Source organism: Stenotrophomonas sp. SMYL8 (assembly GCF_036320065.1).
Lineage (GTDB): Bacteria > Pseudomonadota > Gammaproteobacteria > Xanthomonadales > Xanthomonadaceae > Stenotrophomonas > Stenotrophomonas maltophilia_A.
The window spans coordinates 1-56,315 of record NZ_JAWIRR010000011.1 but is presented as its reverse complement, the minus strand read 5'-3'; the positions used below and the strand labels follow the sequence as shown (position 1 = coordinate 56,315).

The following is a 56,315-nucleotide window of genomic DNA, read 5'->3' as shown; positions in this document are numbered from 1 at the left end:
CCTGGTGGTCGACGGCATTGTCGGGGCGAAGACCCTGGAGGCAATCAAGGACGCACGCGAACGGCCGTTGCTGAACGACGAGCGGCACCCGCGCAATCCGTTGTTCATCCAGGCCAGCAAGGGTCTGGAACTGCTGCCGGCCGGGACCTTCAAGGACCGCCACACGCTGGAAAGCGCTGCTGCGGCTTTGACCAAGGAGGCGCATGCCGCCGGCCTGCAGCGCATCGACTCGGTGGTGCCCAGCCCGAACGGTGAGCGCCTGTTCGCCGTGCAGGGCACCATCGGCGACCCGGCCGCCAGCCGCGTGGCGGTGGAGACCCGTGCCGCCAGCGAGCAGAGCCTGGCGCTCAGCAGCGGTGCCGTGCAGGGCGCGCCGAACGTGCTGCATCAGCAGCAGGACGCCCAGCAGGAGCAGGCCCGGCAGGCCCAGAAGGCGATGGGCGTCTAAGCCCGCGGCGCCTTGGGAGAGAAGGGAGGGCCACGTCCGCGTGGCCTTTTCCCTTTCTGCCAGCTGAGCGGCCGGGGCCGCTTTCAGCCTTGCTTCATGCCGCCTGCCGCTAGATGAATGCGCAAGCCGCGCGGTGGACCAGGCAATGTTCCGGCAATGTTGGAACGCCAGCGTGGACATCACGGCAGCCGGGGCGCCCCGCGCCCTCCCTGCCCAGCGTGGCATGCACCTCACAGGAGAACGAACATGCTCAGTACTTCCGCACTCAGCTTCCGTGGTCTGGCGATGGCCCTGGCCCTGCTGGCCGGCGTCGCCGTGGTCAGCGATGCCAGCGCGATGTCGAGGAAGGACAAGCGCACCCTGGTCGGCGCCGTCGTCGGTGGCGTGGCCGGCAACCTGCTCTCCAACGGTGATCCTGCTGCCACTGTCGGCGGTGCCGTGGCCGGCGGCGCGATCGGCAACCTGACCACCTCCGACCGCCGCGACCGTCGTTACTACGACAATCGCCGTTACGACAACCGCTACGATCGCCGTTACGACCGTGGCTACTACCGCAGCGGCTACTACGACCGCGGTGACGACCGTCGCTGGCAGCGCGAGCGCTACTACGACAACCGCTACTACCACGACCGCGGCCGCCATCGCGGCTGGTAAGCAGCGCGGCATCCCCCATGCCGATGCACGGACGGGCGGGTCGATGACCCGCCCGTTTGCGTTGGCCGCGTGCATGGCGTTGAATGCGCAGCCTTGGATGTGACTTTCCCCACTGGGGCTGCGGCATGACTTCTTCCTCCCACCGCGTGCAGGGCCTCAACAACGACGAGGTTGCTGCCGACTGGCCACCGATCAGCGCGGCGGACATTGCGTGGCTGCGCCGGCGCTACCCTCAGCTGGACGAGCGCAGCCAGCCCCGCTGGCACAGCCCGCGGCCGCTGTCGGCCGCCGCCATCGTCAACGGCGTGGACGGCGCGGTGTTCATCAAGCGCCACCACCACAGCGTGCGCAGCGCGGCGTGCCTGGAAGAAGAACACCATTTCATCGCCCATCTGGCCGCCGCCGGCGTACCGGTGGTGCAGGTGCTGGCGGCCACCGATGGCCACACCGCGGTCGAACACGGCGAATGGACCTTCGAGCTGCATGCGGTTGGCGTGGGCGACGACCTGTACCGCGACGCGGTGTCGTGGTCGCTGTTGACCGATGTCGCGCAGGCCCGCGAGGCTGGCCGCATGCTGGCCCAGCTGCACCGCGCCGCGGCCAGTTACCACGCGCCACAGCGCAGCACCCATCTGCTGGTCGCGCGCGACGATCTGATCCGCGCCGACGATCCGATCGCGGCCATCAAGGCGGGGCTGCACGAGCGCCCCGGGCTGGCCCGCTATCTCGCGCGCATTCCGTGGGAATCGCAGCTGCAGCGTGATGTGCTGCCGTGGCATGCCGGACTGGCCGAGCGCCTGCGCGACGAGCCACGGCTGTGGGCGCACAACGACTGGCATGTTTCCAACCTGCTGTGGCGCGATGGGCAGATCAGCACCGTGCTGGATTTCGGCCTGGCCTCGCCCACCAGCGCGCTGTTCGACCTCGCCACCGCGATCGAGCGCAACGCGGTGGCGTGGCTGGAACTGGAGCGCGGCATGGAGGCGGTGCGCATCGATATCGCGCTGGCCCTGCTCGACGGCTACCGCGAGGCACAGCCGCTGTCGGCGGCACGCGTACACCTGCTGGCCGACCTGCTGCCGATGGTCCATTTCGACTTCGCACTGTCTGAAGTGGAGTACTTCGAAGGCATCACCGGCTCGACCGCGAACGCGAACGTGGCCTGGCAGCCCTTCATGCTGGGGCACCCGGCGTGGTTCCACAGCGCGCCGGGACAGGCGCTGCTGCAGGCCCTGCACGCGGCAGCCTGAAGGGCACCGGCTCGCAAATCCGTACCATTTGTAGTGAAATGGTCACCTGAAGCGGGGGTGCCTGGATCTGCCAGGCTGAGAGAGTCCCTTGGAACCTGATCCGGTTTGCACCGGCGTAGGGAGCTTTGAGCCGCAGCCACGCCCCCGTCATGGGCCGGTGCACCTGCGCGCCGTCGCTTCGTCTCCCTTGTTGTCCGAAGACGAACCGAATGAACCGCTGCCTGCGCCCCACCCTGCTCTCCCTCGCCCTCTGCGCCGCGCTGCCGCTGCACGCCAGCGAGGCCGAGGCGTCCCCCGATGCGGCTGCCACCGGCGCCGAGCGCTCGCCCACCGAACTGGCAGCAGTGCGCGTGCAGGCCGGCAAGCCCAAGGCCGATACCGCGCGCGTGAACGCCTTCGGTGGTGGTTCCTGGAAGGACACGCCGGCGTCGGTGAACGTGCTTGAGCGCGATTACCTTGATCGCCGCCAGGTGCGTTCGCTGTCCGAACTGGCCAGCAACGATGCCTCGCTGGGCGATGCGTATGCGCCGGTGGGCTACTACCAGAACATCGCCATCCGCGGCTTCGCCCTGGACGCCGCCACCGGCTACCGCTTCAACGGCCTGTCCATCGCCGGCGAACAGCGCCTGGCGTTGGAGAACGTGCAGTCGGTGGAGATCCTCAAGGGTGAAGCCGGCCTGGCCGCAGGCGTGATGGCGCCCGGCGGCATCATCAACTACATCGGCAAGCGCCCGGCCGAAGTGCGCACCGCCACGCTCGGTACCGACTCGGAAGGCTCGCGCTACGTCGCCGTCGATGTCGGCCACTGGATCACGCCGCGCCTCGGCCTGCGCCTGAATGCCGCATGGGATTCCAGCAATTCCTACGTCGAGCACGCCGATGGCCGTCGCAACTTCTACTCGCTGGCCGCCGACTGGCTGATTGGCGAACGCGGCAAGCTGGAAGTGGATGCCAACTACCAGACCAGCTCGCAGCGTTCGGTGTCCGGCTACCAGCTGCTGGGCGCGCGTGAGCTGCCGCACGGCGTGGATCGCGAATTCCTGCTCGGCTACCAGCCCTGGCAGCGCCCGGTGGATATCGCCAGCACCAACATCACCGCGTTGCACACCTACGACTTCAACGATGCCTGGCAGTCGCGCGTCTCGGTCGGCCACAGCCGCTCGGTGATCGATGACAACGTCGCCTTCGCCTACGGCTGCTACTACGCCACGCAGTGTGCCGATGGCAGCGTGCCGGGCAACTACTTCGCGCCCAATGGCGACTACGACGTCTACGACTACCGCAGCCCGGACGACACCCGCCGCAACCAGCAGGCCCGTGCCGAGCTGCGCGGCCGCTTCGAGACCGGCAGCGTCGGCCATGAGTTGACCCTCGGTGCCGACTACTTCCGCCGCACGGTAGACAAGCGCCCGAGCGTCAACGAGTACGTCGGCACCAGCAACATCCACGACGCACAGGTGCCGGTGTTCGCGCCGTCGCCGAAGATGCCAGGGCCGTCCGCACGACGCCTGGACAGCCGCCAGACCGCATTCTTCGCGCTGGACCGGATGAGCTTCGGTGATGACTGGCAGTGGCTGGCCGGCGGCCGCTTCGTGCGCCTGGACGAGCGTGCCTACGACAAGCGTGGTACCCCGCAGCGGCACAGCCGCCTGTCGCGTTTCCTGCCGCAGACCGCCGTGGTGTGGAAGGCCACCGACCAGCTCAACGCCTATGCCAGCTACGTGCGCGGCATCTCGCTGGGCCAGGAAGCGCCGTTCTGGACCAGCAACGCCGACACCTTCCTGCCGTCGGTGCAGTCGCGGCAGCTGGAAGTGGGCGTGAAGTACGTGCCGGTCGAGGCGCTGACGCTGGGCGCAGCCATGTTCCGCATTTCGCAGCCGTACCAGTACGCCAGGCCGGACAACAGCGACGTCGGCTACACCTTCGTCGAGGAAGGCACGCAGACCCACACCGGCCTGGAGCTGACCGCCAACGGGCAGCTGACCGATGCGCTGCAGATCGTGGCCAGCGCCAGCGTGCTGCAGGCGCGCGCGCGCGACACCGGAACGCCGGCCTATGAAGGCCATCAGCTGGTGAACGTGCCGAAGGTGCGCGCCAGCGTGCACGTGGCTTATGCGCTGCCGTTCGTGCAGGGCCTGGATGTGACCGGCGGCTGGCGCTATGCCGGTGCCAACGTGGCCCGCGCCGACGGTGGCGTGCGCGCACCTGACTACTCGGTGTTCGATGCCGGCCTGCGCTTCCAGCATCGCCTGCACGAACGTGCGGTGACCTGGAACCTGTCGGTGGACAACGTGTTCAACCGCTTCTACTGGCGCGATACCGGTAGCAGCGGCGGTGACTACTACCTGTTCCCCGGCGCACCGCGACAGGCCCGCCTGTCGGTGACGTTCGCGCTGTGAGCGGCGTCATGCTCGAGTGGACCGCCGCGCTGTGCAGCATCCTCGGCGTCTGGCTGATGGCCAAGCGCCGGCTGGTGGCGTGGCCGGTCGGCCTGCTGTCGGTGACGCTGTATGGCCTGGTGTTCGCCGAGGCCAAGCTGTACTCGGACACCCTGCTGCAGGTCGCCTTCGGTGGCTTCCTGGTCTACGGCTGGCTCAACTGGCGGCAGCACGCCGCCGACGAGGGCAGCGTCCGCATCGTGCCACTGGCACGCGGCAAGCTGCTGCGCGACCTGGCCATCGGCCTGTGCGGCGGCGTGGCGCTGGGTGCAGCCATGCACACCTTCACCGATGCCGCGCTGCCGTGGCTGGATGCCATGCTGACCGCGCTGAGCCTGGTCGGCCAGTGGTGGCAGGCGCGCCGCCACGTGGCCTGCTGGTGGGTGTGGATCGCGGTGGACGTGGTCTACGTGGGCGCGTACCTGTTCAAGTCGCTGCACGTGACCGCCGCGCTGTACGTGTTCTTCCTCGGCCTGGCCGTGTTCGGGCTGCGCGCATGGAGCGCGGCCGCGCGTGAACCGCAGGTGGCAACGCAGTAGAGCCACGCCATGCGTGGCTTGGGGCTACCGGTAGTCGCCAACCTTGGTTGGCGCACACCTGCCGACCAAGGTCGGCATCTACCCAACATATCCACGCAGGGCCTGAATCTACTGCATCCGCAAGATCAGTAGAGCCACGCCATGCGTGGCTTGGGGCTACCGGTAGTCGCCAACCTTGGTTGGCGCACGCCTGCCGACCAAGGTCGGCATCTACCAGGCCCATCCACGCATGGCGTGGATCTACTGGGTAAGCAGCAGGCCCAGCCGCAGCGGCTGGCGCATGTCGGCCGGTGGCGCGGCCTGCAGGGGTGCACTCTGCAGGGTCGCGCGCAGGTCGGCGTCGATCTGGGCATCACCCAGGCTGTCGAATTCCAGTTTCGAAATGCGGCCATCCGCCGCGATCCATACGCTCACCGGCAGCGGTGTCGGCGCATCCGGATGTGCCTGCAGCCATTCCAGCACGCGCTGCGCCTGCGGATCCTGTTCCTGCTGCAGACGCTGCTGCAGCTGGCCGCCCACGGCGGCGGCATAGGCCATCCAGTGTGCAGGGGCTTCCTGCGCGGACACCCCGGCGCTCCCCAATGCCAGCGCACCGAACAATGCAGCCAGCGGCCGCCACCAGCGGCGTGCGCCGGTTGTGTTCCTTGCCATCGCCATCGCCCGCTCCTGCGCTCTCATCCAACGGCTGATGGTCGGCGCGGTAGATGACAGGCAGATGGCGGTCGGCACTCCCCGGCGCGATCAATCGCCTAGGTCGGCCAGCACCTTGCGCGAGGGCGCGAAGAAGGTCACGCCGGTGGTGGCGGTGGAGAAATCGAGGATACGGTCATGCAGCGGCGCGGGATTGCCGATGAACATGCGCTCGAGCATCTTCTCGATCACCCACAGGCGGCGCGTGTAGCCAATGAAGTAGGTGCCGTACTCGCCACGGCCCGGGTTGGCGAAGGGCATGTTGTCGCGCAGAATCTCGTGCTCGCCGTCGGCGTCTTCGATGGTGCACAGGGTCTTGTGCGATTTCTGTGCATCGGCCGGCGCATCGTCCAGTTCGATGTTGTCGTGCTTGGTGCGGCCGATGATCGCTTCCTGCGCCTCGGTCTTCTGCGCGCGCCAGGCATCGAGGTTGTGCAGGTACTTCTGCACCACCACGTAGCTGCCGCCGGCATGCTCCGGATCTTCATCGCCCACGATGGTGGCTTCCGGCAGCGACAGCCCTTCCGGGTTGGCGGTGCCATCGACGAAGTCGAGCAGGTCGCGGCCGTCGAAATAACGGAAACCGGACACGTCATCGACCGTTTCCACCGCATCGCCGAACGCCATCAGCAGGTTGCGCTCGAATGCCACGATCAGGTCCATGGTGCGCGCACGGATGTGGTACAGCAGGTCACCCGGCGTGGACACCGCGGTGTGGGTCGCGCCCTTGATCTCGCGGAACGGCTTCAGTTCACGCGGCGGCGTGGTGCCCACCAACGGCTGCCACACGCGGTGACCAATGGCCACGTTGCAGGTGAAGGTGCGCTCGATTTCACGGATGGCCGTGTTCTTGATCAGGTCATCGGTGCTGGCCAGCACCTCGCGTGCCTTGGCGATCGACGCCTCGTCATCCTTCACTTTCAGCACCAGGAACGCCGCCGAATGGGTCAGTGGCGCGGTGATCTGCTGCGGCTCGTTGTCGAGCGTGTGGTTGAGGGCGGTGATCGGTGCGGGCTGGGAGTTCACGGCGATTCCTGCTGGCTTGAGGCGGGCGCATCGCGTGTGGCGATGTGCGGGCGATCATAGCGGAACCGCCTGACCGGGGACGGAGCGGTTCTCGTTCCGATGCCGGCGCTGCAGCACTATTCCTGCGTCAGCAGGGCTTGCAGGACCAGCGCCGTGCCATCGAAGCCAAGCGTGCAGCAGTGGTATGGGATGCCGCAGCAGGGCGTCAGTGAGCCCGCATAAAAGTGAAGCCCGGCGCGAGGCCGGGCTTCGGTTGGCGTGTGGGAGAGAGAGAGTCACACGCCAGCACAACACGCACTAACGACAGGCGTTTGTTACCAGGTGAAGCGCGGGCCCACGAACCACTCGCGGTCGCCGGCCTTGGCCAGCTTCACTTCGCCACTCAGGCCCCAGTTCTGGTTGAACTTGGCGGTGGCGCCGACGCGGCCGTAGAACTCGCCGTCCGGGTTGTAGCCGTGCTTCTTGCTGAAATCTTCGTAGCCGGCCATCACGTAGCCTTCCACGTACGGGTTGAACGCGGTGCGCACGCCCACTTCGGTGGAGTAGCCGTTGAAGTCCAGGCCGCGCTTCTCGTCGTACTTCTGGTACGCAACACGGGCCACCAGGTCGGTGTTCGGTGCGATGCCGTAGTTGTAGCCGACACCCAGGCGCCACTGGTCGACGTCATTCTTGAACTTGTCGGTTTCCTGGGCGCTGTAGTCGCCAAAGACGTGGAAGTTCGGGTGCACCGCAACGGAACCCTTCACCTTCCAGCCATCGGCGTCGCCGCCCTTGGCATCGGTGTTCACGTAGCCGCCTTCAACGTAGTTGTACGACAGGCCATCGGTTGCCGATGCAGCGAACGGCAGAGCAGCCAGAAGACCCAGGGCAAGCAGCGAATTCTTGTTCATCGGGACACACCTTTAATTATTTTGGTTTCGTCGACCGCCTCCCGGGAGGGGGAGAGAGAGGAGGCGGTCGACAGGTGTGAATTATCCGTTAGGGGGTCTAATCAACCCTGAATATTGAACTGACTGGTGTATAAATAAGGCTGACGTTCAGGGAACTCCGCATGGCATTGCTGTTAGACGGGCAACCATAGGTTTGCGTTTTGGCTGAACCTATGGTTGCGCAAGGGCTGAGAACCTATGGTTGCAGTGACTTAGGGGCAGAGCTGACGTCCGCGGCTGATTGGCCCTCGCCAACAGCCCAGGAGGCAAGCGCCGCCGTGACATCGGTCCAACCTTGTCGGTCCTTAACAAGTAAGGAGCCCCTTTATGTGCCCTACGAGGGTTCGCGGGGAGTCGGACGAAGCATGCGGTTGGCCTTAGCGACTCAGGACTAGTAGTGGTCGACATCGCTAGAGTCTCGTCCGCTACGGGCCGTACGCTGACGCGCCTCGCTCCTCTTGAAGTTCACGGCTGCTTCATGCCAGAAGCTGACATCGCTAGGCTACCTCCGACGCTTCTCAGAGGCCTTAATATCAAGCCCGCCTTAACGCTGCATGCGGCTAAGACCGGCGGCACTCCATCTACTAAATGGGCCCTGCGTCGGGCCGGCATTGTGGAGCGTTGCCGAAGGGCTATGGAAGGTGCCGGACGACCTGGCCGAGCGTGGCCGCCAGTACGACGCGCAGCGCCTGGGCGGCGTGGCCGTGGAGCTGAAATCGCACTTGCCCATCGAGCGGCAGGCCCGCGTGATCGGGGCCACGTGGCTCGACCAGCAGTTGATCGGCGGCGGCTCGGGCCTGGGCGACCTAGGCTTTGGTGGCGAGGCCAGGCCATGCAACAGCGCGCCGACTTCCTGGCCGAACAGGCGCTGGCCGAGCGGCGCGGGCAGCGCGTGATCCTGGCGCGCAACCTGCTGGGCACGCTGCGCAACCGGGAACTGGCACAGGCCGCGAAGGACATTGCCGCTGAAACCGGCCTGGAGCATCGCCCGGTGGCCGACGGGCAGCGTGTGGCTGGCATCTACCGGCGCAGCGTCATGCTCGCCAGCGGGCGCTACGCGATGCTGGACGACGGCATGGGATTCAGGTTGGTGCCGTGGCGGCCGATGATCGAGCAGCGGCTGGGGCAGCATATCGCCGCCGTGGTGCGCGGTGGCGGCGTATCTTGGGAGCTTGGACGGCAGCGCGGGCCAAGTATTTCTTGAGACCCTTCATCTACTTGTCGAACGGCCGAGCGCCTTCATCAGCCCCGGCTTCTGGCTCGCAAAGGTGCCATAGAAGACCTCATTACCGATGAGCGTGATCGGAGCCACGCGCACGCCGGTTCGTGACTTGGCTTCCGCAGAAATCTTCGGGTCGGTCAGGTCGCGTTCTTCAAACACGATGCTCTGCTGGGACAGCCACTCCTTCAGCACCCGGCAGTCCGGGCAGGCTGGAGTGCTATAGATGATGATGCGCGGGGTGCTGGCTTGGTTCATGGTCGTGCCTTCACTTTCCCCGAGCGGCAAGCCAGCTCTTCATCATGGCGATCTCTCCTTCCTGCGCAGAGATAACCTCCTGAGCCAACTCGCGGACCTCCGGGTCCTTGCCGTACTGCAACGCCACCTTGGCCATGTCGATCGCGCCCTGGTGATGCGGGATCATGCCGCGCATAAAGTCCACATCGGCATCGCCGCTGAAGTCAATCATCATGTCGGCGTGCATGCGGTCATTGCCGGCACGGTAGGCGGTCGTCGAGGCGTCGCCCGAGCTGCCGGTCCCCACCTGTTGGCCGCGTTCTCCAAGCCACTTATTCATCATGGCGATCTCGCCTTCCTGCGCAGAGATAACCTCCTCGGCCAACTTGCGGACCTCCGGGTCCTTGCCGTACTGCAACGCCACCTTGGCCATGTCGATCGCGCCCTGGTGGTGCGGGATCATGCCGCGCATGAAATCGACGTCGGCGTTTCCAGTGAACTGCGCTCCCATCCCCGCGTGCATCTGGTCGTTCACGGCGCGATACGCGGTCGTGGAAGGACTGTCATTGGCCGAGGCGCTGGAGGGCATCGCGTGCCCATGGTGACCTCCGCTCGCATTGGCCTGCATCACTTCACCCGACGGGACCACCTTCTTCTGAACGGCCCTCAGGCCGATGGCGACCACGACGGCGCCCGCAATGAACAACAGGCTGAACTTGTTGACTCTCATGAAAAACTCCTTGAATGAGGTTGATGGAGTCACTGTAGGGCCTCCCATTGTTGGAAGGTCAAGGCCCTCATTTCGCCGTTGATGCCGATGAAAACCCTCGGCGCAAGATCCAGTCCTTCACTTCCGCCGCCTACGACAACGCGCTGTCGAAGCTGCAGCGGTGGAGGCAGGTGATGTAGCGCCTGAGGTGACCGCTAGATGGAACACCTTCCGCATCGGCCCGATCAGCCCGGACCTAGCCGCACCGGCTTTCGCGCGGTCTGCCACAGCAGCGGCACCAAGATCAGCGCCAGGGCCGGGAAGATCATCCAGTTGACCGCCTGCCAGCCCGAGTTGTGCAGGATCGATCCCGCGAGGAACGACACGGCCGCCGTGGCGGCGAAGACGAAGAAATCGTTCATGCCCTGCGCCTTGCTGCGCTCGGCCGGGGTGTGGCAATCGGTGACCATCGCCGTCGCGCCAATGAAGCTGAAGTTCCAGCCGATGCCCAGCAGCGCCAGCGAGCCCCAGAAGTGGGACAGGCCGAGCCCGCCCAGGGCCACCACCCCGGAGGCGGCGAGCAGCACCATGCCCACGGCGGTCACGCGCTCCTTGCCGTAGCGCACCATCAGCCGCCCAGTGAAGAAGCTCGGCCCGAACATCGCCAGCAGGTGCCACTGGATTCCCAGGGCGGCGTTGTCCACCGAATGCCCGTGGTTGACCATCGCCACCGGCGCGGCGGTCATCACGAACGCCATCACCCCATAGGACACCACGCCTGCGGCCACGGCCAGCGCGTAGCGCGGCATCGCCAGGAGCTGCAGCACCGTGCGGCCGCTGTCGGCGGCGGCTTCGGCCGGGGTCTGGCGCGGCGTGCGCAGCATCAGCAAGATCGGCAGGGCGATCAGCGGCAGCAGCGCTTGGCTGAGGAAGCTGCCGACGTAGGGCGTGCCCGCTACCGCGTCGCGCGTGAAGATCACCAACTGCGGCCCGATGATGGCACCCGCGAGAGCCCCCACCATCACCCAGGAAATCGCCTTGGCCTTGAGCGCGTCCTCGGCGGTGTCGGCGGCTGCGAAGCGGTAGCTCTGCACATACGCGCCGTAGAAGCCCGCCAGGAAGGTGCCGGCGCAGAAGATCCAAAACGAGGCCAGCATGATGCCCAGCGCGGCGATCAGGCCCGAGGCCACGCCGAAGCCGACCCCGACCACGTATCCGTTGCGGCGGCCATGGCGCCGCATGATGAACGCCGCAGGCAAGGTGCCGATGGCAAGACCCAGGCCGAACAGGCTCACAGGCAAGGTGATCGAGGCCGAGTCCTTGGCAAGCTGCTGGCCGACCAGCCCGCCCAGCGACATCACGATGGGCGCGCTGGCGCCACCGAGCGCCTGCGCGGCGGTGAGAACGCCGATGTTTCGGCGCGTGATGCTCTGGTCGGTCATGGGCGGTCCTTCTTGTTCGTTTGTCTGGCCGGAATTATTACACGCATGAATATATGTTCAGTTATTAGACCATGATTCGGCCATACGATGCTCATGAACCGCCGCAGCCTGGTCGCTCCTCGCAAATCTCCCGAGCGGCAGAAGGAACAGCCTGCCGTTCCAATGCGAGCAGGTGCTCTTTCACCCGGGTCAGTTGCGCCATGCGTTCCTCGACACAGGCGAGATGGTCCCGGACAGCCTGCGTCAGCAGCTCGGGTTCCGGGGACTCGCGATGCGTCCAGCCCAGCAAGTTGCGCATGTCATCCAGGCCGATGCCCGGCGCGCGGTAGTTGCGAATCAGGTAAAGCCGCTCGACATGGGCCGGGCCATAGCGCCGGTAGTTGTTGCGGGACCGCTCGGGAGCGGGCAGCAGGCCCTCCCGTTCGTAGAACCTGATGTTCTCAGGGGCGTGCCGGTCAAGCGCGCGAGTTCACCAATCCTCATCCAGCTCTCCGCGCGCAGCGATGGGGGACGCCACCGCTGCGCGCCGGCCCTCATCCCGGCGACCGGGCGGGCTGCTGCGCCGTGGCGCCCGATTGCACCGTGTGCTCAGTCCAGCCGCCGCCCAGCGCCTTGTACAGATGGATGAGGTTGTTCAGCCGCGTCAGGCGCGTGCGCACCAGGGTCTGCTGCGTGCCGTAATGCGTGCGCTGCGCGTCGAGTACAGTGAGGTTGTTGTCCACGCCCTCCTGGAAGCGCTGCTCGGCCAGCTCGTAGGCCTTCTGGCTGGCCGCCACCAGGAGCTGCTCCGCGCGGATCTGCTCATCGAGCGTGCGCTTGCCCGCCAGGCCGTCGGCCACCTCGGCGAAGGCCGCCTGGATGGACTTCTCGTAGTTGGCGATCTCGATGCGCTTCTGTACGTGCGCCACGTCCAGGTTGGCGCGCAGCGCGCCGCCGCGGAAGATGGGCAGCGTGATCTGCGGCAGGAAGCTCCAGGCCCGCGAGCCCGAATCGAACAGGCCGTCCAGCGAAGCGCTGGCCGTGCCCGCCGAGCCCGTGAGGCTGATCATCGGGAAGAACGCGGCCCGCGCCGCGCCGATGTTGGCGTTGGCGCCGATCAGCATCTGCTCGGCGGCGCGGATGTCCGGCCGGCGCGCGAGCAGTTCGGACGGCAGGCCGCTCGGCAGGCCGGTCGGCACGATGTCGTCCGGCAGCGCCATGGCCTCGTCAAGCTGCCGGGACAGCTCCGGCGTCAGCGGCTGGCCCAACAGCAGCACCAGCGCGTTGCGGTCCTTGGCCGCCTGCCGCGTGTAGGCGGCATGGTTGGCCTCGGCGGTGCGCAGCGCGATCTCTGCGCGGCGCAGGTCGAGCTGCGTGGAGTTGCCCGCTTCCACCAGTTGGGTGGTCAGCCCGTAGGAGCGCTTCTGCGTGGCGAGGGTGTCGCTCGTCAGGCGCAGCAGTTCCTGGTCGGCACGCAGCGTGAGGTAGGCGCTGGCCACCTCGGACACCAGGCTCATCTGCGTGGCGATGCGGGTCTCGTCGAGGGCCAGGTAGGACGCCAGCGCCCGGTCGCTGAGGCTGCGGACGCGGCCCCACAGGTCCAGTTCCCAGGCGGCCGTCACCCCGGCCACGTCGTAGCGCCGGAGCACGTCGCTTTGCCCCGTGGTGCTGAGGTCGGCCGGTGCGCGCTCTGACGCGCCGCGGGCGGAAACGCCCAGGTTCGGCAGCATCTCGGCACGCTGGATACGGTACAGCGCCTGAGCCGCCTCCACGTTGAGCGCGGCCTTGCGCATGTCGCGGTTGTTCTCCAGTGAAATGCCGATCAACTGCTGCAGCAGCGGGTCGCGGAAGAAGTCCCGCCAGCCGATCTCGGCCGTGATCGCGTCGTCGGGCGTCGCGGCCGCCGGTTCCACATAGGCCGCGCCCGAGGGATAAGCCGTGTCGATCGGCGCTGCGGGCCGGTCATACTTCGGTGCCATGGAGCAGCCAGTCAACGCCGCCGCGAGGGCGAGCGGCGCCAGCGTCCTGGCGGGTCGTGTGAATGCGAAAGATGTTTTCATGTCGTATGTCCTCCTGGCCGTCATGCGTGCTGGTCGGTCATGCCGACACGGGCATGGCGCGCTTCGCGGCGCAGCGCCAGCTTGCGCACCACGACGTAGAACACCGGCGTCAGCACCAGGCCGAATACCGTCACGCCCAGCATGCCGGCGAACACCGCGATGCCCATGGCGTGGCGCATCTCGGCGCCCGCACTGCTGGCCAGCACCAGCGGCACCACGCCAGCGATGAAGGCGAACGACGTCATCAGGATCGGGCGCAGCCGCAAGCGCGCGGCTTCAAGCACGGCTGCCAGCGGATCGGCCCCTTCGCTTTCCTTCGCGCGGGCGAACTCCACGATCAGGATCGCGTTCTTGGCGGCCAGGCCGACCAGCACCACGAAACCGATCTGCGTGAAGATGTTGTTGTCCCCCCCAGAGAGCCAGACGCCGGCGATCGCCGAGAGCAGCGCCATGGGTGCAATCAGCAGCACAGCGAACGGCAGCGACCAACTGTTGTACTGGGCCGCCAGGAACAGGAAGGCGAGCAGCACCGCCAGCGCGAAGATATAGATAGCAGTATTGCCAACTCGCTTTTCCTGGAAAGTCAGGTCCGTCCATTCGTAGGTCATACCGTCCGGCAGCGATTCGCTCACGATCTTCTCAATCGCGGCGGTGGCCTGGCCGGATGAGTAGCCCGGCGCTGGCCCGCCGCTGATGTCGGCCGAGGGGAAGCCGTTGTAATGCATCACCCGGTCGGGGCCGGAACTGCGCTCGATGGTCGCGATCGCGCTCAGCGGGATCATGTCGCCCGCTGCATTGCGCACCTTGAGCATGCCTATGTCCTCAGCCTGCATGCGGAACTGCGCATCGGCTTGGGCCATTACCCGGTAGGTGCGACCGAAGCGGTTGAAGTCGTTGACGTAGAGCGAGCCAAGGTTGACCTGCAGGGTGTCGAACACCTCGGTCAGCGACACGCCCTGCGACTTGGCCTTCACCCGGTCGATGTCCACCTGCAACTGCGGCGCATTGGTCTGGAAGCTGGCGAGCATGTTCGCCAGCTCGGGCGCCTGCATGGCCTTGCCCATGATCTGGCCCTGTGCTTGTGCAAGCGCCTCGGGACCCAGGCCCGCCCGGTCCTCAATCTGCAGCTTAAAGCCGCCCATAGAACCCAGGCCCGGCACCGGCGGCGGCGGGAAGATGCCGACGAAGCCGTCCGGGATCTGGCTGAACTTGCCCATGAGCTTGCCCTGGATGGCGAAGGCCGACAGCGACGGGTCCTTGCGCTCATCGAAGGGCTTGAGCATGGCGAACATCAGCGCGGTGTTCGGCTGGTTCACCGGTCCATTGACCGACAGGCCCGGGAAGGCCACCACGCTCTCGACGCCCGGCTCAGCCAGTGCGATCTTGGTCATCTCCTTGACGACCGCCTCGGTGCGATCCAGCGAGGCGCCGGTCGGAAGCTGGGCGATGCCCACGAGGTAGTACTTGTCCTGGGCGGGCACGAAGCCCGCAGGCACCTTGTGGAAGCCCAGCCAGGTCAGGCTCAGGAAGCCGACGTAGAGCAGCAGCACGATGGCGCTGCCGCGCACCGCGCGGCGCACGCCCCCGACGTAGGAATTCGAGGCGCGGTCGAAGAAGCTGTTGAAGCGGCGGAAGAAGCCGCCGAACACGCCATCGATGATGCGCGTGACGCGATCGGGCTTGGCCGCGCCGTGGTGCGGCTTGAGCAGGATGGCGGCCAGCGCTGGCGACAGCGTAAGCGAGTTGATCGCCGACAGGATGGTCGAGAACGCGATGGTTAGCGCGAATTGGCGATAGAACTCGCCCTGCAGCCCCGACAGGAACGCCGAGGGGATGAAGACCGCTGCCAGCACCGAGGTGATGGCCAGGATCGGGCCAGTCACTTCATCCATCGCCTTGCGCGCCGCGTCCTTGGGTGATTCGCCCAGCGCTATGTGGCGCTCCACGTTCTCCACCACCACGATGGCGTCATCCACCACGATGCCGATGGACAGCACCAGTCCGAACAGCGACAGTGTGTTCAGCGAGAAACCGAACATGTGCATCACCGCGAACGTGCCGACCAGCGAGACCGGCACGGCGATCAGCGGGATGATCGACGCGCGCCAGGATTGCAGGAACAGCACCACCACGATCACCACCAGGAAGATGGCCTCCAGCAGCGTGACGGCGACGGACTGGAGCGAGGCGCGCACGAAGACCGTGGGGTCGTAGGCGACGCTATACTCAATGCCGTCGGGGAACTTGGCTTGAAGTCGGTCCATTGCCGCGCGCACCGCGCTAGACACATCCAGCGCGTTCGCGCCCGGGCTCTGGATGATCTGTATCCCCACCGCCGGCTCGCCATTGAGCAGGCTGCGCAAAGAGTAGGAATCGGCCCCCATCGAGATGCGGGCGACATCCCGCAGGCGAGTTACCTGGCCGTCGGCGCCCGTCTTCACGACGATCTCGCCGAATTGCTCCTCGCTCGACAGTCGGCCCAGAGTGTTGACCGTGACCTGGAACGCCGCCGAGGCATCCGGCTGCTGACCAACCGAACCAGCGGCAACCTGTATGTTCTGCTCGCGGATGGCGGCAACCACGTCGCTCGCGATCAGCCCACGAGCAGCGACCTTGGCGGGTTCGAGCCAGACCCGCATCGAATACTCCCCGGCGCCCCAGACTAGGACATCGCCGACGCCTGGCGTACGAGCCAGCTCATCCTTCACATGAAGTGTGGCGTAGTTGGAGACGTACAGCGGATCATATCGACCTCCAGGCGAAAGCAAATGCACCACCATGAGAACGTCCGGCGACGTTTTCTCGGTGACAACACCGATGCGCTGAACTTCAGGCGGTAGGCGCGGCAACGCCCGCGAGACCCGGTTTTGCACCTGGATCTGCGCAATGTCGGCGTTGATATGCTGCTCGAAGGAGACGGTGAGCACCATTTTCCCGTCGGTGGACATCTGAGACTGCATGTACATCATGCCTTCTACGCCGTTGATCGCCTGCTCCAGCGGTGATGCCACGGTATCGGCGATCACTTGCGGGTTGGCACCGGGATAGCTAGCGGTGACCTGCACCGTGGGAGGCGTGACCTGCGGGTATTCGCTCAGCGGCAGCTGGAAGTAGCTGATCGCGCCCGCGATCAGCATCAGCAGCGACAGGACGATGGCGAAGACCGGCCGGTTGATGAAGAAGCGGGGGAAATTCATTTGCGGGCCTCCGCCGAGCCGGCCGCGCCGTCAGCCTTGGCGGGGTCCGCGCCACCGGCCTTGGCAGGCGCCGCAGCGGGAGCCGGAGCGTTTGCCGCAGCCTTGGTCGCGCCGGCCGCGCCTGCGGCCGGTGCCGCGGGCGCCTGCATGGGCACCATGCGCGGCGTGACCGCCATGCCGGGGCGCACGAGGCCCTTGATGATGATCTTCTCACCGGCCTGCAGGCCGCCGTTGATGACGCGCAGCCCGTCCACCACCGGCCCCAGTTCGATGGGCCGGTACTGGGCCTGGTTGTTCTCGCCCACAACCAGCACGTAGTTGCGCCCTTGGTCGGTGCCCACGGCCTGATCGTCGATCAGGACGGCCTCGCGCGCCGCGCCGGTGGACAGCTTGGCCCGGACGAACATGCCGGGTGCCATGCGCCCATCCGGATTGGGCACAACGGCGCGCACGCGGATCGTGCCGGTGCTTCGGTCAATGGTGTTGCCCACGAAGTCGAGCGCGCCCCTGTGCGGGAAACCCTTGTCCGTGGTCAGCCCGACCTGCACGGGCAGCGAGGCCTTGCCGCCGGCGCCCGCAGCGGGCCGCGAGCGGCTCACGACGTTGAGGTACGTGGCTTCGTCGATGTCGAAGTACACGTGCAGCGGGTCGATGGACACGACCGTGGTCAGCAGCGTGGCCGCGCCGGCGACACCGCCGCTGACCAGGTTGCCCTCGGTCACGAGCACGCGGTCAACGCGCCCGGCGATGGGCGCCGTGACGCGGGCGTAGGACAGATCCAGCCGCGCCGCAGCGACGGCGGCCTTGGCCGCTTGCACCTGGGCCTGGCGCGCACTGCGCGCGGAGACGGCATCGTCGTAGGTCTTGCGCGCGACAGCGCCGGTCGCCACCAGGCGCTCGGCGCGGTCGAAGTCGGCCTGGGCCTGACTGGCCAGCACCTCGGCCTGTTGCAGTTGCGCCGCAGCCGTGTCGAGCGAGACCTGGAACGGCCGGGGGTCGATCTGGAACAGCAGTTGTCCCTTGCGCACCAGTCTGCCCTCGGGGACGCTCACAGCATCGACGGCGCCGCCGACCCGCGAGCGCAGCTCGACGGTCTTGGGCGCGGCCAGGAAGCCGGTGTACTCGGCCGATGGCGCGACCGTGCGGGTGATGACCTCGGCCACGGGCACCTGCGGCGCCATCGGCGCGTCCGCCGGGGGTGCCGCGGCCTTGCCCTCGTCCTTGGCGTCGCGGGCGGCAATCGCTATGCCCCCGACGGCTGCGATGACGCCTGCCACCACAACGATTCTGATTTTTTTACGCATGGAAGTGCCCCTTTCTTGGATGCAGGACTCCGGCCCTTCCGAAGCGCTCTGCAGAAATTTGTGTGGAGGCTGGGCGTTACAACGAAGGCAAGGTCAAGCCCTTTGGGTTGCCCTAGCGGGCAGGCTGCATGGACAAGGTGGTGGGGAACCCCGCGTCGTCGCCGTGGCCACTCCGACATCCAGCTCACGAATGCCGTTATGCGGTTGAACCGGTCGGTCTTGTGGGTGATTGCGAGCGCGGGAGGCTCAGGCGTCCAAGCTGCCGCCGCCCATTGCTGTGCCTGCGCGGCATCCCGGCGCCCAGGCAGGGCCCGCGATTCAGGCTGTTGCGCCCAGGCCGCATCGAGGACGTCCTTGAGGCTAACCGGCGGCGTGGGTACCGGCGCCTCGCAACCTGCCATTCGCCTGGGTGCTTGGGCCTGGTCAGTCGTCGGCTTTGTCCTCGGAAATGTGGACCGCCATGTCCTGCAGCACCTGGCTGACGTGCTGGTCCGCGATGCTGTAGAAGATGTGCTTGGCTTGGCGTTCGCCGCGCACGAGGCGCGCTCCGCGCAGCAGCCGCAGGTGATGGCTGACCAGAGACTGCGACAGGTCGAGCGCTTCGGCGATGTCCCCCACGGCGACCGAGCCATGCATGCACTGCAGCAGGATCTTCAATCGCGATTGGTCGCCCAGCAGGCGGAAGGTCTCGGCCAGAACAGCGACGTCACTTTGCGACATTGCGAGGGCATCGGTCGCCGCGTCGTGGCTGGTGGTCGAGCATTGCGCGGTGTCGGCGCTGGTGGTTTCGCGGGACGTCATGGATGCAAATCCTCAAGTGGAGTGCGAGCCGGCTCGCGCGGCCTCAATGCCTGTGACCAGGAGCGGAATGGTCGTGGTCATGGCCGTGGCTGTGCCCGCCGCCATGCTTGTGATTGCCATGATCATGGCCGCTGTGGTCATGACCGCTGTGATCGTGGCCGCTGTGGTCCTGACGCTCCGACGTGGGCTGCAAGCTGCAGACGTTCTCGTCGGTGCCCGAGTTCCAGTCGATCCCGACCGTGGCGTGTTCGATGCTGAATTGCTCTCGAAGCACCGCTTCGACGCGTTTGACCACGGCGCGTGCTTCCTCGTCCACGTTGGGGCGAACGTGCAGCGTGGCCATCGTGCGCCCGGAGGTGAGCTGCCACACGTGAACGTGGCTGACGGCCGCCAGGCCCGGCACGGCGCCCATCAGGCCTTGCTCCACCTTCTCCGGCGAAGCATCCTCCGGCGCGCCTTCCAGCAGGATGTGGATCGACTTGGCGAGCAGCTTCCATGCGCTGCGCAGGATCAGCGCCGCCACCAGGACCGACAGGATGGGATCTATCGGCGTCCAGCCCGTGAGGTAGATGACGATCGCAGCGACGATGGCGCCGACCGAGCCGAGCAGGTCGCCCATCACGTGCAGGATGGCCCCCTTCACGTTGACGTGATCGGTCTCTCCGCGGGTCATGATCCACAGCACGAGCACGTTCACCAGCAGGCCGAGCACGGCGACGATCATCATCGGGCCGGCAAGGATCACGGGCGGCGCCTGCAGCCGCTCCCACGCCTCGTAGGCGATCCAGGCGACGATCGCGAACAGGGTCACGGCGTTCAGGAAACCGGCGATGACCTCGAAGCGCAGGTAGCCGAAGGTGCGCTTGCTGTCGGCCGCGCGGCGGCCGAACCGGAATGCTGCGTAGGCCAGTGCGAGCGCCGCGGCGTCGGTCAGCATGTGGCCCGCGTCGGCCAGCAAGGCCAGCGAGCCCGACAGCACGCCTCCGACGGCCTCCACAACCATGAAGCCGAAGATCAGGAAAAAGGACAGCAGGACCTTGCGCTCGTTGGCGCTGGTCACGGTCGGGGTGTGGTCATGATCATGGTCGTGATCGTGATCGTGACCATGGTCATGTGCGTGGGATTGGGACATGGGGCCTCGGGAAACTGGGTCTTTGACTGTGGCTCAAAATATAACACATGAATATGTGTTCATGTGAATTGATTTGCACATTTGTGTCCGCGTCTCACCACGGCCGGGATGCCGCTCCGGGCAATTGCCTTAGCCTGGCTCGGCGACCATTCCCCACGCCTGGCAAGCAGCCGTTGATCTAACATCCAGTGGCAATATCCCCCCTGGGGGGATATGATTTCAGCATGGAAGACATGCATAAGCACACCACCCATCCCGACCTGGTGAAGCGGCTCAAGCGCGCCGAGGGGCATCTGCGGCACGTCATCGGGATGATCGAAGGGGGAGAAACCTGCCTCGACATCGCCCGCCAGCTCGCGGCGGTGGAAAGCGCGGTGACGGCGGCCAAGCGCGTCCTGATCCACGACCACATCGACCACTGCCTGTCCCATGACGAGGACTCCGTTCTGACCGAAATGAAGGCGCTGACCAAACTGCTCTGAGGCCGTCCGATGCTCTCCGTGCTGAAGAACCGCACCTACCGCCACCTGTTCACCGCCCAGGTGATTGCGCTCGTCGGCTCCGGCCTGATGACGGTGGCGCTCGGCCTGCTGGCCTACGAGCTGGCCGGCGCGGATGCAGGCGCGGTGCTCGGGACGGCGCTGGCCATCAAGATGCTGGCGTACGCGGGGGTCGCGCCGGTCGCGCAGGCCTTCGCCGACCGGCTCCCGCGGCGCTCGCTGCTCGTGGCGCTGGACCTCGTGCGAGCGGCCGTCGCGCTGTCCCTGCCCTTCGTCACCGAGGTCTGGCAGATCTACCTGCTGATCTTCGTTCTGCAGGCGGCGTCCGCCGGCTTCACGCCGACCTTCCAGGCCACCATCCCGGACATCCTTCCCGACGAAGAGGACTACAGGAAGGCGCTGTCGCTGTCCCGGCTGGCCTACGACCTGGAAAGCCTGATTTCCCCGATGCTGGCCGCCGCGCTGCTGACCGTCATCAACTTTCACAACCTGTTCGCAGGAACGGTGCTCGGTTTCCTCGTTTCAGCCGCTCTCGTGGTCAGCGTGCGGTTGCCCACGTCCGTCCCCGGCCGGCGCCGCGGCATCTGGGAGCGAACGACGCGCGGCACGCGCATCTACCTCGCCACGCCACGCCTGCGGGGCCTGCTGGCGATCAGCCTGGCCGTCTCGGCGGCAGGCGCGATGGTGTTCGTGAACACGGTGGTGCTCGTGAAGGCGCGTTTCGGCCTGGGCGAAGTCGAGGTGGCGTGGGCACTGGCGGCGTTCGGAGGCGGCTCGATGGTGGCCGCCTTCGTCTTGCCGTCCCTACTGGAGAAAGTAGCCGACCGACCCGCGATGCTCACCGGCGCCGCTGTCCTCGTCGTGGGCACGGCGATCGGCGCACTGCTGCCGAGCTATGTGCTGTTGCTGCCGCTGTGGCTGGTGATCGGCTTTGGCTACAGCGTGGCGCAGACGCCATCCGGCCGTCTTCTGCGCCGCTCGGCCCACGCCGAGGACCGTCCAGCGATCTTCGCGGCCCACTTCGCGCTGTCGCACGCCTGCTGGCTCATCTGCTACCCGCTGGCCGGACGCTTCGGCGCGGCCACGGGGCTGCAATCGACGTTCGTCGTCATGTCCTTGATCGGCCTGGCTGGCGTGGCGCTGGCGCTTCGGCTGTGGCCGGCCAGCGACCCGTCGGACTTGGCCCATGACCATCCGAACCTGTCGGCGGATCACCCCCACTTGCGTCAGCACGCGAACCAAGGCGGGCACCATCACGTGCTGGTCGTGGATGACTTGCACCGGATCTGACCGAAAGGATAGGCCTCACGGGACGCGGTAAGGGCTGTTTCGCACCAAGGCTAGTCGTCGCTGTTGTCCTCAACGATGTGGATGGCCATGTCCAGCAGCACCTGGCTCACGTGCTTGTCCGCTACCTCATAGAAGATCTGCTTGGACTGGCGCACGCCCCTGACCAGACGGGCTCCACGCAACAGTCGAAGGTGATGGCTGACCAACGACTGCGAGAGTTCGACGGCTTCCGCGATGTCGCTTACCGACGTGGACCCCTTCATGCAGCACAGCATGACCTTGAGCCGCGACGGATCGCCCAGGAGCCGGAAAGTCTCGGCCAGGATGGTCACGTCATTCTGTGACAGGGAGGCCAGATCGGTGCTTGGGCCCTTCGGTGGGGCACTGACTGGTTTGCGTGGAGTCATCTCTCAAAAATTCCTACCCTCGAACGGCTGTTCGTGCCCTTCAGGATCAACGAGGCTGCGACCGCTTGAGCGCGCGCACAGCCCGGGACCAGGGCGAGCCTGGCGACCAAGGCCCCTCGTTTCCCCCGTGCGCCGGGCCATTTCTGAAACCTGACAGTACCCGAAAAAAGCGCTTGACCTTCCCACGATGGTAAACCCCAAGCTCCCCCCGTGTCGAATATCAACTATGGGAAACAACCATGAGCATGCCAATAACGAGTGATGCTCGTGCCACCGCAGCAGCGATCAGCCTACCCATCGAGGGCATGACCTGCGCGAGCTGCGTCGGCCGAGTCGAGGCCGCCCTGGCCAAGGTGCCGGGCGTGGACAGCGTTTCCGTCAATCTCGCCAACGAGCGGGCGGACATCCGCCTGGCCGGTCCTGTCGATCGCATCGCGTTGATCCAGGCGGTCGAGAAGGTCGGCTACGACGTGCCGGCTGGCACCGTCGAACTGGCGGTCGAGGGCATGACCTGCGCCTCCTGCGTGGGCCGCGTCGAGAAGGCACTCAAGGCCGTGCCCGGCGTCACCGAGGCCACGGTCAACCTCGCGACCGAGCGTGCCACCGTGCGCGGCGTGGCCGCCGTGGCGGACCTGATCGCGGCCATCGAGAAGGTCGGCTACGAGGCCAACCCGGTGGATACCGGCGCGCAGGCCGACGAGGAAGCCGCCGAGAAGAAGGACGCCGAGCGCGCCGAACTCAAGCGCGACCTGACCCTGGCCGCCGTGCTGGCGCTGCCTGTGTTCGTGCTCGAAATGGGCTCGCACATGATTCCCGGCATGCATGAGTGGGTGGCTTCCACCATCGGCATCCAGCAGAGTTGGTATCTGCAGTTCGTGCTGACCCTGCTGGTGCTCGCCATTCCGGGCTGGCGCTTCTACGAGAAGGGCTTCCCGGCGCTGTTCCGCCTGGGTCCCGACATGAACTCGCTGGTCGCGGTCGGCACGGCCGCGGCCTTCGGCTATTCGATGGTCGCCACATTCGCGCCCAGTCTGCTGCCGGCCGGCACGGTGAACGTGTACTACGAGGCGGCCGCCGTCATCGTGGCGCTGATCCTGCTGGGCCGCTTTCTTGAGGCACGGGCCAAGGGCCGCACCTCCGAGGCCATCAAGCGCCTGGTCGGCCTGCAGGCCAAGGAGGCGCACGTGCTGCGCGACGGCCGCATCGTGGACATCCCGATCAACGACGTGGCGCAGGGCGACATCGTGGAAGTGCGCCCCGGCGAGCGCGTGCCGGTCGATGGTGAAGTGACCGAGGGCCGCAGCTTCGTGGACGAGTCGATGATCACCGGCGAGCCGATTCCCGTCGAAAAGGCGGAAGGCAGCACCGTGGTCGGCGGCACCGTCAACCAGAAGGGTGCGCTGACGCTGCGTGCCACCGCCGTGGGCGGTCAGACCATGCTGGCGCAGATCATCCGCATGGTCGAGCAGGCGCAAGGTTCCAAGCTGCCGATCCAGGCCGTGGTGGACAAGGTGACACTGTGGTTCGTGCCCGCCGTCATGCTGGCCGCCGTGCTGACCTTCTTGGTCTGGCTGGTGTTCGGCCCGTCGCCCGCGCTGTCCTTCGCGCTGGTCAATGCCGTGGCGGTGCTGATCATTGCCTGCCCGTGCGCCATGGGTCTGGCGACGCCGACCTCCATCATGGTCGGCACGGGCCGCGGCGCCGAGATGGGCGTACTGTTCCGCAAGGGTGAAGCCCTGCAACTGCTCAAGGACGCCAAGGTGGTGGCCGTGGACAAGACCGGCACGCTGACCGAGGGCCGCCCGGTCCTGACCGACCTGGAGATTGCCGACGGCTTTGACCGCAACCAGGTGCTGGCGAAGGTCGCCTCTGTCGAATCGCGCTCGGAGCATCCGATCGCACGCGCCATCGTCGAGTCGGCCGTGGAAGGTGGCATCGCGCTGCCGACGATGACCGACTTCGATTCGGTCACGGGCATGGGTGTGCGTGCCACCGTGGACGGCGCGCGTGTCGAGGTCGGTGCCGATCGCTTCATGCGTGAGCTGGGTTTGGACGTGAGCGGCTTCGCTCGCACGGCCGAGCGCCTGGGCAATGAGGGCAAGTCGCCGCTGTACGCCGCGATCGACGGCCGACTGGCCGCCATCATCGCGGTGGCCGATCCGATCAAGTCCAGCACGCCCGTGGCCATTGCCGCGCTGCACCAGCTCGGCCTGAAGGTGGCGATGATCACCGGCGACAACGCGCGTACCGCGCAGGCCATCGCCAAGCAACTGGGCATCGACGAGGTGGTGGCCGAAGTGCTGCCCGAGGGCAAGGTCGAAGCCGTGCGCCGCTTAAAGGCCACCCACGGCCAGATCGGCTACGTGGGTGACGGCATCAACGATGCGCCGGCGCTGGCCGAGGCCGACGTGGGCCTGGCGATCGGCACCGGCACCGACGTGGCGGTGGAGTCGGCCGACGTGGTGCTGATGTCCGGCAACCTGCAGGGTGTGCCCAACGCCATCGCGCTGTCCAAGGCCACCATCGGCAACATCCGCCAGAACCTGTTCTGGGCGTTTGGCTACAACACGGCCCTGATCCCGGTAGCTGCTGGCGTCCTATACCCCGCATACGGTGTGCTGCTGTCCCCAATTTTCGCGGCCGGAGCGATGGCGCTGTCCAGCGTGTTCGTGCTCGGCAACGCGCTGCGCCTGCGCCGCTTCCAGCCGCCGCTGGCGGCGGATACCGCTCATTGAGAAAGGAGGAACACCATGAACATCGGTGAAGCATCCAAGGCCTCGAAGGTCTCGGCCAAGATGATCCGCTACTACGAGCAGATCGGCTTGATTCCCCCGGCCGACCGGAACGATTCGGGCTACCGCGCCTATAGCCAGGACGACGTACACCGGCTGCACTTCATCCGGCGTGCGCGCGACCTCGGCTTCTCGGTGGCCGAGATCACGGACCTGCTGGGACTGTGGAACGACAAGTCGCGCCAGAGTGCCGACGTCAAGCGCCTGGCGCAGCAGCACATCTCCGAGCTGGACCGGCGCATCGCGAGCATGTTGGAGATGGCCGAGACGCTCAAGGCGCTGATCCGGTGCTGCGCCGGCGACGAACGGCCCGACTGCCCGATCCTGCACACGCTGGAGCAACTCGATACCAGCGACGACGAGCCCGAAGCGCGCACCGGCGCCGTGCCACGGCGTACAAGTGGCAACGCAGCGGCAACGAAGCCGCGTGCGCACTGAGCAGCCGGGAGAGACATGCCCAAGATCACCGTATTGCCCCATCCTGAACTGGCGCCCGAGGGCGCCGAGCTGAACGTGCCGGTCGGCACCTCGATCTGCGAGGCGCTGCTAGACAACGGCATCGAGATCGAACATGCCTGCGACATGAGCTGCGCCTGCACGACCTGCCACTGCATCGTGCGCAAGGGGTTCGATTCCCTCAACGAGGTCGAGGAGTGCGAGGACGACCTGCTTGACCGGGCCTGGGGGCTAGAGGCGCAATCGCGCCTGAGCTGCCAGGCCATCGTGGCGAACGAGGACCTGACCGTCGAGATCCCGAAATACACGATCAACCATGCCAAGGAGAACCACTAGGACCCAGCGTGCCGCCGCGGGCGCGCCGGCCTGCGGCGGGGTTGCTCTGGCAGACGGAGGACTGACGGCGTTGCAGCCTGACGACCGACCCGCGAGCCAGATGTCTACACCCCCTTGCACCACCGCCGGTTAGGCTGGAAATGTCGTCAAAGTCCTTCAATCCGTGATAGTCGGCGCTGCGGCCGGCCCGTGAAAAGTCCCACAGGAGAAGTCCAGCATGTCTGCGCCCAAACAAGCCACGCTCTACCGGATGGTCATGCCCGGCCATACCTGCCCCTACGGGCTGAAGTCGCTCGATCTGCTCAACCGCAAGGGCTACGAGGTCGAGGACAAACACTTGGCGAGCCGCGAGCAGACGGATGCGTTCAAGAAGGAGCATGGCGTCGAGACCACGCCCCAGGTCTTCATAAACGGGCGGCGCGTGGGCGGCTACGACGACCTGCGCAAATTCTTCGGCATGTCCGTGAAGGACAAGAACGCCGTGACCTACATCCCTGTGATCGCGCTGTTCGCCATGGCGGCCGCGATGGCGCTGGCGGCGAGCTGGGCGGCCTTCGGCCAGCTCTGGAGCATTCAGGCGGCAGAGTGGTTCGTGGCCTTTGCCATGTGTCTCCTGGCGCTGCAGAAGCTCAAGGACGTGGACGGCTTCGCGACGATGTTCCTCAACTACGACCTGCTGGCCAAGCGCTGGGTTCGGTATGCCTATTTCTACCCGTTCGCGGAGGCCATCGCAGGCGTCCTGATGGTCGCGGGCGTGGGGATGTGGGTGTCGATTCCGTTGGCGCTGTTCATCGGGACCGTCGGGGCCGTGTCGGTTTTCAAGGCGGTCTATGTCGATCGCCGGGAACTCAAGTGCGCCTGTGTGGGCGGGGACAGCAACGTGCCGCTGGGCTTCGTGTCCCTGACCGAGAACCTGATGATGGTGGCGATGGCCCTGTGGATGTGGGCCAAGGTCGCCTACCTTGGGATGCACTGAGCGCCGCGCCAGGTACGGCACAGCGCACGTGCTCGCATCGGCCGTCCTGTGTGCAGGCCGGCCACGACGCGGTGTTACTACGCGCGCGGCGGGAAGCCAGCTTCGCTCAGGGCCGCGGCGATCTGCTCTTGCGAGGCCGAGGTCTGGACCTCGACACGGCGGGTCGGCGGGTCCGTGACGATCTTAGCGTTGGGGTCGATCGTTTGGATCGTTTTCGTAACGGTGCGGGCGCAGCCGCCGCAGGTCATGTCTTCGAGATGGAATTGCATGGAAAACTCCTTTCGGGTTTGGGTGTTTGAAGTCTGGTCCTTGCCAAGGTTGGAAGGTCAAGCGCTATTTGCATCCCCGCTACACCAATCGGCCGAATGCTCATAGGGGCAAGGCCGTGGTGCTCTTTACCCGATCCAGCACGAAGCTTGTCTTGCAGTCCTGCACGCTGGGGTGCTTGAGCAGCGTGTCGAGCACGAAGCGAGAGTAGTGAGCCATGTTCTTGACGACCACCCGCAGCAGATAAGGCGTGTCCAAATCCAGCATCGTCGCCGCCGCCTTGGCGTCCTGGCTGTCGCCGGACGCGGCCGACCAGCGCGAGGCAGCCATCGCCAAGCGATTGGATCGGCTGTCGCGCCAAGCCGAGCGCATGGAGCGCGATCAGAACATCGCCATCGAAACGCTGGCTCTGTTCATCCGCTACTACCTCACCGTCAGCACGCCGGTTCCCGAAGCGCACCAAGACGCGGCCCGCGCGCAGGGCAAGGCGCGATTCGAGCAGTTCACCGAGCAGCTTGGCCGCCACCTGATGCGCGGGCGCAGCCTGGCGCGTGACGTGGTGGAGGAACTGCACCCCGACCCGATGCGGATGGAGGACGCAGCGGCAGCCGCTCAAGCACGGGAGCGTGCGTCATGAGCGCCGTTCCCCAATCCATGAGCGCCACGTCGCTCGACCGGCGCATCCAGATGCTGCGCACGGCAATGGGGCCGCTGAACGCCACCGCGCTCGAAGACCCCGACGTCGTGGAAATCATGCTCAACCCGGACCGCACCCTTTGGGTGGATCGCCTGTCTGTAGCCACCTCGCATCCATGGCAGTGTTCGCTTCGGGTCGAATAGGGGCCCTAGCATTCCTGATCGCGTCGTCGGCGCCAGCTCGTCTGCTTTCGGCCGGAACCTACGCGTATGCTAGCAATCACAGTCCACAAAACCTTGTGGCGATTCAACTTGAATGGACTGCTATGCGCCAGCTTTGGATTGAAGACGAGTGATGTGGTCGAAGGCAGCGAGTTTCGCCTCCGCTTGAGACTTGTAGTTGCGGCGAGCGTGCAGGACAGTTGAGTCGTCTAGCGCAGCCAAGGTACAGGCCCATTCTCCGCCGCGCGGGTAAACGGTAATGCGGAATCCATCCGAAGTGATATGCGGATTCCCCTTTGCCGAAACTTTCCACGCACGCGCAGTCCAACGCTTGCGCTTTGCTGCGCGGCTTTTCATAGAGGCTTCACGGGCTCGCGAGGCCGCCAGGTCGCCTTCCATGTGGCCGGCACATACACACCCAACCTCGAGAACGTTCGGGTAATCTGGGTGCTCCATGTGATGGACGTAGCGGATGGTTTGCGACTCGCACATCTCGCAATCGATCTGCGGCTCTCCAAGATCCTCAATATCTACGCAAGTCCAGCCGCGATGCGGCACTCCGGCTACAGACCACTTGCCTCGCCTATGCGCGACCAGCTCTTATTCTGTCAGAGGATTAGTTACTGCCATAGACCCTGACTACCTAGTAGCCGGACCCTAGAGTCCGGTCAAATGAATTATTCACAGCGCACCTTGTGGCAGGCTATCCCCTGATACCGCTCGATCTTATGTCCGCTGCGTCCGGGTATCAAGCACATGCATACCCCCACCACGAACAGGGCGGGAGCGAGCCCTTCAGCGGAGGTCTCCCTGGAGTCGAAACTGGAGGCTAGCATCGCTCGGGCCGAAACCTGCCTCAGTGCCCGCTTCTGGCCAGAACCGGACGTTCTGCACGAGTAGCGAGCATGTCTGCAGAGAGATGGCGGTTAGGTGGTCGGGTCCCGACGCTGTACCTTACTTGGCTCCAGCGGGCTGATCCGACGAAGCGGTGGTTGGGGCCTCGGCCAGTTCAGGCGAAATGAAGTTGGCATGCACCAAGGCAAGCTGCCCACCTTCAGCAGCGTAGTACTCGGTGACCCCGCAGTTGGGCACATCGCCTTCGCGGTCAAGGTCGAGGATGGCATCCTCGTCCATGCCTTCTAGAAGGTATCGCATGCAATTCACAATCACTTGGTGCGCGACGATCATCACGCGTGCACCGGCGTGGTTCCGTTGGAGATCCCCGACAACGCCGCGTAGCCGCAAGATGACATCACACCAGCTTTCTCCGCCCGGTGGGCGAAAGTAGAACTTTCCAACCAGCCGTCTCTGCGCGGCCAGTTCCGGGAAGGTAGCGACGATGCCACTGGAGGTGTAGCGGTCCAGAACGCCGAACTCCTTCTCACGCAGGCGCTCATCAATGATTAGACGGTGGCCAGGGCCAAGCGCGTCGGCCACGGCTTGGGCGGTCTGCCTTGCACGCATGTATGGAGAAGTCAGCACGATTTGCGGGCGTTGGTGCTCGGCAAGTCCCAGTACCCAAGCACCCAGTGCTTGCGACTGGCGCTCCCCCAGCGAGGAGAGAGGCACGTCCGCGTCGCGGTGTTCCAACTCGATTAAGGTGATGTTATTTGCCTCAGCGTGGTCTCGCGCAACGTTTCCGGCGCTTTGGCCATGCCGTACCACCCAGATCCGCTCTGGCCACCGCGCGGCAACCCCCTCCATCGCACTGTTCTGCTGCATATCAATCTCCCGCTTATCTGTCCGGGCGTTGTAGCGGGCATAAAGTCCTGCAAACGACTGGGTTGAGACATGGTTGAGACCTTGTCGACGACCGAGCCACCTTATCCCCGCTTGACGAAAAGCCGATGTCCGCTGCAAGCGCTCCCTTTCGCAGCGAAGCGCTATGCCTTTGCCTAAGCCTCCACATCGCGCATTGTTAGCGCCGTTTCAAGGCCGGTTTAGTGTCGGCTGCATCGGGCACATGCGCGGCGCAAGAAGGAAGTTCTGTATGTCATTGGGGGAGAGCGCGACACTGTCATAGCATTCGAATTGACTGCACCCCAAGCGAAACCTTTCAACTTTGAAGTCTTCCCGAGCTGCTTCAATGCCCTCCCCCAAGCGAGAGCTGAGCTAGTCGCTCATCGATTCTTAACCGCGCCAGATCCAACCCCGTGTCATCGTTGGCGTAGGGTGAGCCAAACAACGGGACCTCTACCCACCAGCATTCCTGACCGGGGTGTACGTAAGGCGCATGATCGTCTAGCAGAAGGGCCTCCCCGGCGTGAGATGTAACAAATCGCAGGTCCTTAGTTGGTCCGTACCATGAAACGTAGTGAAGCTTCCCAAACCAGCTCGGGGCCACACCCTCCGCCACGAGAAGCCTACAGATTTCTCGCACTCTTGACTCCGGAACAGTCGTAAAGAGTACTAGCTGACTGAACTTGATCCGCATCGCTTCCAGGAACGCGAACAGGCCAGGGCGTGGGATCTGGCTGACCGCATTTGAGATCAGCGTTCCTTCTAGGTCCATTGCAAGAATGGTTGGTCTCATACATCCCTCTGATCTTTAGCCAGACCTGCACGAAAGTCAGACCGCTTCAGGTGCGCATGAACAACAGTCAGCAGTACGACCGTATTCCAGCGTCCATGGTAAATGGCACCCCTTGCCTAGGTGCTGACGTGCTGCCCATCCAAGTAAGATCGCACATCCCGAAGTTCGCGCAAGCCTCCGCGACAAATAAAATCCAGCACGGTGTTACCAGCAAACATGGGCGCCATGTTAGGTCGCCTTATCCAGCCATCCGCCTGAACGGGGTCAGGCAGAAGGATATGAAGAGCTTTGTAAATGCCGAGTAGATAGCTAATCCGCACCAGGACCTCGGCATCGATATGCTCGTAGGCCCCTCGCGCCCATGCCTCATAAAAAGCATCGGGTGGGCTTCCAAGCAAAGCTCTCTGCTGAGGTCCGGACAGTTGCCATCGCGCAGCGAGGTTGAAGAACGCTCTCAATGCTGAGCCTGAAAGCTCTTCGCGACTGAGCTCATCTGTAGGGATGGTCATCATGTACTCATCTTCCAATCAACCTCCCTTAGAGGCACATCGTGGCGCAGCACAACCCCACGCCTACAGGTGCGCCGACATCTCTTTCAACAGTCGGCAGCATGCCCATGCTAGCGCAATCCACAAACTGTATTGCGTACTAAATCATCTGACATGCCAGCCGCTGTAGCAGCATGCATATCAGATGATCTGATACGTGATCAGATAATCTGCGCCCCACAAGCAAGAAGATGTGCTCGCTGTTTGCAATATGAAAGAGAGTGAGTGATGCTCGCCTACATGGTGCCCTTGTCGATACAAACGCTAGCACTTCGCGCAACGACTCCTGACCAGCTCGCCGAGCAGGTGGCGGAGGAGTACGGGCTCTATGTCCGGCTCTCAGAAGTGTGGATGCTGCTTGGCTACAACAGCATCAGCGCGGCCAGGCGCGCGGCGTATGACAACCGCCTGGGAATAGCAACCTCGACCATTCCCGGCAGGAAGGGGCGCATGATCCGATCCAGGGATCTCGCCCAATGGTTGTTCAATGCATCACGCGGCGCAGATCCCGTAACCAGTCGGCGGACCGCTCAATGATCCCAATCTGCCCATGGAGGTCCTCCAGATGAGCTAAGAAGACTCTCTGGGGCAGAAAAGACAAACCCCGGCTGGCAGGCCGGGGTCTGTTTAAGGCGCAGCGATGAGAACCGCTATGCCGAATCTACCCCCTTACCCCGATAAGAATCAACCCCTAGGCATTCCGGGAGGGAGGCGGCTGCCCGCCTCCCAGTAGATAGGCAGGGTTCCATGAATCAAGAAGAACTGGCCCAGCGTCTGCGGGAGCATGAGGGCCTAACTGTCGAACAGCGACAGCACATCCTTGAGATGGCTAGCTCGAGTCCAGCGCGGAAGCCAGGAAAAGGCGCGCTGAACAACGTTGTGACCCACTTCAACTCAGTCAAGTGTGGCCAGCTCATCACGCTGGAGAGTCATACCGTTGAACATATGTTCGCGCTGACTCTGGAGCTGGATCCGGATGTGCTTGGCTACTTCCCGCAGGTTGCCTGTAAGGGAGTGAGACTTGGCAATCATGTAAGGAGCGGCACCTTGGATTTTCTGGTCGTCCGCACCCGTCGCATTGAGCTGGTCGAATGCAAGGCCGGCTCCGCTCGTGACAGCTTGCTTGCGGCAAAGTCCGGTGAATGGGTCGACGTCGATGGAAATCTTCAGAACCTTGCCTATGGCCCTTGGGCAAGGCAGCGCGGCATGGAGCACGTCCTGTGGCTCAGTCCCTCCCGCGTCGACACGCCACTCCGGAACCTGCAGGTCATCTATAACGAGGTGCGTATGGTACCCGCCAACGAGGCTCAAGCCTTGGGCAGACGCATCCATGCGCATCTCGCCGACGGCCCCAAGAGCCTCGATTGGATGATCGAGACTATCGAGGGATTCAACGTGAGCCAAGCGGCGCTTCTGCTTGGAACCCGCTGGGCCTTCGGTCCAGTTGAGCATGTTCCGCTCACGGACACGAGCAACTTCTTTTTGACCTTGAATCAGGCTCAGGCTATTGAGATAGGAAGCAACTTCTTTGAGGTTGCCAGGCACTCTCGCAATCAACTGAACTCTGCGTTCGCAACGGCGACGCTAGTCGACGCCACCAACGCCGAAAAGCGGCTCGCATTGATTCAATCCGCGCATGCGAAGGGTACAGCCGTCCCCAAACACCTGCGTGAGATAGCGCGGAAGGTGATCGAGGCGCGAAGCAGAGGTGACAACGAACTCGAGCAGTGCCTTACCAGGTTTCATGCAAGCGGAAACCGAATGAGCCGGCTTACCCCCGTTCAGGAGAAGCGGACGGCTGAGGCAATTCGCGCATACGCCGCAGGCAAGTATTCACAGAAGAAGGACGCATACGCTGCGCTCAAGGAGGCCTGTGAATCTGACGGCGAGTCGCCACAGAGCCGCCAGGCCTTCGAACGCAGGCTCGCTGATCCGCGCCTGGAGCTGCGTAAGGTCCTTGCAACGCAGGGAATGCGTGGCTACCAAAAGCAACGGCCGCGCTCGGACGCGCGCGACCGGTCGGGTACAGCCTTAGCTAAACATGCAGTCCTGCACGTGGACAGTACCAAAGTCGACGTGAGGGTGGTGAGCGACGATGGAATGGAAGCAAGCGCAGAGTCCCCTCTGATTTATCTAGGGACAGATGAGGCGACTGATCTGCCGATGGCGCATTCCATTGTCTTCGGGCCAGCACGGCGCGATGGTTTGGCCATCCTGATACGTGACTACGTCCGCAGACATGGACGACTGTTCAACAGCATCTTTGTCGATCGAGGAACGGAGAATCAGTCACACTTTCTCACTGCTCTGGCTTTGCGATATCAGTTCTCAATCCATATCTGCCCAACGGCAGGTTCGAGGTTCAACTCGGACGTAGAACGCTACTTTGGAAGGTTCAATTCCCAGGTCAGCCATGAGCTTGTCGGTAGCACCGATCCCGACAAGGCGGGCCGAGGCGTGGATGGGAAGTTCAAGAGCTACAAAACTGCCAAGCACCGCTTTGAAACCGTTCATACGGTTGCCAGGGAAACGCTTTATGAGCACTTCCCGAGCGTCCCTGTACAAGGCTTCGCAAGTCCGGCCGAACGGGCAGCCCACGCAGATCTTCTCTTTCCTAGTGCCGGCCTGCACGCATTGGTTGACGAAGAATTCCTCTTCAGAACCGCGATCCCGCACAGCAATAACAAGTATGTACCCGGACGAGGGTTCGAGGTGAATGGTCGGTACTTTCACTCCAATGAACTGAGGGAGCTCGACGCGTCATTCGATGTTGAGCAGCTTCGAACAGACCCGGAGGACCCGAGCTTCATCTGGGTTAGGACGAATCGTGGACTGTTCAAGGCGTTCTGCAACTTGATCGGGCCTCTAGCTAATTCCACCCTGATTGAGCGGTCATTCAGAGGTATGTATGACCAGCTCTACGCGCCATCGCTCCGCGAAGCAAAGCAGAGCGCGAGGCACGCTCAGGCGATGCGTACGGCAGCCGCGAACGCGAAGCCCAACACCGCGGCTCAACCCAAGCCGGGGGAGGCGGACTCCAGTAGCCTCCCTTCTCAATCAAATGACGCTCTTGACGAGATCGCTCTGCGCGGAATCAAGAAGCGAGCGATGGATGACTTTGACGATATTGAGTCGCCGTAGCTTGTGCAATTGGGGGCAAGCCCGCGCCAGTCATTCAAATTCACAGGAACCGATAGTGGACAGCAACTCTGGAATTCCTTTTGTGAATCATAGCCGCATGAGGACGGCTTACTCCGAACTCTTGAATGCCATCCAAGGTGCGCGCCCAGGTACGTTCGTCTGGGCATTGGCTCCTTCTGGCTCGGGCAAGAGTGAGATCAGACAAGCTATTCTTCCCGTCCTTGCCGGGAAGCAGAGCCTCTGGCCAGCTGGCACGCTTCCTTTGATATCGGTGCGTGCAATGGCCAATGATCGGGGAAAGTTCAACTCCAAGGATCTCACGCTGCGCCTCCATCACGCCGTGGTGGAACCAGACTTCGGCTGGCTGGAGAACAAGGACCGATCGGTCAGTACTGATGCGCACCATGTCCAGGCGGAGGCAGAGGTAAACAATCAGCTGTGGAAGAGAGTGAGGGCAACGCAGTCGCAGCCGAGATTGCAGCACAGCTTCGAATCTGTGGCGAAACAACGTCAACTTAAGTACATCTTCCTGGAAGAAGCGGCAACCTTGACGATGGTGCATCTTCATCAAACCAGCTATGGGTACATGTCGAACCTTGTGCGACTGATTGAAGAAATCGGCTGCGTCATAGTGATGCTGGCTACCCACACTGCGGAGAGTTTGTGGGCGGGACACCCCGACGTCTGGAATCGATCCCGGTTCGTCTACATCCGGCCGTATAACCTGAAGAATTCCCAAGACGAGCGGGATTTCGTTGCAGTGCTGAAGGGTATCGGGCAGAGCTTCAACCTGTCCGATCCCAAGCTCCTCGTTAAGAATACTGATTTGATGTACGCCAATGGTGCTGGCGTGTTCGGCCCCACTATCGACGTCGTCCATAGGGCTGAGCTCCGCCGAAAGAATGAGGGAGCGAACAGCATCACTGAAGCGCACTTGCACGCCAGCTCCTCAAGCGAGAAGGAGCTTGGAACCGTGTGGAGCAGCGTGCTGGCCTTCAACAAGCTTGCGGATCAGAGGCCCTTGAATGGTGAGAAGAGAATTGCTGACTTCCTGAAGCGCATGGGTACGGGGGAGTAGAGCGAAAATGACTACGGCACACATGCGGTATCGGTGGACAGCACTGCCGCCAATTGCACCGATCGACGGAGCCACCGCCCAGACTGAGTCACTTGGAGGGTACTTCCAGAGGATGTGCGAAACGACCGGGTTTACAAAGACACACCTCGCAGGAGTGCTTGACAAAGTTGCGGGTCAGCCAAGAAATGGACTGAGTGAGCGAAATAGCTTCGTGGGACCAGGGCAGGTGAGCCTTAACCGCGCGCGCGCGCTAGAGCAGCTGACTAACCAACGCCTGGTCGGCTGCACGCTCTCGCCTTTCATTAATGTCCTGCAGATGCGGGATGGCGGCCTTGCTGGCATCAATCGCCGCTGGTGTCCTGAGTGCCTGCTGGAGGCTGGCGAGAGTAACGGTCTAAGTGAGAGGCTCATCTGGAACTTCCTTCACTACTCGCATTGCTCCTTGCACTCAGTCAGAATCATTGATCGCTGCCAAGAATGCGGCAACAGTCAACAGTTGCGAAGGGGCAACGCGGCCTCGTGCGCCTATTGCGGTTGCAGCCTAGCGCGCGCAACCACGCACGAGAGGCCGAGCGCACTTCAGTCCTGGGCCAACGCCTCGATCGAGGACGTCGTACGCTGGACCGCAACCAACCCTGATGTGGTTATTCCTGCGGAGAACTATCAACGTTTCTTTGATGGGCTCCTTCAAGATGGGACATTGGATAGGCTGAAGATCGTTCATAACAGGTTCTGGAGGGATGCAATTCGCTTCAGACGAACTACTACCACTTTCAGAACGCTACTCAACCTATCCGCCATCAAATCTGTTGACATTATCGGAATTTTGACCGAACCAGTTCCGGCCTCATCGACTTCATTGTTTCCAAGCCATGAGGTGGACGGTGAGATCGCCTTTGATCTAGAGGACTGGGGGGCTCAGGCGAGGAAATTCGAAGTCGTGCTCCACGCGCTCTGCAAGGCCAATACGCGTGTGTTCCCTAGCCAGCAGTTCCTTAGCTTATTGTTGGTTTCTAAACGAAAAAGTTCTATCCACCGTGCGCCGTCATTCAGCGTCTACCTAGATCTTCAGAGGCAACCTGGCCAGGACCTTCTTGCGGGTCGGAACATGGCGAGCAGAATTATGGCCCTGTCCATGACCCTGCTTAAGAGCGGCATGCGCGAGCGGGGCGTAGCAAGTGAAGTTCTGAAGAGATTCGCCATTTCGGCAGAGATCGCTAGAGAGTGCGCCCGGACCGCAGTTGTTATTACAAAGGCCATGCGCTCTCCGGCCTTCCGAGCTTCCGGTGATCCCTTCCCGTGCCGCTGAAGAAGGCCAGAAGAAGACATCACTTCCCTGCGCAGCCGAGCGGGTTGTTCAACCGCGGGGTTCTACCCCGATATCACGGACGGTTCTAAAAGAGCTGCAACCTTCTGGTCCTGCCTGGCGACCCTTCGTCGCATCCTTGGGTTAGGGCGTCGCTCTATGTAGTCAAACGCATCCGCTCGTGCTGCATACTTTGTGGCGCAGTTCGTTCGATAGATCCGCTCACGCTTGAGTGGCCCAAAGAGGGCTTCGCAGGCCGCGTTGTCGCCACAATGACCCACAGCGCTCATCGAGCAGATCAGCCCGTTAGCCGCTAGATGCCCTTGGTAGTCGCGGCTGCGGAACTGGCTGCCTCAATCCGAATGCAGGATTACCTCATCGCTTCCTTGACGCTGCCACACCGCCATCTGCACAGCCCGGGTCACCATCTGGCGATCCTGTCGATCGTGTATTGACCAGCCCACGATGCGCTGGTCGTACAGATGCAGCTTGCCCTGTCGGGTCTTGATCTCGGTAATATCTGTCACCCACTTGGTTTCCGGCTCCAGCGCGAGAAAATCGCGTTCAAGCAGTTTGACCACGCCCGGCGCTGTCATGGCCGGAGTTGCGCACCGCCCGCGACGCTTGCGCTGGGGCCAGCCCTGCAGGCCGTCGGCGGCCATCAGGCGCGCATCCGTCAGTCATGAGAGCGTGGCCTGAATGACAGGCTTTGAAATTCCGAGAACACTGCAAATTCGATTGGTGGCCACAGCCCAGTTTCCAGATATGAGAAGTTGATTGACTCAGGGCAGCCGATGGGCAGCACCGCTGGAAGAGAAGGCTACGCCAGGCCGTTCCCGAAAGAATTGGCGATCCGGGGACATCAGTGTTACGAATTGCAATAACAAACTGTTGTCCTTCATGAGGGCCGTCGCCAATCAAACTCCGCCACCATGTACAAGCGCCATCACTGCATTGACCGAATAGGGCCTGCCACTTCATCGCGCGTCGGTGCGCTGAAAGGCACTGCTACCAGACGTACCCCCCTGCCTTCGCTTGGGGGACGGATCCGACGTCGCCCCTTACTTGCCTGAGGGGCCGGGGAACCAAAAGGCGATGCGCGTACGAGGGTTGCCGGAACGTCCAATTCCCCTGATTTGATTAGAATCTGCCCAGGTAGATAGGGGCTGTCAGCCGGCCATCGTCGTGCTGCAGCTAGGGACAGGAGGCGGCTACGCCGCCATGAGCACAAGGAGACATCAGGGTGTACTTGGCAGAGCTGTCTATCTCGAACTTCCGCAAGATCAACAACGCAGTACTGCACTTCCAAAGTGGACTGAACGTTCTGGTTGGTGCGAATAACGCGGGCAAGACCGCCATTGTCGATGCGTTGAGGTCTCTCCTTGCCGGGCACGATGAACCGTACCCGCGGTTGGACTCGGACGATATTCATAGGCCGAAGACAGGATCGCCTAGCGGCAACATCGTGTTCAAGTACATCTTCCGAGGGTTGAGCCCCGATGATGAAGCTGACTTCATGACTGCCCTGAAACCTGCCAAGGACGGGCAGATGGAGGCGCATATCACCATCAGCTTCTCCGAGGCGGATAAGACGGGGCGACTTAGAGCGAAGCGCTGGTGCGGAGACCATGATGATGTCGGCTTGACAACGGACATGATGGAGAACCTTCGTGGCGTCTATCTACAGCCCCTGCGCGATGCTTCTCAGGCTCTTAGACCCGGCCGCACAAGCCAGCTGTCCCGACTGTTTCAGCTGCTCGTTGATGACGATGGCAAGATCGAGATCAATAAGGCACTGAAGCTGCTGGATGATGAGCTCAAGACGAAAGCGCCGATTGTGAGCACCCATAAGGCGATAACCACTCGCCATTCCGAGATGTTGGGGCCACAGCTGTCCCAGCTGCTCGAGCTGGGGGTTAGCGTCAGCGATTTCCAACGCCTGGCTTCGCGTCTCTCCCTTACCGTTGATCTGTTCGAGCTTGAGCAAAACGGGCTCGGATTCAACAATCTGATCTTCATGGCGGTCGTTCTCAGCGAGCTGACCAAGAACCCGCAAGCCAGCTATCGAGGCCTGATCATTGAGGAGCCCGAGGCACATCTGCATCCCCAATTGCAGGCTGTGCTCCTGGGATACTTTGAGACCATCAAGGCAGTGGACAAAGAGAAGCCTGTCCAGCTGTTCGTTACCAGCCACTCACCCAACTTTGCCAGCATCGCCAACCTCGACAGTCTCACCTGTCTTGTCGACACCGGAATCAAGGTGGAGACTTTTTTTCCCCGAGACATCAAGTTTTCTGTCGGAAAGCGTGAGAAGCTTGAGCGCTATTTGGACGTCACTCGGGCTGAGCTCTTCTTTGCACGCCGCGCAATCCTGGTCGAGGGCGCTGCGGAATTGGTCCTTGTCAGTGTGCTCGCCGAGAAGTGCGGTCACGATCTACGTAAGCATGGGGTAAGCCTCATCAGCGTTGAAGGCCTCAACTTCGACTCATTCATTCCACTGTTCGGCGAGAAGGCGCTGAAGATTCCTGTTTCCGTGCTTACGGATGCAGACCCAACAGGTCCGAGTGAAGAGGATGAAGAGGAAGAGGGCGATGGCAGCGCAGAAGCGGACGACCATGCGCCGGAAGATGGGACCTCTAGTGGAAAGAAGAAGGCGGCTCCTGTCTACCCTTCGATCGGCGACAAGGTGCAGGTGTCCGCCAATACCTTGAGTATGCTCAAGTTCGAGGATTCATATCTCAAGATCTTCCATGGGCTAAAGACGCTTGAGTATGACTTGGCCTTGTACGCCAGCAATCGCAAGATCATGCTTGCGGCGCTTAAGGAGCTACACCCGAAGATCTCTGCGAACCTGGAGAAGAAGGTAGACGCCGCTACGGGAGATGCAGAGAAGGCTCGCGTACTGTTCAGCGGAATGTTCGAGCGGAAGAACGGAAACGTCCAGAAGGGGCGCTTTGCACAAGCTTTGGCGTACCTGATCGCCAAGGCGAAAAAGGAAGATTTCACTGTTCCGGAGTACATCCAGTCTGCAGTCGAACACGCTTGTCAGCTTGGCCCGAAGAAGGCTGAAGACGAATGAGCACGGATACTACTCCTTCAGCTGAACAGCGTGAGATCATCACGGCACCATTGCATCCGATGTCGGTCATCGCTTGCGCGGGAAGTGGGAAGACCTTCACGGCTGTACGCAGGCTGGCCCACATACGTCAATGCCTCGGTGATCACCGGGGCCGGGTTGCGCTCCTGTCCTTCTCGAACATCGCCGTGGAGACCTTCAGGCGCGAGTACCGGGCACTCGCAATGGGATCGCTCAAGATCCCGTCCCACCAGCGTGTCGAGATCGACACATTGGACGGGTTCATTACGACAAATATTCTGCGACCCCACGCCCATCGGACGATGGGGTGTACCACGACCCCGTTCTTGCTATCAGGGAGCGAGTCATTCCTTTTAGGAAAGGACTATCGCTTCTGGGTGGAATCGCCGAGAACCGATAACTACCCAGTGCCCCAAGGGCATATCCATCGCGTTGTCATAGGCCCTTCTGGGGCTGAAACGGGCTTTTTCTATCAGAACTCCGGCATGCTGGCGAGGATCAACAATGGCCCAAAGGTTGCCGCAGCCTTGGGAAAACTGGGGGCTTACACCCATGAGCTGGCCCGCTACTGGGTCGACCTTACCCTCCGCGAACAACCCGAGATCCTCCGAGTCCTTGCGCGTCGCTATCCCCATATCCTCATTGATGAAGCCCAGGATATCGGCATCCTGCACCAGGTGATCATTGAGAGGCTCAGCCAAGCAGGCTCTCAGATTTCCCTTATTGGGGATCCCAATCAAGGCATCTACGAGTTCATGGGCGCGACCGGCTCGTTCCTGTCCAGCTACCACAGCAAACCCGGTGTTTCTGCGGCCGCCCTGACGAGGAACTATCGGTCCGTACCGGCCGTACTCGATCTCGCCAACGCAATCTCGGCGCGCACGGACGATCCGGATAGGACAGCGCCACCTACGCTCCACGGGGCCTACTTCGTTCCGTACACGACTGCCGATACGAAAAAGGTCGTGGCGGCCTTCCAGGCAACACTGGTCTCCGCTGGGTTGGACCCAGCACGCTCCGCCGTGCTCTGCCGCGCACGCAAGTGGGCCAACGAGCTGGCTGGGCATGAGGGTGCGCCTGGCGTGGGAACGACCAAGATCCTTGCCCAGGCAGCGATGGCGCGCGATATCCACTCCGACTACTCAACAGCATTCAGACTCGTGGCAACTGCCATCATGGGTTTGATCGACAACGCGCCCAAGGGCATCGTTGCTCGCCTGACTCAGCCTGTCAGGTACCCAGAGGAACGAGCACTTCGTCGTGTCATCTGGGCTTTTACGCGAGATCCGGTCTCGGGCCTGCCCAGCGCGGCGCTGCCCGCTATTAGCGATTGGCAGCCGGCAATGTTGCAACGTGTAAGGGTCCTGATGACCAATCTGAGCACAGCCCACGGTCTCAACCATACATCGTCCACGCTCGGTGCTCGGCTCTCGAAGAGGAGTTTGCCCGGCTCACCGCTAATGAGCCCGCCTGACCTAGGTGCCGATCAGCCCTTGCGGGTCAGAATCAGTACCGTGCATCAGGTCAAGGGCGAAAGCCTGGATGCCGTCCTCTACATGGCAACGAAACCGCATGTATCTGCACTGCTAGGCGGAGGTTCCACCGAGGACGGGCGAATCGGGTACGTGGCTGTGACCCGGGCAAGGGATCTGCTGTGGTTGGCTGTCCCTGTAACAGCTTTGAAGAGCCTTCGTGCCGATCTCCATGCAAAGGGCTTCAAGGACGCAACCGCTACGGCTGCAGCCCCAACGGCCGGACAGGGCAACGGTTCCCCCTGAATGGGCGCATTGGATAGCAACCCAACGCGGCACTGGAATCAACGTCAGCGCAGGAGATGAAGCTGAATGGGAGCAAGCATAGGTTTCCGCTAGATCGGACTTGAATACGTTTCCCTTGATGGAACTGGGTTCCTGCCGGTCAGCGGGGAGACTATGAGTGCTTGGCAACCATAGTTGCGCCAATGGAAGCAGGAAATTTGCTCAACCTATGGTTGCGGATGGCGACAAACCTTTGGTTGCCCGTCTACTGTCGGCTTCTTACGCGCATCACGCTCGATGCTTGATGCGGGCACTGATCCTGATCGCCTCGCCGATCGCGCTGCTGCAGGCACAGGCGGCTGAGCGTGTCGGTCCTGCCGGGCACATCGTCGTACAGACAGACGATGTCACGCGCTTCTTCAAGGTGCTGGACGCCAACCATGGGCGTCCAAGCGCCGATGATCTGCAGCACGGCTATCTGGATGCGGGTACGGATGCCCTGCGCAGCTTCACCGACAGCCGTATCGGCTCGATGGAGCGGCTGGCCAGGGCCATCCAGGACAAGCCGGCATTGTTTGCGAAAGCGAGAACGTGCGCGACCGCATTGCCATCGATCCGCACGCGCGTCGCCGCTGCCGTCGATCAGCTCGGCGCCTTGTTGCCGTCTGCGCGCTTTCCTCCGGTCACCGTACTGGTGGGCCGCGGCAACAGTGGTGGCGTTACCACCGAAGCAGGTGTGGTCATTGGACTGGAAGCGCTGTGCAATGCCGACTGGATGCAGGCCGATGCAAGCGACCGCTTCGTGCACCTGATCGCCCATGAGTACGTGCACGTGCAACAGCCCGGCGCACGCGTTGATGTCGAGCAGCCCACCCTGCTCTATCAGACGCTGCTGGAAGGCGGCGCCGAATACGTGGCCGAACGGATCTCCGGGCAACCGGCCAACGCGCATCTGCAGCGTTGGACGCAGGGTCGCGAGTGTGCGCTGGAGCGCGCGTTCCTGCAGGACAGCATGGGTACCGATCTTTCGAGGTGGCTGTACAACGGCCCCGGCGACGATACGCGCCGCGGAGATCTCGGCTACTGGATCGGCTACCGCATTGCCCACGCCTATGTTGCGCGCGCGCCCGACACGCCCAACGCCATCGCCGAACTGCTGGATGTCCAGCCTGGAAACGCTGCAGCGCTGCTGGAAGCAAGTAGATGGCAGCCAACGTGCGGAGCAGGCGAAAGCACACAGACGCACATGCCGTGATGCCGGCTTCATGCAGGTGAATGGGTGATATTGAACAGGCACAAGGCGATACGCCGGTGCAGATCAGCTCGCCTGATCCCGCTTGTTAAGGTTCGTTGATTTACAGGCCTTCACAGCCCATCCACGTACTCAAATTCCAGCTGAAAGCGCTTGGTAGCGCCGGGAACAAACGCCGCTATATTCCAGCTTCCCCAGACGAAGGAGGGAGTGGAATGAAGCTCAACCAGCAACACATGAAGATGGCCCGTGCACTCAGCGTGGCGCTCATCGCCACCGTGAGCCTTGGCGCTTGCGCCTCTTACAAGAACGAGTTTGCAACGATCAACTCGCGTCTCGATCAGCTCGATGTAAAGGTGCAGGGCGCCGCCCAGAGTGCCGAGTCCGCCAACCAGTCGGCGCAGCAGGCCAACCAGCGTCTGGACCAGATCGAAGGTCGCGTGCAGCAGCTTGAAAGGGCACCAGCGGGCCGCAAGCCGCGCGGCTGATCCTCCCTCACCGTTTGAACTGATCCATCTCTGTATCGGGAACCAGTGGCCTTCACCGGCCACTGGCATCCTTCCACCAAGATTGCACTGCAAGGAGCCGTCCCATTCGTACCTCCTCCTCCCCTGCGCGCCGCGCCCTCCATGCCGCACTGGCCATGGCACTGGCCGTTGCGTGCAGCGGCGTAGCCAACGCCAGGGACAAGGACGCACCTGCACCCCCGGTCGCCGCAGTCGATGAACTGCCCGCTGACCAGAGCGTGTCCGAGACGGTGATCGAACTGGCCGGCTGGGTAGTCGCCAGCAAGGACAACCAGGGTTATCCGTTCGCGATCATGGACAAGGCGGCTGCGCAGGTACTGGTCTTCGGTGGAGACGGCAAGCTGCGCGGTGCCGCACCGGCGCTGTTCGGTTCGGCCATCGGCGATCACTCCGCACCCGGCGTTGCCAAGCTCGCGCTGAGTGCGATTCCAGGCCATGACCGCACTACCCCGGCGGGCCGTTTCATTGGTGGCTATGGCCCCTCCGACGATGCCGGTCGCGTGCTGTGGGTGGACTACGATTCCGCCGTGTCGATGCACCCGCTGCCGCCAGGCACTCCGAAAGAGAAGCGCGCCGAACGGCTGGCATCACCTTCGCCGGACGACAACCGCGTTACGCACGGCTGCATCAACGTCACGCCTGCGTTCTACGAGCAGATCGTGCAATCCACGTTCGAGAAGGGCGGCGTGTTCTACATCCTTCCGGACAAGGATTCGATCGCGAAGACGTTCCCGGAGTTCGCGCAGAGCCGGGGCGAAGCAAAGGACGAAGACGAGAAAGGCGCGCGGCGCGCGAGCAAGTAACAGACGCTTTGCCTGCGGCCTGTTGACGCTGCGAGCCTGCGCTGCAGGCAGAGGTTCCCGGGTGCGCTCCTGGCAGGCCCCACCTGGACCCCACTCATCGCGGACGTCCCGCCGTCGTGGCGCTGCCCATATGGACCGGATGAGGCATCGCGCTCCCACGACGCCAAAGAATCCTTGAGTTCATGAGGATTTTTTGCGGGCTGGACGCCTTTGCAGATAAATCCTTCTTTCAATGAGGATTTTCTTGCATCCAGCTCTTTTGCGAAAAAATCCTCAAGATCGAAAGGATTCCAAGGAATCCTGGGTTTTGCGCGAAGAATCCTCACTGCAGTGAGGATTCTATGGTATAGACGATGGGTCGAATCCAGAGCGTCAGGCTCTGCTGGGGGGAGTTCCCATTGAAGATCAGGCTTGAGAAGGCTGAGGCCTTGGGACCGCTGGTGAGAGCCGCCCGCAAGCATCAGGGACTGCGCCAGGATGCAACCGCCGAAGGCATCGGGGTCAGCGAGAATTTCCTGGCCAAGGTCGAACGCGGCGGTACCACAGTGCAATGGGGCAAGTTGTTCACCGTGCTTGACGAGCTGGGGCTGCATGTCGAAATCGACGTGCCGGACGAAGCGATGACCCTGCTGGCCAAACGTGCCAACGGGAAGGTGCCATGAGCGCCCCCCGTATCGATCTCAAGGACGTCATTACAACGACCGTCCTGTCTGGACTGCACTATCCGCTTCCACCACGCGAACTGCAGGTCAGCATCGACGAAGCGCCGGTGGGCCGCCTGACCGAAGCAGCAAACCTGTGGCGCTTCACCTATGCGCCGGAGTGGCTCGGCAGCGCACATCGGTTTCCACTGGCGCCTGCGTTGCCACTGCAAGACACCGCCATCCTCGATGGCTCCAGCCAACGCCCCGTGCAGTGGTACTTCGACAATCTGCTGCCGGAAGAGCAGCAACGCACGCTGATGGCAACCGATGCCAGGGTGGATGGCGCGGACGCGTTCGCATTGCTGGCCGCCTATGGCGCGGAATCGGCAGGCTCGTTGACGCTGCTGCCTCCAGGCCAGCGCCTGCCACCCGGCGGCAGAAAACCACTGCCCGATGCGGAACTCTCCACGCGTATCCAAGGCCTGCCACGCACGTCGCTTGCGGCGGGTGCCGCCAAGCGCATGTCACTGGCAGGTGCCCAGCACAAGCTGGCAATCATCGAGACAGGGGGAGAACTCTACCAACCTCTGGGCGCCGAGCCCTCGACCCACATCCTCAAGCCTGACAGCACCAGCAGCAGTTATCCCCACAGCGTGGCCAACGAGTGGTTCGTGATGCGCCTTGCACAGCGCATGGGGCTGCAGGTGCCGAAGATCGAGCGCCGCTACATACCGGAGCCGGTCTTCATCATCGAGCGCTTTGATCGCGAAATCACCGCCGATGCCATCCATCGCCGTCATGCCATCGACGCCTGCCAGCTGCTCAACCTCGACCGGCAGTTCAAGTACACGCTCGGCAGCATCGACACCCTGAAGGTCATCGTCGAGCAATGCAGAAGCAAGCTCAAGACGCGCGTCCGCCTGTTCGACTGGTTGATCTTCAATGTACTCACCGGCAACAACGATGCGCACCTGAAGAACCTGAGCTTCCTGGTCGACAGCAGGGGCATCGAACTGGCCCCCCACTACGACCTGCTGTCTACCGCATGTTACGAGACCCGCGCGTATGCCGACGAGGGCGCACGTTGGCCAGAACGCTCGGAACTGTCGTGGCCCATTCTCGGTGTCGCGCGCTTCCACGACCTTCGTTTCGAGCATCTGGTTTCTGCCGGTGAAGCCCTAGGCCTGGGAAGACCAGCCGCCACCCGGCAGCTGCGCCATCAGATCGACCGCATCGCAGGCGAAGCCCAGGCGCTTTACGCGGAGGTGCTGCAGGAAAACCAGCAATGGTCGACCCGTTTCGACATCGGCCCAACCCTGGAAGGCGAAGTGCATTTCCTGAGAACACTGGTCCACGTGATCATCGCCGACATGGTGAGGCAGCTTTCACCGGCATGATGCGGCCGCCGGAACATCATCCGGCGTCACCACCGATTACTCGCAGGACTCGCCTTCTTCCTTCAGCATCGCTTTGTCCACCGGCTGCTCGCGCTCGATCAGCGCGCGCTGCTCGTCGCTGGGTTCACCCAGCCACCAGATTCTGCAGCGCGCGGTAAGGCGGCCGACCATCTTCGACTGATCGGGCGAGTACAGCATCGCCAGCGCGGTGCCGGGGCAGTCGTGGGCCTGGCAGGCGGTGTAGAACCACCATGGCTCGCCCTGCAGCACCACCAGTTCGCCAGGCCCGCTGGGCCCGCTCAACAGGCGTTCGCGCAGCGACGGAATCTCCTTGTCAGCAGATTCGGCCGCGGCTGTGTTCTTCATCAGGGCGTTGAACGCGGCCAGCACCTTCGGGTCCTTGCGGCCGCAGTCGTCCACGGTGTTGCCGCCCACCAGGGTGAAGAAATGCGTCGCCAGCGGGTTGTCCGCACAGGTGAGTTCTCCGCCGGCGCTCGGGTCTTCCGCTTCGCCTTCGTTGTCCCACACCGCTGGATCCACACCGTCTTCGATGGACGGCGCCTGCTCGACCACCGTTGCCGTGGCCGCAGGTGCTTCGGTAGTCGGTGCCAGTGCGGCCGGTGCTGCATCCGGTGCCGGTGCCTGCCCGCAGGCGGCCAGCAGTGCGACCGTCAGTGCCATCCCTGTGATTCGAATCTTCATTCCTTGTCCTTGTCTGATCTGCGGTGCATGCCGCCGCGCGGGCGCCTGCGTGATTCTAACCAGCAGCGCGCTAGGATGCGTTCGCACGTTCCCGTCATCGCCTGGAGCCGGACGCATGGCCCGCACACGACTCGCCGTGATCTTCTGCAGTGCCCTGCTGCTGGCATCGCCGGCCATCGCCCACGATGCTGAAGGTGCGAAGCCCGCACAGCCTCTTCCTGATGCGGCCCTGCCCGCGACGCTGGATCGCGTACTGCGCGACTACGAGCAGGCCTGGCGCACGGGCGATGCCAGGGCACTGGCTGCGCTGTTCGCCGAGGATGGTTTTGTGCTGCAGAGCAACCAGCTACCGGTGCGTGGGCGCAGCGCGATCGAAGCCGCGTATGCCGGCCAGGGCGGCAGCCCGTTGCGGCTGCGCGCGCTGGCGTACTCGGTGGAGGGCAGCACGGGCTACATCATTGGTGCCTACCGCTACGGCAACAACGTGGGGGACACCGGCAAGTTCACGCTGCCGCTGAAGCGCGTGGGCGACGGGCCGTGGTTGATCTTCTCGGACATGGACAACGGCAACGCACCGCCGCGGGCGCGGCGATGGATTCCGCCGGGCATGGCCCGGCGCTACCGGGCGCCAACCAAGGCTGGCTGCTACCAGAAGCGGATTCCGGAGTAGATCCACGCCATGCGTGGATGGGCCACACACATAAAAAAACCCCGGCACGTAGCCGGGTTTTTTCGATTCACTTGAACAGCGTATCCGGATATTCCGGTTTCTGTTCCCGCGCCAGCAGCGCGCGCAGGCCTTCCTCAGGCGTCTGCTCGCCGTGCAGCACGGCACGCACGCGGTCCGAGATCGGCAGGTCGATGCCATGACGGCGTGCCTGTCGCATCACTTCGTCGGCGGTCTGCACCGACTCGACCACCTGGCCGATTTCGCGCACGGCATCCTGCAGCGTCTGGCCACGGCCCAGGGCCAGGCCCAGGCGGCGGTTGCGCGACAGGTCGCCGGTGCAGGTCAGCACCAGATCGCCCAGGCCCGCCAGGCCCATCAGCGTTTCCGGCTTGGCGCCGATCGCCGCGGCCAGGCGCAGCATCTCGTTGAGGCCACGGGTGATCAGGCCGGCACGGGCGTTGAGGCCCAGCTGCATGCCGTCGGCCACACCGGTAGCCACGGCCAGCACGTTCTTCATCGCGCCGCCCAGCTCGGCACCGACCATGTCGTCGCCGGTGTAGGCGCGGAACGCCGGGCCATGCATCGCCTCGGCCACCGTCTGCGCGAACTCGGGCACGTCGCCGTGCACGGTGATCGCGGTCGGCAGCCCCTGGGTCACTTCCTTGGCGAACGACGGACCGGTGACGACGGCCAGCGGCACGTCCTCACCCAGCACTTCGCGCGCCACTTCATGCAGGAAGCGGCCCGAACCAGGTTCGAAGCCCTTGGTGGCCCAGGCCACGCCGGCACCGGCCGGACGCAGCGGCGCCAGCGCACGCACGGTTTCACCGAAGGCATGCGACGGGGTGACCACCAGGATCCAGGCGGCGCCCTCCACTGCCGACGCCAGGTCGGTGGTGGCACGCAGGCTGTCCGGCAGCGGGATGCCCGGCAGGTAGCGCGGGTTCTCGTGGCGCTGGTCGATGGCCTCGACCACGGCAGCGTCGCGCCCCCACAGCACGGTCGGGTGACCGTGCCGTGCGAGCAGGCTGGCCAGCGCGGTTCCCCAGGAACCGGCGCCCAGCACAGCGATCTTGTCAGCGGTAGTGCTCATCCGTGACGTCGCGGCAGAAATCAGGCGTTGCCAGCCGGCTCGGAGTCAGCCAGCGACGGTGCGTCGCCCTGCTCCTGGCGCTGGCGCAGGGTTTCTGCGTACAGGCCTTCGAAGTTGATCGGCTGCAGGAAGAACGGCGGGAAGCCGCCGGCCTGGATCAGGTCGCTGATCAGCTGACGCACGTACGGGAACAGGATGTTCGGGCACTGGGTGCCGAGCAGCACGTCGATCGACTGCGGGTCCAGGCCGACCAGGCCGAACACGCCGGCCTGCTTCACTTCGGCCACGTAGGCGGTGCGCTCACCGGCCTGGCAGGTCAGGGTCACGGCCAGCACCACTTCGAAGGCGTTCTCGCCCAGGCGCTGCACCTGCTGGTTCAGGTTGAGCTGCAGTTCCGGCTGCACCTGGTCATTGAAGATGGTCGGAGCGTTCGGCGACTCGAAGGAGACGTCCTTGACGTAGATCTTCTCGACGGTGAAAGCAGGGCCGGTAGCGGCATCGACCGGCGCAGCGGCGCCGTTGGTGATCTCTTCGGACATTTCCAGTAACTCCAGGTGAATGCAATGAAAACGATGGTCGAACTACTGCGATGGGGGCGGGATCAGGCCCATACAAGGCCGGATCCGCCACCTGCGGCAATCAGTTGCGGCCCTTGACCAGCGGCAGCTCGGCCTGCTGCCAGGCGGGAATGCCGCCGTCGAGCACGTAGACCTTTTCGAAGCCGGCCTTCTTCAGCGCCTTGGCGGCGGTTTCCGAGGCGTTGCCGCTGCGGCACACCAGCACCACCGGCGACTGCTTGGCGTTGGCCACCAGCTTGTTGTCCGGGCCGAAGGCACTGGCCTGGGCATTGCGGCTGCCGGCAATGTGGCCCTTCTCGAAGTCACCGCTGGCCGACAGGTCGACCACCACCGTGCCACCCGCGTTGATCAGCTGGGTCAGTTCGGCGGGCTTGATGCCCTTGAAGCCCCGGAACAGGCGGCGGATCTCGGTGACGATGATGGCCACGGTCAGGCCGACCAGGGCCGCGGACAGCATCGGGTTTCGGCCTGCAAAGGCCAGCAACTCTTCGTAATTCACTCAGGTCACGGGTCGATTAAGCGGGCGCCGATTGTCGCACAAGCCGGACGCGGCCCGTCACTGCCCCTTCCACAGGTCCGGCAGGCCGGCGGTCTGCCACCAGCGCTTGGCCTCGGCATCCCAGCGCCAGCGCTCGACCACCACCACGGTGCGTTCGGCCTGGGTGTTCTGGTTGATCACCCCGATTTCGACCCGGCGCTCGACCAGGCCCCCGTCCAGCGAGGCGCTGCTGCGCTCGCGGTAGGACGACACGCGCAGCTGCGCGTAGCGGTTGAGCTCGAACTCGGTGGGCGGCTTTTCCTTGCGCAGCTTGGGGTCCAGATAGCCGATGGCATCGTCCATGCTGCCCCAGCGGATGGTGGCGCCGTAGGCGATCTGGGTCTCTTCCAGCAGCTTGCGCTGCTTGCGGCTCAGGTCGTCTGCCGAAGCCACGGCGCTGGCCAGCAGCAGGGAACACATCAGGAACTGGATGAGGCGGCGCATCGGTGGTTTCCCCAGAACGTCAGCCTGCCATCCTACCCTTTGGCGAAGGCAACGAAGCGACCACTGAACTCGGCGGCGGGCTTGCCATCGGCACCGGGCTGGGTGGCGATGATGCTGATGCGGGCCTTGCGGCGCTGGCGGAAGGTGTTCAGGAAGGCATCCCAGCCAGTGGCCTCGGCCGCTTCGGCATGGGCGTGCAGGTCTTCGTAGACCGGTGCCAGGTAGCGCAGGTTGCTGTCGGCCACGTAGACCTCGGCATCGTGGCCGGCCAGGCGCAGGCGCAGGCTGACCAGTGCCCAGCCGGACAGGGTCAGCACCGAGGCCAGGCTGCCACCGAAAGCGTTGCCCTTGTCGTTGACGTTGGCGGCCAGCGGCGCGGTGATGCGCAGCACGCCATCGGCATAGCCGTCGAGCTGGATCTGCATGGCGCGGACCGCCGGCATGCAGTCAAGCACGTCCTGCAGGGCGGCCAGCGAGGAAGTCAGAGCATCAACGGACATCGGAGCAGGGACCACGACAACGAAGGGCCCGCATAATGCAGGCAATGGCCGACCATACGATACCCACTGGCGCCGCCGGTTCCGAACCGGGCTGGACCTTCATTTCGCTGCGACCGCAGGGCCAGAATTCCGCGCTGCGCCGCGCCGTTGCTGGGCTGGGCGGGCATGTGCTGGCCGTGCCACCCTGGCGCCTGCAGCGCCTGAACGGCACGCCAGTGGTGCACCAGCTGCAACGCGCGCTGAACTGCGATCGGGTGGTGTTCACCAGCCCGGCCGCTGTAGCAGCGGCCGCGTCCCTGCTGCCGCTGGCCGACGCGCAGCGCAGCCCGTGGCTGACCGTGGGCGACGGCACCGCGCGTGCGCTGCAGGCGCAGGGAGTCAACGAGGTACATGCGCCGCAGCGGATGGACAGCGAGGGCCTGCTGGCGCTGCCGGTACTGGCGGACGTACGCGGCCTGCGCATCGGGCTGGTGACCGCCCCCGGCGGGCGCGGCCTGATTGCTGCGCAACTGCAGGCGGCCGGCGGCAGCATCGAGCGCGCCGATGTCTATCAGCGTCGCCTGCTGCGCCTGTCGCCACGCACGCTGGCTCGATTGGCGCATTCAGCGTATCCGTGGGTGCTGGCGGTCAGCAGTGGTGAGGCGTTGCTGCATTTCTGGCAGCAGCTTCCGCCGGCATTGCAGCAACGCTGTCAGGCACATGCCACCGCCGTCGTGGCCAGCGAACGGCTGGGCGAACAGGCGCACGCATTGGGGCTGCAGCGCGTGGTGCGCGCGGCCGGGCCCACCACCGCGCAGCTGGTGGCGGCTGCACACGCCACGCTCACCGTCCCGGCAGCGAACTGAACAGGGACGTGGGTCACGCTTGCCGCTGTGGTCGGCAACAGTGATGCTGTGCACAACGCGGCCTGCCGGAACCTGACCGGCGACGGTGCCGACAAGGAAGCCCCATGAACGAGACTCCGCCCGTTTCCCCGCCCCGTCGACCCGTGCGCTGGCTGCTGCCGCTGGCCGGGGTGGTCGTGCTTGGCGTGGGCGGCTATGCCGGCTGGTACGTCTGGCAGCAGCAACAGCACGAACAGGAAGCGCAGGCGCAGACCACGGCCGTACAGCTGCAGGGCCTGCAGGCGACGCTGGATGCATTGCGCCGCGACCAGCGCGCAACCAGCCAGCGCCTGCAGGATGCGGCGACCACCAACCGCGTGCTGCGCGACGAGATGCTGGGCCTTTCCCAGCGCAGTGCGCTGCTGGAAGAGAACCTGGCCAAGCTGGCCGACAGCGCCAACCAGGGCCGTCAGGCGGTACAGCGCGATGAGGCCGAACTGCTGCTGACCCAGGCGGCGCAGCGCCTGAACTACGCCGACGACGTGGAAGGCGCACGCCGCCTGTATGCACAGGCCGCCACCGCGCTGGCCGATCTGCCCGACAGCGACGGCCTGAACCTGCGCCAGGCACTGGTACAGGAACGCGATGCACTGGATGCGCTGGGCACCGGCCCGCGCGTGCAATCGCTGCAACGCCTGGATGCCCTGGCCAAGGCCCTGCAGGGCCTGCCCTCGCAGGTGACGGGTGGCACCGCGCCCGGCGCCGGCAAGCCTTGGTGGCAGGCCACGCTGGCTCCGTTCGTGGACATCACCCCGAGCCGCCAGAATGGCCCGCTGACCGCCGCCGAACGCCGCAATGCCGACGATGCGCTGCAGCTGGAACTGACCCTGGCGCGTGCCGCAATCGAACGTGGCGACCGCACCGGTCGCGATACCGCGTTGGCGCGCGTGGAACACTGGGCACAGCGGCGTTGGCCGGATTCACCGGCCCTGCGCGCGCAACGTGCTGAACTGAAGGCCTTGCGCGAGCTTCCGCTGCAGGCCAGCAACAGCGTTCTTGGCAGCACCCTGCAGCAACTGCGCACCCAGACCGACCGGAGGTAATCCCCCATGAAACCCCTGCAATCCCTGGTCGTGCTGTTGCTGGCGGTGGCCATCGGCGTGGTGGCCGCGCAATGGCTCGGCGCCGATGACCTCAACCGCTTCGGCGAAGTGACCCTGCGCTACGGCGGCTACGACTACCACAGCAACCTGCCCAAGGTGGCACTGCTGTCGGTGATCGCGGTGCTGGTGCTGTGGCTGCTGTGGAGCCTGATCGCTGCACCGTTCCGCGCCTGGGGCCGCTACCGCCGCAAGCAGGGCCGGGTGCGCCTGATCGACGGCCTGCAGGCCTATGAGCACGGCCAGTGGCAGCGTGCCGAAAAGCTGCTGGATGGTGCCGCCAAGGATCCGGAAGTGAGCGCGGTGGCGCTGGCCAATGCCGTGCGCAGTGCGCAGGCACGTGCCGACGGCCCCGCCGGTGAAGCCCTGCTGCAGCGCCTGGGCGAGAGCGATGCCACCCTGCAGGCGCTTCTGCGCGCCGAACAGCTGCTGGCGCGCGATCTACCGGTGGATGCGATCAACGCGTTGGATGTGGCGACGATCCAGCCGCTGCCGCCGCGCGGCCTGTGGCTGCGTACCGAAGCGCTGGCACAGGCCGGCCGCGCCCACGAGGCGTATGGCCAGCTGGGTGCACTGCGCCAGAGCAAGGTGCTGCCGGCCGACGCCAACAGCGAACTGGAAGCACGCCTGGCCGCACAGGCGCTGCTGGAAGCAGCCGACGTCAATGCGCTGGCCGCGCAGTGGGAAGCCACGCCGAAGGCGCTGCGGCCAACCCCGGACGTGGTGGGTGCGTATGCCAGCCGTGCGGTGGTCCTGAACTGGGATGAGCCGGCGTTGCTGGCGCTGGAACAGGCACTGGACCAGCGTTGGGATGACGAACTGGTGGCGCTGTATGGCCGCCTGCCGGCCGAGCGCCTGGCCACGCGCCAGGCCAACCTCGCGCGCTGGCGCAACGTGCACGACAGCTCGGCTGCGCTGCGCCTGGCACAGGGCCGCGTGGCCCTGGCCCAGCAGCAGTGGGATGCCGCCGATGCGTTCCTGCACGAGGCCATCGCCGCGGGCGCCGGTGCCCCGGCGTGGGAGGCACTGGGTGAGCTGTTCGCACAGCGTGGCGAGCACGCGCTGGCCGCGCAGTGCCTGGCCAATGCGCTGCGACTGCAGCGTGGCGAGGACAGCGTGGAACTGGTGCGCGGCACCGAAGCGCCGCTGCGTTCCACGGTGGAGGAGCAGCCGGTTACGGTGCAGCCGCCGGTGTATGACGCCAACGAAGAGCGCGACGAATTCGGCAATCCACGGTTGCCGTGAAGCGTGCCGACCAACGGTCGGCACCCACCGGAGCAGAAAAACGCCGCCCATTGGGCGGCGTTTTCATCTGTGGAACCCGGTAGTCGCCAACCTTGGTTGGCGCTCTGACATCTTCCGAACGATGACATCGCATGGCCGACCAAGGTCGGCATCTACCAAAGCAGATCCAACGCGCATTCCCGGTAGTCGCCAACCTTGGTTGGCGCGCGGTCGCAACGATCAGCGTTCGACGATCGCCACTACGCCCATGCCGCCGGCGGTGCAGATCGACACCAGCGCGCGGCCACCGCCGCGTTCGGCCAGCTGCTTGGCCGCGGTGGCGATCACGCGTGCGCCAGTCGCCGCGAACGGGTGGCCAGTGGCCAGCGACGAGCCCAGCAGGTTGATCTTGTCCGGGTCGATGCGACCCAGCGGTGCATCCAGGCCCAGGCGATTGCGGCAGTAATCCTCGCTCTCCCACGCACGCAGGGTGCACAGCACCTGCGCGGCGAAAGCTTCGTGGATCTCGTAGATGTCGAAGTCCTGCAGGGTCAGGCCGTTGCGCTTGAGCATCTCCGGCACGGCCACGGTCGGCGCCATCAGCAGGCCTTCGCCATGCACGAAGTCCACCGCCGAGACGTGCGCGTCACGCAGATAGGCCTGCGGCTCATGGCCGTGGGCACGCGCCCACTCTTCGCTGGCCAGCAGCACGGCGGCGGCGCCGTCGGTCAGCGGCGTGGAGTTGGCGGCGGTGAGCGTGCCGCGGCCGGAGACCTTGTCGAACGCCGGCTTCAGCGTGGCCAGCTTCTCCAGCGAAGTATCCGGGCGCAGGATGTTGTCACGCTCGACACCACGGAACGGTGCGATCAGGTCGTTGAAGAAACCGCGCTCATAGGCAGCAGCCAGCTTCTTGTGCGACGACACCGCCCACTCGTCCTGCGAGTCACGCGAGATGTTCCATTCCTTGGCCATGTCCTCGCAGTGGTCGCCCATGCTCTTGCCGGTGCGCGGCTCGGCCACGCCCGGGAACTCGGGCTTGAGCTCGGAGAACTTGAAGCCAGCGGTCAGCGCGCGGATCTTGTCGCCGGTGCTCTTGGCACGGTTGGCGGCCAGCAGGCGCGCGCGCAGCTTCTTGCCGTAGACGATCGGCACGTCGGAGGTGGTATCCGAACCGCCACCGATACCCGATTCGATCTGGCCGAGCGCAATCTTGTTGGCAACCGTGATGATGCTGTCCAGCGAGGTGCCGCAGGCGCGCTGCAGGGTGATGCCCGGGGTCAACGGCGACAGGCCGGAGGACAGCGTGGCTTCGCGGCCCAGGTTCCAGTCGCTGGAGTGCTTGATCACCGCACCCATCGCAACTTCACCCAGCTGCTGGCCGTGCAGGCCGAAACGTTCAACCAGCGCGCCCAGCGTACGGACCGACATGCCGAGGTTGCCGACATCCGAATACGCGGTGTTCTGGCGGCAGAACGGAATGCGGACGCCACCGAGGATGGCGACGGGACGAGCGTTGGGCATGGAGATACCTGGCATGGATGAGGGTGTCTGCAACATGGCCTGCACGACGGAGCAGGCATAATGGAGCCAAGTGTAGCTGCCGCCCTGTGATGGGCCAACCGTGGAACCATGAGCAAACCCGACCCCGCGATGAATGCCCTTGGCGTGCTGGCCCTGGAACTGGCCGGCGGCGAAATCCCCCGCCAGGCGGTGCTCAGCGCCGAACAGGCCGGTGAACTGGCCGATCGCGTCGGCCGCGACCTGTCCAAGCTGGTGCCGCAGGTGGCCGAGCTGGACCTGGTGTTCGCCGCCGCCCATTTCGACCCGGCCGAAGTACTGCGCCCGGGCTGGCCGATCCATCGCCGCCTGGAAGAACTGCAGATGCGTGCGCCGGGCCGCAACCAGGGCCCGCGCCTGCTGGCCTTCGGTACCGATGCCAACGGTGATGTGCCGCTGCCGTTCCAGGCCGATGCCAGCCTGGTGGGCGGTGGCCTGCGCGTGGTGCCGTTCCTGCTGACCGGCAGCGACGTGGCGACGACCAACGCGGTGGCCGAGGCGTTGGAAGACACGCTGCTGGCCAACGGCATGGCGCATGCCGACACCGCGTTGATGGCGCAGAACACCTTCGGTGCCCGCATCGAGCATGCGCGCTATTTCACCGTGAATGATCTGGCCGCGATGATGTCGATGCAGTACGACAATCAAGGCCTGGCCGCGCTGTGGCCGCTGATCGAGACCGCGATCATGGCCCCGGGCGAGGACGAATGGCTCAACGCCGCGCCCGAGCCGCTGCTGCGCTACACGCACGGCGAGGCACGCATGGCGCTGTTCGATCCGGCCGGCTGGTGCGCGCACTACAACCACGGCAAGAACGACTGCGACCGCCTGAAGGGCATCTACGAGCAGTTCCTGATGCGCCAGCGGCAGATGGCCGCGGTGCTGGAAGCGCACGGCGTGCCGGTGCTGTTCGTGCACTGCGAGGCCGGGCAGGACGCGCGCGAGTTGCTGGCGCGCTGATGCGGGTGGCCTGTTGGTAGTGCCGGCCGCTGGCCGGCAACCTCCG

51 protein-coding genes, 5 pseudogenes and 1 riboswitch (1 of these 57 running past the window's edge) are annotated in these 56,315 nt (G+C 64.2%); of the genes and pseudogenes, 30 read left to right on the top strand and 26 right to left on the bottom strand.

The window, feature by feature from the left end:
• From V3B25_RS11000 to pnuC, 5 genes are all read left to right on the top strand, one after another.
• On the top strand, window positions 1-448 hold the 3' end of the coding sequence (locus tag V3B25_RS11000) for a peptidoglycan-binding protein (RefSeq protein ID WP_329810666.1). Its footprint begins 1,544 nt before the window's first position; the window shows 448 of its 1,992 coding nt (coding positions 1,545-1,992); its start codon lies beyond the left edge, outside the window; its stop codon occupies window positions 446-448.
• A gap of 246 nt (window positions 449-694) precedes the next feature.
• Complete coding sequence (locus V3B25_RS10995) at window positions 695-1,102, top strand: glycine zipper 2TM domain-containing protein (protein ID WP_125893081.1); 408 nt, start codon at window positions 695-697, stop codon at window positions 1,100-1,102.
• 125 nt (window positions 1,103-1,227) lie between these two features.
• Window positions 1,228-2,352: a phosphotransferase gene (locus V3B25_RS10990; RefSeq protein WP_329810665.1), complete on the top strand. Its 1,125-nt coding sequence runs from the start codon at window positions 1,228-1,230 to the stop codon at window positions 2,350-2,352.
• A 43-nt stretch (window positions 2,353-2,395) separates the two neighbouring features.
• Window positions 2,396-2,491, top strand: a riboswitch (TPP riboswitch).
• 70 nt (window positions 2,492-2,561) lie between these two features.
• Window positions 2,562-4,751 (top strand): TonB-dependent siderophore receptor, encoded by a 2,190-nt coding sequence (locus V3B25_RS10985; protein ID WP_329810664.1) that lies wholly within the window; start codon window positions 2,562-2,564, stop codon window positions 4,749-4,751.
• An 8-nt stretch (window positions 4,752-4,759) separates the two neighbouring features.
• Window positions 4,760-5,329: a nicotinamide riboside transporter PnuC gene (pnuC, locus tag V3B25_RS10980; RefSeq protein ID WP_012509709.1), complete on the top strand. Its 570-nt coding sequence runs from the start codon at window positions 4,760-4,762 to the stop codon at window positions 5,327-5,329.
• Window positions 5,330-5,569: 240 nt separating this feature from the next.
• Here the strand turns inward: pnuC and V3B25_RS10975 are convergent, their stop codons facing one another.
• From V3B25_RS10975 to V3B25_RS10965, 3 genes are all read right to left on the bottom strand, one after another.
• Complete coding sequence (locus V3B25_RS10975) at window positions 5,570-5,986, bottom strand: hypothetical protein (RefSeq protein ID WP_106466731.1); 417 nt, start codon at window positions 5,984-5,986, stop codon at window positions 5,570-5,572.
• A gap of 84 nt (window positions 5,987-6,070) precedes the next feature.
• Window positions 6,071-7,045, bottom strand: a complete 975-nt coding sequence (locus tag V3B25_RS10970) for a Dyp-type peroxidase (protein WP_329810663.1) — start codon at window positions 7,043-7,045, stop codon at window positions 6,071-6,073.
• Between the two features lie 314 nt (window positions 7,046-7,359).
• The gene (locus V3B25_RS10965; protein ID WP_004134798.1) at window positions 7,360-7,935 is read right to left on the bottom strand and encodes an Ax21 family protein; all 576 of its coding nucleotides are present in this window, start codon (window positions 7,933-7,935) and stop codon (window positions 7,360-7,362) included.
• A gap of 631 nt (window positions 7,936-8,566) precedes the next feature.
• Between V3B25_RS10965 and V3B25_RS10960 the strand changes: the two are divergent.
• Window positions 8,567-9,178: pseudogene (locus V3B25_RS10960) on the top strand (DUF3363 domain-containing protein); the annotation flags it as partial.
• 6 nt (window positions 9,179-9,184) lie between these two features.
• Here V3B25_RS10960 and V3B25_RS10955 read toward each other — a convergent pair.
• From V3B25_RS10955 to V3B25_RS10910, 10 genes and pseudogenes are all read right to left on the bottom strand, one after another.
• Window positions 9,185-9,451, bottom strand: a complete 267-nt coding sequence (locus V3B25_RS10955) for a glutaredoxin family protein (protein WP_008786730.1) — start codon at window positions 9,449-9,451, stop codon at window positions 9,185-9,187.
• Window positions 9,452-9,461: 10 nt separating this feature from the next.
• Window positions 9,462-10,160, bottom strand: a complete 699-nt coding sequence (locus V3B25_RS10950) for a DUF305 domain-containing protein (protein ID WP_329810662.1) — start codon at window positions 10,158-10,160, stop codon at window positions 9,462-9,464.
• Between the two features lie 224 nt (window positions 10,161-10,384).
• Window positions 10,385-11,581, bottom strand: a complete 1,197-nt coding sequence (locus V3B25_RS10945) for an MFS transporter (protein ID WP_049462200.1) — start codon at window positions 11,579-11,581, stop codon at window positions 10,385-10,387.
• Between the two features lie 91 nt (window positions 11,582-11,672).
• On the bottom strand, window positions 11,673-11,879 hold the full coding sequence (locus tag V3B25_RS10940) for a hypothetical protein (RefSeq protein WP_239518967.1): 207 nt from the start codon (window positions 11,877-11,879) through the stop codon (window positions 11,673-11,675).
• A 45-nt stretch (window positions 11,880-11,924) separates the two neighbouring features.
• Window positions 11,925-11,990: pseudogene (locus V3B25_RS10935) on the bottom strand (MerR family transcriptional regulator); the annotation flags it as partial.
• Between the two features lie 124 nt (window positions 11,991-12,114).
• The gene (locus V3B25_RS10930; protein WP_149909466.1) at window positions 12,115-13,620 is read right to left on the bottom strand and encodes an efflux transporter outer membrane subunit; all 1,506 of its coding nucleotides are present in this window, start codon (window positions 13,618-13,620) and stop codon (window positions 12,115-12,117) included.
• 20 nt (window positions 13,621-13,640) lie between these two features.
• Entirely contained in the window at window positions 13,641-16,817 is a 3,177-nt protein-coding gene (locus V3B25_RS10925; RefSeq protein ID WP_134952122.1) for an efflux RND transporter permease subunit, read from the bottom strand.
• Window positions 16,814-18,121 (bottom strand): efflux RND transporter periplasmic adaptor subunit, encoded by a 1,308-nt coding sequence (locus V3B25_RS10920; protein ID WP_164171306.1) that lies wholly within the window; start codon window positions 18,119-18,121, stop codon window positions 16,814-16,816. The genes V3B25_RS10925 and V3B25_RS10920 overlap by 4 nt, the downstream gene beginning before the upstream one ends.
• A gap of 423 nt (window positions 18,122-18,544) precedes the next feature.
• The gene (locus V3B25_RS10915) at window positions 18,545-18,922 is read right to left on the bottom strand and encodes a metalloregulator ArsR/SmtB family transcription factor (protein WP_134952144.1); all 378 of its coding nucleotides are present in this window, start codon (window positions 18,920-18,922) and stop codon (window positions 18,545-18,547) included.
• A gap of 43 nt (window positions 18,923-18,965) precedes the next feature.
• The gene (locus V3B25_RS10910; protein WP_134952143.1) at window positions 18,966-20,054 is read right to left on the bottom strand and encodes a cation diffusion facilitator family transporter; all 1,089 of its coding nucleotides are present in this window, start codon (window positions 20,052-20,054) and stop codon (window positions 18,966-18,968) included.
• Window positions 20,055-20,278: 224 nt separating this feature from the next.
• Here V3B25_RS10910 and V3B25_RS10905 point away from each other — a divergent pair, with 224 nt between their 5' ends.
• The gene (locus V3B25_RS10905) at window positions 20,279-20,536 is read left to right on the top strand and encodes a metal-sensing transcriptional repressor (protein ID WP_019396551.1); all 258 of its coding nucleotides are present in this window, start codon (window positions 20,279-20,281) and stop codon (window positions 20,534-20,536) included.
• A gap of 9 nt (window positions 20,537-20,545) precedes the next feature.
• A complete protein-coding gene (locus tag V3B25_RS10900; RefSeq protein WP_149909468.1) occupies window positions 20,546-21,844 on the top strand; it encodes an MFS transporter in 1,299 nt (432 codons plus the stop codon).
• Window positions 21,845-21,894: 50 nt separating this feature from the next.
• Here V3B25_RS10900 and V3B25_RS10895 read toward each other — a convergent pair whose 3' ends face one another.
• The gene (locus V3B25_RS10895; protein WP_049462207.1) at window positions 21,895-22,251 is read right to left on the bottom strand and encodes a metalloregulator ArsR/SmtB family transcription factor; all 357 of its coding nucleotides are present in this window, start codon (window positions 22,249-22,251) and stop codon (window positions 21,895-21,897) included.
• Between the two features lie 239 nt (window positions 22,252-22,490).
• Between V3B25_RS10895 and V3B25_RS10890 the strand changes: the two genes are divergently transcribed.
• From V3B25_RS10890 to V3B25_RS10875, 4 genes are all read left to right on the top strand, one after another.
• On the top strand, window positions 22,491-24,986 hold the full coding sequence (locus tag V3B25_RS10890) for a heavy metal translocating P-type ATPase (protein WP_134950776.1): 2,496 nt from the start codon (window positions 22,491-22,493) through the stop codon (window positions 24,984-24,986).
• A 15-nt stretch (window positions 24,987-25,001) separates the two neighbouring features.
• Window positions 25,002-25,481, top strand: coding sequence for a Cu(I)-responsive transcriptional regulator (gene cueR, locus V3B25_RS10885; protein ID WP_049462209.1), 480 nt, complete (start codon window positions 25,002-25,004; stop codon window positions 25,479-25,481).
• A 15-nt stretch (window positions 25,482-25,496) separates the two neighbouring features.
• On the top strand, window positions 25,497-25,835 hold the full coding sequence (fdx, locus tag V3B25_RS10880) for an ISC system 2Fe-2S type ferredoxin (RefSeq protein WP_008786744.1): 339 nt from the start codon (window positions 25,497-25,499) through the stop codon (window positions 25,833-25,835).
• Between the two features lie 217 nt (window positions 25,836-26,052).
• The gene (locus V3B25_RS10875) at window positions 26,053-26,811 is read left to right on the top strand and encodes a glutaredoxin (protein ID WP_049462210.1); all 759 of its coding nucleotides are present in this window, start codon (window positions 26,053-26,055) and stop codon (window positions 26,809-26,811) included.
• A 77-nt stretch (window positions 26,812-26,888) separates the two neighbouring features.
• Here the strand turns inward: V3B25_RS10875 and V3B25_RS10870 are convergent, their stop codons facing one another.
• Both V3B25_RS10870 and V3B25_RS10865 read right to left on the bottom strand, forming a co-directional pair.
• A complete protein-coding gene (locus tag V3B25_RS10870) occupies window positions 26,889-27,080 on the bottom strand; it encodes a heavy-metal-associated domain-containing protein (protein ID WP_049462211.1) in 192 nt (63 codons plus the stop codon).
• Between the two features lie 100 nt (window positions 27,081-27,180).
• A complete protein-coding gene (locus tag V3B25_RS10865; RefSeq protein WP_239684509.1) occupies window positions 27,181-27,297 on the bottom strand; it encodes an Lrp/AsnC ligand binding domain-containing protein in 117 nt (38 codons plus the stop codon).
• A gap of 19 nt (window positions 27,298-27,316) precedes the next feature.
• On the opposite strand from V3B25_RS10865, the pseudogene V3B25_RS10860 reads away from it, so the two are divergent.
• Both V3B25_RS10860 and V3B25_RS10855 read left to right on the top strand, forming a co-directional pair.
• Window positions 27,317-27,715: pseudogene (locus tag V3B25_RS10860) on the top strand (CopG family transcriptional regulator); the annotation flags it as partial.
• A pseudogene (locus V3B25_RS10855) lies at window positions 27,712-27,873 on the top strand (P-type conjugative transfer ATPase TrbB); the annotation flags it as partial. The pseudogenes V3B25_RS10860 and V3B25_RS10855, both read left to right, overlap by 4 nt.
• A 1,017-nt stretch (window positions 27,874-28,890) precedes the next feature.
• Here V3B25_RS10855 and V3B25_RS10850 read toward each other — a convergent pair.
• The gene (locus V3B25_RS10850) at window positions 28,891-29,664 is read right to left on the bottom strand and encodes a histidine phosphatase family protein (RefSeq protein ID WP_049462236.1); all 774 of its coding nucleotides are present in this window, start codon (window positions 29,662-29,664) and stop codon (window positions 28,891-28,893) included.
• Between the two features lie 921 nt (window positions 29,665-30,585).
• The gene (locus V3B25_RS10845) at window positions 30,586-30,981 is read right to left on the bottom strand and encodes a hypothetical protein (RefSeq protein WP_134950773.1); all 396 of its coding nucleotides are present in this window, start codon (window positions 30,979-30,981) and stop codon (window positions 30,586-30,588) included.
• 264 nt (window positions 30,982-31,245) lie between these two features.
• Between V3B25_RS10845 and V3B25_RS10840 the strand changes: the two genes are divergently transcribed.
• The 4 genes from V3B25_RS10840 (at window position 31,246) to V3B25_RS10825 (ending at window position 36,545) form a co-directional block, all read left to right on the top strand.
• Window positions 31,246-31,554 carry a hypothetical protein gene (locus V3B25_RS10840; RefSeq protein WP_049462213.1) on the top strand — a complete coding sequence of 103 codons (309 nt, stop codon included), beginning with the start codon at window positions 31,246-31,248 and terminating at the stop codon, window positions 31,552-31,554.
• A 210-nt stretch (window positions 31,555-31,764) separates the two neighbouring features.
• Complete coding sequence (locus V3B25_RS10835; RefSeq protein ID WP_223224733.1) at window positions 31,765-34,158, top strand: transposase; 2,394 nt, start codon at window positions 31,765-31,767, stop codon at window positions 34,156-34,158.
• 55 nt (window positions 34,159-34,213) lie between these two features.
• Window positions 34,214-35,236 (top strand): transposition helper protein, encoded by a 1,023-nt coding sequence (locus tag V3B25_RS10830; protein ID WP_223224734.1) that lies wholly within the window; start codon window positions 34,214-34,216, stop codon window positions 35,234-35,236.
• 7 nt (window positions 35,237-35,243) lie between these two features.
• A complete protein-coding gene (locus V3B25_RS10825) occupies window positions 35,244-36,545 on the top strand; it encodes a TniQ family protein (protein ID WP_080356541.1) in 1,302 nt (433 codons plus the stop codon).
• A 62-nt stretch (window positions 36,546-36,607) separates the two neighbouring features.
• On the opposite strand, the pseudogene V3B25_RS10820 reads toward V3B25_RS10825, so the two are convergent.
• Window positions 36,608-37,213: pseudogene (locus V3B25_RS10820) on the bottom strand (IS3 family transposase); the annotation flags it as partial.
• Between the two features lie 572 nt (window positions 37,214-37,785).
• Between V3B25_RS10820 and V3B25_RS10815 the strand changes: the two are divergent.
• From V3B25_RS10815 to V3B25_RS10785, 7 genes are all read left to right on the top strand, one after another.
• The gene (locus tag V3B25_RS10815) at window positions 37,786-39,621 is read left to right on the top strand and encodes an AAA family ATPase (RefSeq protein WP_149908952.1); all 1,836 of its coding nucleotides are present in this window, start codon (window positions 37,786-37,788) and stop codon (window positions 39,619-39,621) included.
• Window positions 39,618-41,417, top strand: a complete 1,800-nt coding sequence (locus V3B25_RS10810; RefSeq protein ID WP_149908951.1) for an ATP-dependent helicase — start codon at window positions 39,618-39,620, stop codon at window positions 41,415-41,417. The genes V3B25_RS10815 and V3B25_RS10810 overlap by 4 nt, the downstream gene beginning before the upstream one ends.
• 283 nt (window positions 41,418-41,700) lie before the next feature.
• Window positions 41,701-42,651 carry a DUF2268 domain-containing putative Zn-dependent protease gene (locus V3B25_RS10805; RefSeq protein ID WP_329810661.1) on the top strand — a complete coding sequence of 317 codons (951 nt, stop codon included), beginning with the start codon at window positions 41,701-41,703 and terminating at the stop codon, window positions 42,649-42,651.
• A gap of 212 nt (window positions 42,652-42,863) precedes the next feature.
• Entirely contained in the window at window positions 42,864-43,136 is a 273-nt protein-coding gene (locus V3B25_RS10800) for a hypothetical protein (protein ID WP_329810660.1), read from the top strand.
• 155 nt (window positions 43,137-43,291) lie between these two features.
• Entirely contained in the window at window positions 43,292-43,978 is a 687-nt protein-coding gene (locus V3B25_RS10795) for a hypothetical protein (RefSeq protein ID WP_071228804.1), read from the top strand.
• A gap of 353 nt (window positions 43,979-44,331) precedes the next feature.
• Entirely contained in the window at window positions 44,332-44,640 is a 309-nt protein-coding gene (locus V3B25_RS10790) for a helix-turn-helix domain-containing protein (RefSeq protein WP_329810659.1), read from the top strand.
• The gene (locus V3B25_RS10785; RefSeq protein WP_329810658.1) at window positions 44,637-46,019 is read left to right on the top strand and encodes a HipA domain-containing protein; all 1,383 of its coding nucleotides are present in this window, start codon (window positions 44,637-44,639) and stop codon (window positions 46,017-46,019) included. Before V3B25_RS10790 ends, V3B25_RS10785 begins: the two co-directional genes overlap by 4 nt.
• Window positions 46,020-46,055: 36 nt before the next feature.
• On the opposite strand, the gene V3B25_RS10780 is transcribed toward V3B25_RS10785, so the two are convergent.
• Entirely contained in the window at window positions 46,056-46,721 is a 666-nt protein-coding gene (locus tag V3B25_RS10780; protein ID WP_329810657.1) for an Ivy family c-type lysozyme inhibitor, read from the bottom strand.
• 115 nt (window positions 46,722-46,836) lie between these two features.
• Between V3B25_RS10780 and V3B25_RS10775 the strand changes: the two genes are divergently transcribed.
• Window positions 46,837-47,391, top strand: a complete 555-nt coding sequence (locus tag V3B25_RS10775) for a nuclear transport factor 2 family protein (RefSeq protein ID WP_329810656.1) — start codon at window positions 46,837-46,839, stop codon at window positions 47,389-47,391.
• Window positions 47,392-47,458: 67 nt separating this feature from the next.
• On the opposite strand, the gene V3B25_RS10770 is transcribed toward V3B25_RS10775, so the two are convergent.
• The 5 genes from V3B25_RS10770 to V3B25_RS10750 form a co-directional block, all read right to left on the bottom strand.
• Window positions 47,459-48,484: an NAD(P)H-dependent glycerol-3-phosphate dehydrogenase gene (locus tag V3B25_RS10770; protein ID WP_005407597.1), complete on the bottom strand. Its 1,026-nt coding sequence runs from the start codon at window positions 48,482-48,484 to the stop codon at window positions 47,459-47,461.
• Window positions 48,485-48,504: 20 nt separating this feature from the next.
• On the bottom strand, window positions 48,505-49,023 hold the full coding sequence (gene secB / locus V3B25_RS10765; RefSeq protein ID WP_005407596.1) for a protein-export chaperone SecB: 519 nt from the start codon (window positions 49,021-49,023) through the stop codon (window positions 48,505-48,507).
• A gap of 100 nt (window positions 49,024-49,123) precedes the next feature.
• Window positions 49,124-49,561 (bottom strand): rhodanese-like domain-containing protein, encoded by a 438-nt coding sequence (locus V3B25_RS10760; protein ID WP_004134671.1) that lies wholly within the window; start codon window positions 49,559-49,561, stop codon window positions 49,124-49,126.
• Window positions 49,562-49,618: 57 nt separating this feature from the next.
• Complete coding sequence (locus tag V3B25_RS10755) at window positions 49,619-50,044, bottom strand: hypothetical protein (RefSeq protein WP_182267020.1); 426 nt, start codon at window positions 50,042-50,044, stop codon at window positions 49,619-49,621.
• 32 nt (window positions 50,045-50,076) lie between these two features.
• Window positions 50,077-50,544, bottom strand: a complete 468-nt coding sequence (locus V3B25_RS10750) for a YiiD C-terminal domain-containing protein (protein ID WP_005407593.1) — start codon at window positions 50,542-50,544, stop codon at window positions 50,077-50,079.
• 35 nt (window positions 50,545-50,579) lie between these two features.
• Here V3B25_RS10750 and V3B25_RS10745 point away from each other — a divergent pair, with 35 nt between their 5' ends.
• From V3B25_RS10745 to V3B25_RS10735, 3 genes are all read left to right on the top strand, one after another.
• A complete protein-coding gene (locus V3B25_RS10745) occupies window positions 50,580-51,389 on the top strand; it encodes a uroporphyrinogen-III synthase (protein ID WP_329810655.1) in 810 nt (269 codons plus the stop codon).
• Between the two features lie 104 nt (window positions 51,390-51,493).
• Window positions 51,494-52,471 carry a uroporphyrinogen-III C-methyltransferase gene (locus V3B25_RS10740; RefSeq protein WP_049462222.1) on the top strand — a complete coding sequence of 326 codons (978 nt, stop codon included), beginning with the start codon at window positions 51,494-51,496 and terminating at the stop codon, window positions 52,469-52,471.
• 6 nt (window positions 52,472-52,477) lie between these two features.
• Window positions 52,478-53,773, top strand: coding sequence for a heme biosynthesis HemY N-terminal domain-containing protein (locus V3B25_RS10735; protein ID WP_201117802.1), 1,296 nt, complete (start codon window positions 52,478-52,480; stop codon window positions 53,771-53,773).
• Between the two features lie 219 nt (window positions 53,774-53,992).
• Here the strand turns inward: V3B25_RS10735 and V3B25_RS10730 are convergent, their stop codons facing one another.
• The gene (locus tag V3B25_RS10730) at window positions 53,993-55,288 is read right to left on the bottom strand and encodes an acetyl-CoA C-acetyltransferase (protein WP_099551602.1); all 1,296 of its coding nucleotides are present in this window, start codon (window positions 55,286-55,288) and stop codon (window positions 53,993-53,995) included.
• 93 nt (window positions 55,289-55,381) lie between these two features.
• Here V3B25_RS10730 and V3B25_RS10725 point away from each other — a divergent pair, with 93 nt between their 5' ends.
• Window positions 55,382-56,269: a hypothetical protein gene (locus V3B25_RS10725; protein ID WP_049423143.1), complete on the top strand. Its 888-nt coding sequence runs from the start codon at window positions 55,382-55,384 to the stop codon at window positions 56,267-56,269.
• Window positions 56,270-56,315 lie beyond the last annotated feature (46 nt).

Bases quoted from the DNA above. Each gene is read 5' to 3' on its own strand.
- V3B25_RS10945 (WP_049462200.1), bottom strand. From the start codon at position 11,581: ATGACCGACCAGAGCATCACGCGCCGAAACATCGGCGTTCTCACCGCC.
- V3B25_RS10985 (WP_329810664.1), top strand. From the start codon at position 2,562: ATGAACCGCTGCCTGCGCCCCACCCTGCTCTCCCTCGCCCTCTGCGCC.
- V3B25_RS10875 (WP_049462210.1), top strand. From the start codon at position 26,053: ATGTCTGCGCCCAAACAAGCCACGCTCTACCGGATGGTCATGCCCGGC.
- V3B25_RS10770 (WP_005407597.1), bottom strand. From the start codon at position 48,484: ATGAGCACTACCGCTGACAAGATCGCTGTGCTGGGCGCCGGTTCCTGG.
- V3B25_RS10990 (WP_329810665.1), top strand. From the start codon at position 1,228: ATGACTTCTTCCTCCCACCGCGTGCAGGGCCTCAACAACGACGAGGTT.
- V3B25_RS10755 (WP_182267020.1), bottom strand. From the start codon at position 50,044: ATGCGCCGCCTCATCCAGTTCCTGATGTGTTCCCTGCTGCTGGCCAGC.
- V3B25_RS10845 (WP_134950773.1), bottom strand. From the start codon at position 30,981: ATGATGACCATCCCTACAGATGAGCTCAGTCGCGAAGAGCTTTCAGGC.
- V3B25_RS10775 (WP_329810656.1), top strand. From the start codon at position 46,837: ATGGCCCGCACACGACTCGCCGTGATCTTCTGCAGTGCCCTGCTGCTG.
- V3B25_RS10810 (WP_149908951.1), top strand. From the start codon at position 39,618: ATGAGCACGGATACTACTCCTTCAGCTGAACAGCGTGAGATCATCACG.
- V3B25_RS10995 (WP_125893081.1), top strand. From the start codon at position 695: ATGCTCAGTACTTCCGCACTCAGCTTCCGTGGTCTGGCGATGGCCCTG.
- V3B25_RS10865 (WP_239684509.1), bottom strand. From the start codon at position 27,297: ATGGCTCACTACTCTCGCTTCGTGCTCGACACGCTGCTCAAGCACCCC.
- V3B25_RS10740 (WP_049462222.1), top strand. From the start codon at position 51,494: ATGAACGAGACTCCGCCCGTTTCCCCGCCCCGTCGACCCGTGCGCTGG.
- V3B25_RS10785 (WP_329810658.1), top strand. From the start codon at position 44,637: ATGAGCGCCCCCCGTATCGATCTCAAGGACGTCATTACAACGACCGTC.
- V3B25_RS10790 (WP_329810659.1), top strand. From the start codon at position 44,332: ATGGGTCGAATCCAGAGCGTCAGGCTCTGCTGGGGGGAGTTCCCATTG.
- V3B25_RS10730 (WP_099551602.1), bottom strand. From the start codon at position 55,288: ATGCCAGGTATCTCCATGCCCAACGCTCGTCCCGTCGCCATCCTCGGT.
- V3B25_RS10725 (WP_049423143.1), top strand. From the start codon at position 55,382: ATGAGCAAACCCGACCCCGCGATGAATGCCCTTGGCGTGCTGGCCCTG.
- V3B25_RS10900 (WP_149909468.1), top strand. From the start codon at position 20,546: ATGCTCTCCGTGCTGAAGAACCGCACCTACCGCCACCTGTTCACCGCC.
- pnuC (WP_012509709.1), top strand. From the start codon at position 4,760: ATGCTCGAGTGGACCGCCGCGCTGTGCAGCATCCTCGGCGTCTGGCTG.
- V3B25_RS10835 (WP_223224733.1), top strand. From the start codon at position 31,765: ATGAATCAAGAAGAACTGGCCCAGCGTCTGCGGGAGCATGAGGGCCTA.
- fdx (WP_008786744.1), top strand. From the start codon at position 25,497: ATGCCCAAGATCACCGTATTGCCCCATCCTGAACTGGCGCCCGAGGGC.
- V3B25_RS10890 (WP_134950776.1), top strand. From the start codon at position 22,491: ATGAGCATGCCAATAACGAGTGATGCTCGTGCCACCGCAGCAGCGATC.
- V3B25_RS10915 (WP_134952144.1), bottom strand. From the start codon at position 18,922: ATGACGTCCCGCGAAACCACCAGCGCCGACACCGCGCAATGCTCGACC.
- secB (WP_005407596.1), bottom strand. From the start codon at position 49,023: ATGTCCGAAGAGATCACCAACGGCGCCGCTGCGCCGGTCGATGCCGCT.
- V3B25_RS10975 (WP_106466731.1), bottom strand. From the start codon at position 5,986: ATGGCGATGGCAAGGAACACAACCGGCGCACGCCGCTGGTGGCGGCCG.
- V3B25_RS10795 (WP_071228804.1), top strand. From the start codon at position 43,292: ATGGCACTGGCCGTTGCGTGCAGCGGCGTAGCCAACGCCAGGGACAAG.
- V3B25_RS10825 (WP_080356541.1), top strand. From the start codon at position 35,244: ATGACTACGGCACACATGCGGTATCGGTGGACAGCACTGCCGCCAATT.
- V3B25_RS10750 (WP_005407593.1), bottom strand. From the start codon at position 50,544: ATGTCCGTTGATGCTCTGACTTCCTCGCTGGCCGCCCTGCAGGACGTG.
- V3B25_RS10745 (WP_329810655.1), top strand. From the start codon at position 50,580: ATGCAGGCAATGGCCGACCATACGATACCCACTGGCGCCGCCGGTTCC.
- V3B25_RS10800 (WP_329810660.1), top strand. From the start codon at position 42,864: ATGAAGCTCAACCAGCAACACATGAAGATGGCCCGTGCACTCAGCGTG.
- V3B25_RS10780 (WP_329810657.1), bottom strand. From the start codon at position 46,721: ATGAAGATTCGAATCACAGGGATGGCACTGACGGTCGCACTGCTGGCC.
- V3B25_RS10735 (WP_201117802.1), top strand. From the start codon at position 52,478: ATGAAACCCCTGCAATCCCTGGTCGTGCTGTTGCTGGCGGTGGCCATC.
- V3B25_RS10920 (WP_164171306.1), bottom strand. From the start codon at position 18,121: ATGCGTAAAAAAATCAGAATCGTTGTGGTGGCAGGCGTCATCGCAGCC.
- V3B25_RS10965 (WP_004134798.1), bottom strand. From the start codon at position 7,935: ATGAACAAGAATTCGCTGCTTGCCCTGGGTCTTCTGGCTGCTCTGCCG.
- V3B25_RS10940 (WP_239518967.1), bottom strand. From the start codon at position 11,879: ATGCGCAACTTGCTGGGCTGGACGCATCGCGAGTCCCCGGAACCCGAG.
- V3B25_RS10910 (WP_134952143.1), bottom strand. From the start codon at position 20,054: ATGTCCCAATCCCACGCACATGACCATGGTCACGATCACGATCACGAC.
- V3B25_RS10805 (WP_329810661.1), top strand. From the start codon at position 41,701: ATGCGGGCACTGATCCTGATCGCCTCGCCGATCGCGCTGCTGCAGGCA.
- V3B25_RS10925 (WP_134952122.1), bottom strand. From the start codon at position 16,817: ATGAATTTCCCCCGCTTCTTCATCAACCGGCCGGTCTTCGCCATCGTC.
- V3B25_RS10840 (WP_049462213.1), top strand. From the start codon at position 31,246: ATGCTCGCCTACATGGTGCCCTTGTCGATACAAACGCTAGCACTTCGC.
- V3B25_RS10870 (WP_049462211.1), bottom strand. From the start codon at position 27,080: ATGCAATTCCATCTCGAAGACATGACCTGCGGCGGCTGCGCCCGCACC.
- V3B25_RS10895 (WP_049462207.1), bottom strand. From the start codon at position 22,251: ATGACTCCACGCAAACCAGTCAGTGCCCCACCGAAGGGCCCAAGCACC.
- V3B25_RS10955 (WP_008786730.1), bottom strand. From the start codon at position 9,451: ATGAACCAAGCCAGCACCCCGCGCATCATCATCTATAGCACTCCAGCC.
- cueR (WP_049462209.1), top strand. From the start codon at position 25,002: ATGAACATCGGTGAAGCATCCAAGGCCTCGAAGGTCTCGGCCAAGATG.
- V3B25_RS10930 (WP_149909466.1), bottom strand. From the start codon at position 13,620: ATGAAAACATCTTTCGCATTCACACGACCCGCCAGGACGCTGGCGCCG.
- V3B25_RS10905 (WP_019396551.1), top strand. From the start codon at position 20,279: ATGGAAGACATGCATAAGCACACCACCCATCCCGACCTGGTGAAGCGG.
- V3B25_RS10950 (WP_329810662.1), bottom strand. From the start codon at position 10,160: ATGAGAGTCAACAAGTTCAGCCTGTTGTTCATTGCGGGCGCCGTCGTG.